Annotated in this window: 48 protein-coding genes and 1 pseudogene (1 of these 49 cut by a window edge); 25 read left to right on the plus strand and 24 right to left on the minus strand. The window is 72.0% G+C overall.

Annotation, left to right across the window (positions count from 1 at the left end):
* Positions 1-134: 134 nt before the first annotated feature.
* From ACZ63F_RS36155 to ACZ63F_RS36180, 6 genes are all read right to left on the minus strand, one after another.
* The gene (locus tag ACZ63F_RS36155; RefSeq protein WP_469717707.1) at positions 135-1496 is read right to left on the minus strand and encodes an ABC transporter substrate-binding protein; all 1362 of its coding nucleotides are present in this window, start codon (positions 1494-1496) and stop codon (positions 135-137) included.
* Positions 1493-2533 carry an acetylxylan esterase gene (locus ACZ63F_RS36160; protein WP_469717709.1) on the minus strand — a complete coding sequence of 347 codons (1041 nt, stop codon included), beginning with the start codon at positions 2531-2533 and terminating at the stop codon, positions 1493-1495. Before ACZ63F_RS36160 ends, ACZ63F_RS36155 begins: the two co-directional genes overlap by 4 nt.
* Positions 2527-4944 (minus strand): glycosyl hydrolase family 95 catalytic domain-containing protein, encoded by a 2418-nt coding sequence (locus ACZ63F_RS36165; RefSeq protein ID WP_469717713.1) that lies wholly within the window; start codon positions 4942-4944, stop codon positions 2527-2529. The genes ACZ63F_RS36160 and ACZ63F_RS36165 overlap by 7 nt, the downstream gene beginning before the upstream one ends.
* Positions 4945-4976: 32 nt before the next feature.
* Positions 4977-5915, minus strand: a complete 939-nt coding sequence (locus ACZ63F_RS36170; protein ID WP_469717715.1) for a carbohydrate ABC transporter permease — start codon at positions 5913-5915, stop codon at positions 4977-4979.
* An 11-nt stretch (positions 5916-5926) separates the two neighbouring features.
* Positions 5927-6952, minus strand: coding sequence for a carbohydrate ABC transporter permease (locus ACZ63F_RS36175; RefSeq protein WP_469717718.1), 1026 nt, complete (start codon positions 6950-6952; stop codon positions 5927-5929).
* 61 nt (positions 6953-7013) lie between these two features.
* The gene (locus tag ACZ63F_RS36180) at positions 7014-9074 is read right to left on the minus strand and encodes a fibronectin type III domain-containing protein (protein ID WP_469717720.1); all 2061 of its coding nucleotides are present in this window, start codon (positions 9072-9074) and stop codon (positions 7014-7016) included.
* A gap of 357 nt (positions 9075-9431) precedes the next feature.
* Between ACZ63F_RS36180 and ACZ63F_RS36185 the strand changes: the two genes are divergently transcribed.
* The gene (locus ACZ63F_RS36185) at positions 9432-10586 is read left to right on the plus strand and encodes an ROK family transcriptional regulator (RefSeq protein ID WP_469717722.1); all 1155 of its coding nucleotides are present in this window, start codon (positions 9432-9434) and stop codon (positions 10584-10586) included.
* Positions 10587-10666: 80 nt separating this feature from the next.
* Here the strand turns inward: ACZ63F_RS36185 and ACZ63F_RS36190 are convergent, their stop codons facing one another.
* Positions 10667-12445 (minus strand): M4 family metallopeptidase, encoded by a 1779-nt coding sequence (locus ACZ63F_RS36190; RefSeq protein ID WP_469717723.1) that lies wholly within the window; start codon positions 12443-12445, stop codon positions 10667-10669.
* A 308-nt stretch (positions 12446-12753) separates the two neighbouring features.
* Here ACZ63F_RS36190 and ACZ63F_RS36195 point away from each other — a divergent pair, with 308 nt between their 5' ends.
* The 8 genes from ACZ63F_RS36195 to ACZ63F_RS36230 all read left to right on the plus strand — a co-directional run bounded on the left by ACZ63F_RS36195 (position 12754) and on the right by ACZ63F_RS36230 (position 21763).
* The gene (locus ACZ63F_RS36195; protein WP_469717725.1) at positions 12754-13980 is read left to right on the plus strand and encodes a serine hydrolase domain-containing protein; all 1227 of its coding nucleotides are present in this window, start codon (positions 12754-12756) and stop codon (positions 13978-13980) included.
* 103 nt (positions 13981-14083) lie between these two features.
* Complete coding sequence (locus ACZ63F_RS36200) at positions 14084-15427, plus strand: CAP domain-containing protein (RefSeq protein ID WP_469717727.1); 1344 nt, start codon at positions 14084-14086, stop codon at positions 15425-15427.
* A gap of 56 nt (positions 15428-15483) precedes the next feature.
* On the plus strand, positions 15484-16161 hold the full coding sequence (locus ACZ63F_RS36205) for an AIM24 family protein (RefSeq protein WP_469717728.1): 678 nt from the start codon (positions 15484-15486) through the stop codon (positions 16159-16161).
* A 133-nt stretch (positions 16162-16294) separates the two neighbouring features.
* Positions 16295-17254 carry a threonine/serine dehydratase gene (locus ACZ63F_RS36210; protein WP_469717933.1) on the plus strand — a complete coding sequence of 320 codons (960 nt, stop codon included), beginning with the start codon at positions 16295-16297 and terminating at the stop codon, positions 17252-17254.
* Positions 17255-17453: 199 nt separating this feature from the next.
* The gene (locus ACZ63F_RS36215; protein ID WP_469717730.1) at positions 17454-19088 is read left to right on the plus strand and encodes a serine/threonine protein kinase; all 1635 of its coding nucleotides are present in this window, start codon (positions 17454-17456) and stop codon (positions 19086-19088) included.
* Between the two features lie 37 nt (positions 19089-19125).
* The gene (locus ACZ63F_RS36220) at positions 19126-20097 is read left to right on the plus strand and encodes an LLM class F420-dependent oxidoreductase (RefSeq protein WP_469717731.1); all 972 of its coding nucleotides are present in this window, start codon (positions 19126-19128) and stop codon (positions 20095-20097) included.
* 91 nt (positions 20098-20188) lie between these two features.
* Positions 20189-21244 carry a hypothetical protein gene (locus tag ACZ63F_RS36225; RefSeq protein WP_469717732.1) on the plus strand — a complete coding sequence of 352 codons (1056 nt, stop codon included), beginning with the start codon at positions 20189-20191 and terminating at the stop codon, positions 21242-21244.
* 93 nt (positions 21245-21337) lie between these two features.
* A complete protein-coding gene (locus tag ACZ63F_RS36230; protein ID WP_469717734.1) occupies positions 21338-21763 on the plus strand; it encodes an SsgA family sporulation/cell division regulator in 426 nt (141 codons plus the stop codon).
* A 54-nt stretch (positions 21764-21817) separates the two neighbouring features.
* Here the strand turns inward: ACZ63F_RS36230 and ACZ63F_RS36235 are convergent, their stop codons facing one another.
* Together ACZ63F_RS36235 and ACZ63F_RS36240 are read right to left on the minus strand one after the other, a co-directional pair.
* Complete coding sequence (locus ACZ63F_RS36235; protein ID WP_469717735.1) at positions 21818-22303, minus strand: DUF6328 family protein; 486 nt, start codon at positions 22301-22303, stop codon at positions 21818-21820.
* Between the two features lie 82 nt (positions 22304-22385).
* Entirely contained in the window at positions 22386-23369 is a 984-nt protein-coding gene (locus ACZ63F_RS36240; protein ID WP_469717738.1) for an aldo/keto reductase, read from the minus strand.
* Between the two features lie 138 nt (positions 23370-23507).
* On the opposite strand from ACZ63F_RS36240, the gene ACZ63F_RS36245 reads away from it, so the two are divergent.
* Positions 23508-25214, plus strand: a complete 1707-nt coding sequence (locus tag ACZ63F_RS36245) for a cholesterol oxidase substrate-binding domain-containing protein (protein WP_469717740.1) — start codon at positions 23508-23510, stop codon at positions 25212-25214.
* Between the two features lie 73 nt (positions 25215-25287).
* On the opposite strand, the gene ACZ63F_RS36250 is transcribed toward ACZ63F_RS36245, so the two are convergent.
* On the minus strand, positions 25288-26184 hold the full coding sequence (locus ACZ63F_RS36250; protein ID WP_469717742.1) for an SDR family oxidoreductase: 897 nt from the start codon (positions 26182-26184) through the stop codon (positions 25288-25290).
* 133 nt (positions 26185-26317) lie between these two features.
* Between ACZ63F_RS36250 and ACZ63F_RS36255 the strand changes: the two genes are divergently transcribed.
* Positions 26318-27220 (plus strand): LysR family transcriptional regulator, encoded by a 903-nt coding sequence (locus ACZ63F_RS36255; protein ID WP_469717744.1) that lies wholly within the window; start codon positions 26318-26320, stop codon positions 27218-27220.
* Positions 27221-27301: 81 nt separating this feature from the next.
* On the opposite strand, the gene ACZ63F_RS36260 is transcribed toward ACZ63F_RS36255, so the two are convergent.
* The 3 genes from ACZ63F_RS36260 to ACZ63F_RS36270 form a co-directional block, all read right to left on the minus strand.
* A complete protein-coding gene (locus ACZ63F_RS36260) occupies positions 27302-27916 on the minus strand; it encodes a TetR/AcrR family transcriptional regulator (protein WP_469717745.1) in 615 nt (204 codons plus the stop codon).
* Positions 27913-29406: an MFS transporter gene (locus ACZ63F_RS36265; RefSeq protein WP_469717747.1), complete on the minus strand. Its 1494-nt coding sequence runs from the start codon at positions 29404-29406 to the stop codon at positions 27913-27915. The genes ACZ63F_RS36260 and ACZ63F_RS36265 overlap by 4 nt, the downstream gene beginning before the upstream one ends.
* 97 nt (positions 29407-29503) lie before the next feature.
* Positions 29504-30694, minus strand: a complete 1191-nt coding sequence (locus ACZ63F_RS36270; RefSeq protein ID WP_469717748.1) for an FAD-dependent monooxygenase — start codon at positions 30692-30694, stop codon at positions 29504-29506.
* A 343-nt stretch (positions 30695-31037) separates the two neighbouring features.
* Between ACZ63F_RS36270 and melC1 the strand changes: the two genes are divergently transcribed.
* Positions 31038-31445, plus strand: coding sequence for an apotyrosinase chaperone MelC1 (gene melC1 / locus ACZ63F_RS36275; RefSeq protein WP_469717750.1), 408 nt, complete (start codon positions 31038-31040; stop codon positions 31443-31445).
* Between the two features lie 27 nt (positions 31446-31472).
* Positions 31473-32303, plus strand: coding sequence for a tyrosinase MelC2 (gene melC2 / locus ACZ63F_RS36280; protein WP_469717751.1), 831 nt, complete (start codon positions 31473-31475; stop codon positions 32301-32303).
* Between the two features lie 39 nt (positions 32304-32342).
* On the opposite strand, the gene ACZ63F_RS36285 is transcribed toward melC2, so the two are convergent.
* Positions 32343-33044: a ribonuclease H family protein gene (locus ACZ63F_RS36285; RefSeq protein WP_469717753.1), complete on the minus strand. Its 702-nt coding sequence runs from the start codon at positions 33042-33044 to the stop codon at positions 32343-32345.
* 47 nt (positions 33045-33091) lie between these two features.
* The gene (locus tag ACZ63F_RS36290) at positions 33092-33886 is read right to left on the minus strand and encodes a VOC family protein (protein ID WP_469717754.1); all 795 of its coding nucleotides are present in this window, start codon (positions 33884-33886) and stop codon (positions 33092-33094) included.
* Between the two features lie 148 nt (positions 33887-34034).
* On the opposite strand from ACZ63F_RS36290, the gene ACZ63F_RS36295 reads away from it, so the two are divergent.
* The 4 genes from ACZ63F_RS36295 to ACZ63F_RS36310 all read left to right on the plus strand — a co-directional run bounded on the left by ACZ63F_RS36295 (position 34035) and on the right by ACZ63F_RS36310 (position 38719).
* On the plus strand, positions 34035-35042 hold the full coding sequence (locus ACZ63F_RS36295) for a zinc-binding alcohol dehydrogenase family protein (protein WP_469717934.1): 1008 nt from the start codon (positions 34035-34037) through the stop codon (positions 35040-35042).
* A gap of 229 nt (positions 35043-35271) precedes the next feature.
* Positions 35272-36714: a family 2B encapsulin nanocompartment shell protein gene (locus tag ACZ63F_RS36300; RefSeq protein WP_469717756.1), complete on the plus strand. Its 1443-nt coding sequence runs from the start codon at positions 35272-35274 to the stop codon at positions 36712-36714.
* 17 nt (positions 36715-36731) lie between these two features.
* Positions 36732-37784: a family 2 encapsulin nanocompartment cargo protein terpene cyclase gene (locus tag ACZ63F_RS36305; RefSeq protein WP_469717757.1), complete on the plus strand. Its 1053-nt coding sequence runs from the start codon at positions 36732-36734 to the stop codon at positions 37782-37784.
* A gap of 50 nt (positions 37785-37834) precedes the next feature.
* Positions 37835-38719, plus strand: coding sequence for a geranyl diphosphate 2-C-methyltransferase (locus ACZ63F_RS36310; RefSeq protein WP_469717759.1), 885 nt, complete (start codon positions 37835-37837; stop codon positions 38717-38719).
* A gap of 60 nt (positions 38720-38779) precedes the next feature.
* Here the strand turns inward: ACZ63F_RS36310 and ACZ63F_RS36315 are convergent, their stop codons facing one another.
* Positions 38780-39262: a VOC family protein gene (locus tag ACZ63F_RS36315; protein ID WP_469717761.1), complete on the minus strand. Its 483-nt coding sequence runs from the start codon at positions 39260-39262 to the stop codon at positions 38780-38782.
* Positions 39263-39447: 185 nt separating this feature from the next.
* On the opposite strand from ACZ63F_RS36315, the gene ACZ63F_RS36320 reads away from it, so the two are divergent.
* The 3 genes from ACZ63F_RS36320 to ACZ63F_RS36330 all read left to right on the plus strand — a co-directional run bounded on the left by ACZ63F_RS36320 (position 39448) and on the right by ACZ63F_RS36330 (position 42611).
* On the plus strand, positions 39448-40653 hold the full coding sequence (locus tag ACZ63F_RS36320; RefSeq protein ID WP_469717762.1) for an epoxide hydrolase family protein: 1206 nt from the start codon (positions 39448-39450) through the stop codon (positions 40651-40653).
* 43 nt (positions 40654-40696) lie between these two features.
* Positions 40697-41518, plus strand: a complete 822-nt coding sequence (locus ACZ63F_RS36325; RefSeq protein ID WP_469717936.1) for a class I SAM-dependent methyltransferase — start codon at positions 40697-40699, stop codon at positions 41516-41518.
* Positions 41519-41723: 205 nt separating this feature from the next.
* The gene (locus tag ACZ63F_RS36330; protein WP_469717764.1) at positions 41724-42611 is read left to right on the plus strand and encodes an RNA polymerase sigma factor SigF; all 888 of its coding nucleotides are present in this window, start codon (positions 41724-41726) and stop codon (positions 42609-42611) included.
* Between the two features lie 59 nt (positions 42612-42670).
* On the opposite strand, the gene ACZ63F_RS36335 is transcribed toward ACZ63F_RS36330, so the two are convergent.
* The gene (locus ACZ63F_RS36335) at positions 42671-43123 is read right to left on the minus strand and encodes an ATP-binding protein (protein ID WP_469717766.1); all 453 of its coding nucleotides are present in this window, start codon (positions 43121-43123) and stop codon (positions 42671-42673) included.
* A gap of 368 nt (positions 43124-43491) precedes the next feature.
* Positions 43492-44730: pseudogene (locus ACZ63F_RS36340) on the minus strand (DUF6777 domain-containing protein); the annotation flags it as partial.
* A 155-nt stretch (positions 44731-44885) separates the two neighbouring features.
* Between ACZ63F_RS36340 and ACZ63F_RS36345 the strand changes: the two are divergent.
* Complete coding sequence (locus ACZ63F_RS36345; protein ID WP_469717768.1) at positions 44886-46175, plus strand: streptophobe family protein; 1290 nt, start codon at positions 44886-44888, stop codon at positions 46173-46175.
* Positions 46176-46187: 12 nt separating this feature from the next.
* On the opposite strand, the gene ACZ63F_RS36350 is transcribed toward ACZ63F_RS36345, so the two are convergent.
* The 3 genes from ACZ63F_RS36350 to ACZ63F_RS36360 all read right to left on the minus strand — a co-directional run bounded on the left by ACZ63F_RS36350 (position 46188) and on the right by ACZ63F_RS36360 (position 49564).
* Positions 46188-46736 carry a hypothetical protein gene (locus tag ACZ63F_RS36350; RefSeq protein WP_469717770.1) on the minus strand — a complete coding sequence of 183 codons (549 nt, stop codon included), beginning with the start codon at positions 46734-46736 and terminating at the stop codon, positions 46188-46190.
* Positions 46737-46743: 7 nt separating this feature from the next.
* Positions 46744-49083 carry an ABC transporter ATP-binding protein/permease gene (locus ACZ63F_RS36355; protein ID WP_469717772.1) on the minus strand — a complete coding sequence of 780 codons (2340 nt, stop codon included), beginning with the start codon at positions 49081-49083 and terminating at the stop codon, positions 46744-46746.
* 70 nt (positions 49084-49153) lie between these two features.
* Positions 49154-49564 carry a hypothetical protein gene (locus tag ACZ63F_RS36360; RefSeq protein WP_469717774.1) on the minus strand — a complete coding sequence of 137 codons (411 nt, stop codon included), beginning with the start codon at positions 49562-49564 and terminating at the stop codon, positions 49154-49156.
* Between the two features lie 310 nt (positions 49565-49874).
* Between ACZ63F_RS36360 and ACZ63F_RS36365 the strand changes: the two genes are divergently transcribed.
* Positions 49875-50258 carry a nuclear transport factor 2 family protein gene (locus ACZ63F_RS36365; RefSeq protein ID WP_457739136.1) on the plus strand — a complete coding sequence of 128 codons (384 nt, stop codon included), beginning with the start codon at positions 49875-49877 and terminating at the stop codon, positions 50256-50258.
* Between the two features lie 163 nt (positions 50259-50421).
* On the opposite strand, the gene mgrA is transcribed toward ACZ63F_RS36365, so the two are convergent.
* Positions 50422-51414, minus strand: a complete 993-nt coding sequence (mgrA, locus tag ACZ63F_RS36370; protein WP_469717775.1) for an L-glyceraldehyde 3-phosphate reductase — start codon at positions 51412-51414, stop codon at positions 50422-50424.
* Positions 51415-51525: 111 nt separating this feature from the next.
* On the opposite strand from mgrA, the gene ACZ63F_RS36375 reads away from it, so the two are divergent.
* The 3 genes from ACZ63F_RS36375 to ACZ63F_RS36385 all read left to right on the plus strand — a co-directional run bounded on the left by ACZ63F_RS36375 (position 51526) and on the right by ACZ63F_RS36385 (position 54539).
* On the plus strand, positions 51526-52440 hold the full coding sequence (locus ACZ63F_RS36375) for a LysR family transcriptional regulator (RefSeq protein ID WP_469717777.1): 915 nt from the start codon (positions 51526-51528) through the stop codon (positions 52438-52440).
* A 65-nt stretch (positions 52441-52505) separates the two neighbouring features.
* Complete coding sequence (locus tag ACZ63F_RS36380; protein WP_469717778.1) at positions 52506-53996, plus strand: carotenoid oxygenase family protein; 1491 nt, start codon at positions 52506-52508, stop codon at positions 53994-53996.
* Positions 53997-54023: 27 nt separating this feature from the next.
* Positions 54024-54539, plus strand: a complete 516-nt coding sequence (locus ACZ63F_RS36385; RefSeq protein WP_469717779.1) for a mycothiol transferase — start codon at positions 54024-54026, stop codon at positions 54537-54539.
* Here the strand turns inward: ACZ63F_RS36385 and ACZ63F_RS36390 are convergent.
* Positions 54521-55591 (minus strand): adenosine deaminase, encoded by a 1071-nt coding sequence (locus ACZ63F_RS36390; protein ID WP_469717781.1) that lies wholly within the window; start codon positions 55589-55591, stop codon positions 54521-54523. The two genes, ACZ63F_RS36385 and ACZ63F_RS36390, sit on opposite strands and share 19 nt — an antisense overlap.
* Before the next feature lie 38 nt (positions 55592-55629).
* Positions 55630-55948, minus strand: partial view of a VOC family protein gene (locus ACZ63F_RS36395; RefSeq protein ID WP_469717782.1) — the 3' portion only. Its footprint extends 74 nt past the window's final position; the window shows 319 of its 393 coding nt (coding positions 75-393); its start codon lies beyond the right edge, outside the window; its stop codon occupies positions 55630-55632.

Here is a 55948-nt window from a genome sequence, read left to right on the forward strand (position 1 = left end):
CGACCACCAACCTAGCGGCGCCCTCTCCCGCCCCCCCCCCCCCCCCACCCCTCCCCCCCCCCCCCCCCCCCCCCCCCCGGGCCCGGTTCAGGCGGGCCCGTCCGGCGGACGGACGGGGTTGTGCGGGGGCAGGGTCACTTCTTGGCGAGCAGCGTCTTGCTCTGGTTCTGCATGTCGGTGAAGACGGAGTCGTTCTTCTGGCCGGCGAAGTAGGCCTGGAACAGCGGCTGGAACGCGTCCTGGAGGGCGGCGCCGTTGCCGTAGACCGGGGACGGGTAGAGGACCTTGTCCTTGATCATGTCCGTGAAGACGGACAGGTCCACGCCCGTCTTGGCCAGCGCCTTGGCCGAGGCGTCCATGGACGCCGGGATCGACGGGAAGAAGGTGCCGGTCAGGGAGGCCTTCGACTGGCAGGCCTCGCTGCCCATGTACGAGACCCACTTCCAGGCCAGGTCGGGGTTCTTGGTGCCGGCCCAGATGTTGTTCCCGTTGGAGTTGCTGAGCACGGACCTGGTCTTGCCGTCGGGGCCGTACGGGGTGGGCGCGATCCCGACCTTGACGCCGGGGATCTTCACGAAGGTCGAGGCCTCCCACGAACCGCCGGTCTCCATGGCGACCTTGCCGGAGGAGAGCAGGTCGACGTCGCTGACGCTGTCGTTGAACTGCCCGATCCTGGGCGCGTAACCCTTGTCGGTCAGGGAGCGGATCCAGTCCATGGTCTTCACGAACCGTGGGTCGGCGTAGTTGAACACCGTCGGCCAGGTGGTCTTGTCGCCCAGCCGCCAGCCCGTGGTGCTGACCAGCGGGTTCCAGGTGAACTGGCCGATGAAGTCCTTCGACGCGACCTGCCCGTAGCCGTAGGTCCTGATGTGGGACTTGTCGAAGCCCTTCTCGTCGCCGCGGCGTCCCTTGGTGTCGATCGTCAGGTGGGCGATCATCTTGCCCAGCGTGCCGCCGTTGTCCGGGTTCCAGTTCAGCGACTTGACGTCCTGGTCGGTGTACCCCGCTTTCTTGACGGCGTCCTCGTTGAAGTAGACGCCGGACGCCGCCCAGTCCAGCGGCAGGGCGTACTGCTTGCCGTCGGTGTACTTCCAGGCGTCCACGCCGACGGAGAACCGGGACAGGTCGAACTTGTCCTTGGCGATGTAGTCGTCCATCGCGAGCAACTGGTGCTGTGAGGCGTACGCCTGGAAGAACTGGACGCTGTTCTGGAAGGCGTCGGGCGCGGTACCGGCCACGAACCCGGCGGTCAGCTTGGTGAAGTAGTCGTTGACGTTGTACTGCGTGATCTTCACCGTGGTGCCGGGGTTGGCCTTCTCGAAGTCCGTGGCACAGACCTTGTACGCGGCGGCCTGCTTGTCGTCCCAGGTCCACCAGTTGACGGTCTTGGAGCCGCCGGCGGAGGACGAGCCGTTCGAGCAGGCGGAGAGCACGGCGGCCAGGGTGAGTGTGGCGCCCAGCGCGACCGTCCTGCGGACTCTCGTGTTTCTTCTCATCGTTGTTCCTTCTTTCGGGAGGACGCGGTGGGTGCTGGGGACGGCAGCACCGCGGGGTGGGACGACGTCTTGAGGAGCGCGCCGAACGCGCCGAGGGCGACGGCCAGGTCGTCGGGTCCGCCGGCGTCGTGGCCGTTGAACTCCCACAGCCGCAGCTCCTTGGGGCCGGCGTAGGCGTGGTACGCGGCGATCGCGGTGACCGGCGGGCACACCTCGTCGCGCAGTCCGGCGGAGAACCAGGCCGGGGCGCTCGCGCGGCGGGCGAAGGCGAGGCCGTCGAAGTAGCCGAGGGTGCCGAAGGTCTGCTCCACCCGGTCCCGGCGGGCGGTCAGGTACCCGATGATCTCGGCGTAGGGCTCGGCGGAGGTGAGCCGGGTGGCCTGCCGGATGTCGCAGAGGAACGGCGCCTGGAAGTGGGCGGCGGCCAGTCCGGGCACGAGTCCGGCCACCGCGAGGGCGATGCCGCCGCCCTGGCTCGGGCCGACGAGGGCGACCCGGTCCGGGTCGACGAGGTCGGTGCGGCCGCGCAGGGCGTCGACGGCGCGGACGGCGTCGGTGAACACCCGGCGGTAGACGTAGGTGTCCTTGTCCTCGATGCCGCGGGTGAGGAAGCCGGGGTGGGCGGGGCCGCTGCCGACCGGGTCGGGGGTCGCTCCCCCGCCGGCCCAGGCGCCGCCCTGGCCGCGGGCGTCGACCAGCAGGTGGGCGTATCCGGCGGACGCCCAGAGCAGGTCGTCGAGGGGGGTGCCGCGCCCGCTGCCGTAGCCGTGGAACTGGACGACCGCGGGCAGCGGTCCGCGGCGGTGGCGGGGCATCCGGAGCCAGGCGCGGACCGGATGGCCGCCGAAGCCGGGCAGTTCGGCGTCGAAGACGTCGACCGTCTCCAGGCCGGTGGGGACCTCGGTGAGTTCCAGGACGGGCTCGCGCTCGGCGCGGGTCTCGGCGAGGGTGCCCTTCCAGAAGGTGTCGAAGTCCTCCGGTTCCCGGTAGGCGCTGCGGTAGGCGAAGAGTTCGGGGACGTCCTGTTCGGTCAGCACGGCGCCGGCTCCCCTCGGGGGTGCAGCGCGGCGTCCAGCTCGATCTGGTGGCCGGCCGGGAGCCGCAGTTCGGTCTCGTCGTCCCGGTGCCGGATCCGCACGGTCTCGGCGGCGTCACCGGTGAGCCGGCGCACGGTGGCACCGGTCAGCGCGCCGTCGGCCCAGGCGAAGTCGACGGCGAGGCCGCCGCGGCAGCGCAGGTCCCGGGCCTCGCCGTCGGCCCACTGCGCGGGCAGGGCGGGCAGCAGGTGGAGGGTGCCGGTGTGGCTCTGCAGCACCATCTCGGCGATGGCGGCCATGAGTCCGTAGTTGCCGTCGATCTGGAACGGCGGGTGGGTGGAGAAGAGGTTGGGGAGCAGGCCTCCCCAGCGGGAGCCGTCCACGGGGGCGTCGACCGCGAAGTCGCCGTCGAGCGGGCGGGCGGCTTCGAGGAACAGCGAGCGGGCGGTCGCCGCGTCGCGCAGCCAGGCCCGCAGGGCGATCTTCCAGGACCACGACCAGCCCATCGCGCCGGGGCCGCGGCGGTCCATCGACCTGCGTGCCGCGGCGGCGAGTTCGGGGGTCGTGTCGGGGTCGACCAGGCCGAGCGGGTGGACGGCGATCAGGTGCGAGAGGTGACGGTGGTGCGGGTCGGCCTCGGTGTGGTCCTCGGCCCACTCCTGGAGCCGGCCCCCGGCCGAGACCTGCAGCGGGCGCAGCCGGGGCAGCGCGGCGCGTATCTCGCCGGTCAGCGCGGTGTCCAGGCCCAGCAGCCCGGCTGCCTCGAGGGTCCGTTCGAAGGTGGCCCGGATCAGCGCGAGGTCCATGGTGGCGGACCGGGTCAGGGACCTCGGGGTGCCGTCGGCCAGGAAGAGGTTCTCCGGGGAGGTCGACGGCAGGGTGTCCAGGTGGCCGGTGCCGTCGTCGACGAGCCAGTCGAGGAGGAACTCGGCGCATCCGCTGAGCAGCGGCCAGGCCCGTTCGCGCAGGAAGTCCGGGTCGCGGGTGAAGTCCCAGTGGTCCCACAGGTGCTGGGACAGCCAGGCGCCGCCCATCATCCACAGCGCCCAGGAGGGGTTGCCGTGTCCCATGCCGACCGGCAGCGCCCATCCCCACGGGTCGGTGTTGTGGTGGGCGACCCAGCCCCGCGCGCCGTACAGCTGCCGTGCCACCTGGGCGCCCTGGGCGGCCATCCGGTCGATCAGGTCGAACAGGGGCTCGTGGCAGGCACCGAGGCCGACCGCCTCGGCGCCCCAGTAGTTCATCTGGGTGTTGATGTTGATCGTGTAGTTGGACGACCAGGCGGGGCGCAGGTCGGCGTTCCAGATGCCCTGGAGGTTGGCCGGCGGCCCGGTGTGCGGGCGGGAGGCGGTGGCCAGCAGGTGCCGGCCGAGCTGGAACAGCACGGTGGCGGTGAGGAGTTCGTCGCCGCCGCCGAGGATGTCGCGGGCGACGTCGTAGGTGCCGCAGCGGCGCGGCCCGATGCGCAGGCTGGTGGTGCCGAGCAGGCCGCGTGCGTCGGTCTCGTGGTCCTTGAGGAGGCGGTCGGCGCCCTGGGCGGCGGCCCGCGCGGCGACGGCCCCGGCCGTGGCCAGGTGGGCGGCGCGGCCGACGGCCGGGGTCCCGCGCCAGTGCCGGTCGGCGGCGGTGGAGCTGGCGAGGGTGAGCAGGACGTGGCTGGCGCCGGTGACGAGCAGGCCGCCCTCGTCGTCCAGGGTCGTGGTGCCGTCGGTGTGCAGGGTCAGTGCGAGGGCGCCGAAGGGGTCGTAGCCGTCGACGGGACCGTCCGCGTAGGAGAGCGGCTCGGCGACCTCGGGCTCGTGGGCGGGGGCGCCGTCCACCGGTATCTCGATGCCGAGGGTGATGCCGTCGACGGCGACCGTGCGCTGCACCTCGCGCAGCGGGGTGGCCAGTTCGACGGACAGGTCGACGGTGCCACCGTCCGCGTCCAGCGTCGTGCACAGGGCGCCGGTGACGGCGTCGGCCCAGACCCGGCGCCGGACGGCGGTCCCGTCGAGGGCGAAGCCGTCCTCGGCCACCGCGGTGTCCAGGTCGAGCGTCCTGCCGTGGTACGCGGCCCGCTCGCCGCCCGGCACGGTCAGGTACAGGTCGGCGTACGGCAGGTACTCCTGGGTGTAGGGCCCCTCGAAGGTCATGAGCAGGGACTCGGCCGTGTCCTGGTCGCCGGCGCGGAGCGCCGCGCGGACCTCTTCGAGCCGCTGCGGGCCGGCCCCCTGGGCGCGGAGCGCGGCGAGGGCGGCGGCCGGTCCGCCGGGGGTGCCGGACCAGACGGTGGAGTCGTTGATCTGGATCCGGGACCGGCCGGCGCCGCCGAAGACCATCGCGCCGATCCTGCCGTTGCCGACGGGAGCGGCCTCGGTCCAGCCCGCCGCGGGCGCGGGCCAGCTCAGCACCAGGTCGCTGGAGTGCATGACGGTGTCGTCCAATCGCGGTGTGCGGGCGGTCACTTGAGGCCGGAGAAGCCGATGGAGTTGACGATGCGCTTGCCGAACGCGACGAACAGCAGCAGCATCGGCAGGGCCGCGACCAGGGCGGCGGCCATCAGGCCCGCCCAGTCGGGGGCGGCCTGCGGCGAGGACTGCTTGAAGACGCCGAGCGCGAGGGTCAGCGGCTGCACGTCCTGGCTGTTGGTGATCAGCAGCGGCCAGAAGTAGTCGTTCCAGGCGTTGACGAACATCAGCAGCGAGACGGTCGCGATCGGGGCGGACGACATCGGCAGGATGATCCGGAAGAAGATCCGCAGCGGTCCGGCGCCGTCGAGGATGGCGGCCTCCTCGACCTCGGTGCTCAGGCCGAGCATGAACTGCCGCAGGAAGAACAGCGTGAACGCCTGGAAGAGGGCTCCGGGCAGGATCAGTCCGGCGAAGGTGTTGGTCAGTCCGAGGTCTTTGACGAAGACGAAGTTGGGCAGCAGCGTGAAGACGCTGGGCACCATCAGCGCGGTGATGAGGATGTTGAAGACCAGGTTGCGGCCGCGCCAGTGCAGCCGGGAGAACGCGTAGGCGCCGGCCGCGGAGAACAGCACGATCAGCACCGTCTGCACGGACGCGTAGATCAGTGAGTTGCGCAGGTAGAGCGCGATGTCGATGGTGGCGCCCGAGCCGCCCTGGGCCTGGGCCTCGGCGGTGGAGGCGATGCCGAGGACGCGCTCGAAGGCGCCCCAGGTGAAGCCGACCGGCAGCGGCGAGGAGGGGTGTGTCGCCAGCTTGTAGTTGTTGGACAGCGCGGTGCGCAGGATCCAGTAGAACGGGAAGAGCGTGACGAGGACGACGACGCCGAGGTAGGTCCAGGCGACGATCCGGCCGGGCGAGAGGCGTCGCGGTCTCTTCGGGGACCGGGGCTGTGCGGTGGCCGTCCGGCCGGGGGCGAGGGTGACTGCCATGACGGGCTCCTTCAGCTCAGGTCGGATTCGCTCGCGCGGGCGAGCCGCAGCTGGGTGAAGGTGACCGTGATGAGCAGGGCGAACAGGGCCAGCGAGAGGGTGGCGGCGTAGCCGAAGTCGAACTGCCGGAACGCCTTGCTGTAGATGTACATCTGCAGGACGTTCGAGGCGTTGGCCGGGCCGCCCTGGGTGGTGACCTGCACGATGTCGAACACCTGGAAGGAGTTGATCACCGTGAGGACGACGACCATGACCAGGATCGGCCGCAGCAGCGGCACCGTCAGCCGGCGGAACATCTGCACTTCACTGGCGCCGTCGACCCGGCCGGCCTCGTAGATGGTGGCCGGGATGGTCTGCAGGCCGGCGAAGATCAGCAGGGAGTAGTAGCCCATCCACTTCCAGATGCTGATCGCGGCGAGGGAGGGGATGGCCCAGCCGCTGCTGCCGAAGAAGAGGATGGAGTGGCCCGTCAGGTGCTGGAGGACGAGGCTGATGACACCGAGGGACGGGTCGAGCATCCACTGCCAGACCAGGGCGGCGATGACGTTGGAGATCAGGAACGGCAGCAGGATGACGCCGCGCAGCGTCGACGACCTGGTCACCCGGTGCAGCACCACCGCGGTCACCAGCGAGGCCAGGGTGCCGAAGACGACCGCCAGGATCACGAAGTAGACGGTGACGAGCAGCGAGTGCCAGAAGACGTCGTCGCCGAACATCTCGTGGAAGTTGGCCAGACCCACCCAGTTCGGTGGGGTGAGGACGTGGAAGTCGGTGAAGCTGAGATAGATGCCGCGCAGGGTCGGGTAGGCGTAGAAGACCGCGAACCCGACGACGGAGGGAATGATCAGCAGGAGGGCGACCGGCAGGTCGCGGCGGCGGGCCGCCGCGGACCGGGTCGGTGTGGAGCGGCCCGGCCTGCGGGGCGTGCGGGTCGTGTGGACGTGCGGGGCCGGGCCGGAGGCGGTGGCCGTGGTGGTCACCGCGGCTGACGGTGGTGCGGCCGGCCGCTCGGGCTTGCCCTGTGATGTGACCACCACGGCACTCTCCTCGGATGTCAGGCAGGTGGAACGTAGATAGGGGGCAGGGTCGGACGGAGCGTCAGAGGACGATCCGGTCCACGTCGGAGGCGTAGTCCGAGGCGTTGCCGAAGGTGATCGTGTTGTCGCCGGCCTTCAGCTGGACGGGCACCGTGATCGAGCTCGGCCGGCCCCAGTTGTTGTCGTTGCTGCCCGGCAGGAACTGCTGGAAGGAGGTGCCACCGGTGGTGATGATCATCGTGCGGCCGGTGGAGCCGTCGGTGTAGTCGAGCTTCATCAGGTAGGTGCCGTCCCGGGGTGCGGTGACGTGGTTGACCGCCACGGTTCCGGTGCCGCCCAGGTTGCCGACCTTCTTGCCGCCCGAGCACGCGGAGCAGTCGTTGACGGAGGCGTTGCCGGTGAGCGTGTTCGCGGAGGCCTCGGCCTCGTAGGAGACCGGTCCGCCGGCCGCGGGTGTGGTGACGGGGACCGCCTTGCTCGCCGGGGACCTGTGGCCCTTGGCGTCATGGGCGACCACGGTGAAGGAGTAGCCGGTGCCGGCCTTGAGGCCGCTGACGACGGCGGAGGTACCGGTGACGGTGGCCGCCCTGCTGCCGTTCGCGTAGACGTCGTAACCGGTGGTCCTCGTACCGGTGTTCACCTTGCTCCAGGCGAGCGAGACGCTGTCGGCGGTCGAGGCGGTGCCGTGCACGTTCAGCGGGACGCCGGGGTGCGTGCCGGTGGCGGCGGGCGTGACGCGCAGCAGGCGGGAGCCGTGCGGGGCCAGGTTGGCGGTGAACCTGCCGCTGACCGAGCCGAGGTTCTTGTGGCTCCACAGGTCGCGGATCCCGGCCTTGCCGCTGATGCCGAGGTCGCTGAAGTCGGCGGTCACGTCGGAGTAGCCCTTGCCCAGGTTGAACAGGGCGACGGTGTAGCTGCCGTCGGCGTTGCGGGTGTACCAGGTCTGCTGCGGGGTCCGCTGGCTGACCGGCCTGGCGGGGGTGCCGGCCTGGTCGACCGCGATGACCTCGTCGTTGGTGAGCAGCTTCAGGCCGTACTTGTCCAGCTTGGTGAGGTCGTCACCGATGTACAGCGGCGCGGACTCGATGGCCCACAGCGTCATGTAGCTCTGGCGCTCGGTGTGGTTGATGCCGTCCATGACGTCGGAGCCCACGTCGAGCGAGTCGAGGTTGTTCCAGTGGCCCGGTCCCGCGTCGTCGATCCACGGCACGACGTCGTTCCAGCGCGCCTTCACGGAGTTGTTCCACGTGACCAGCGTGTCGCAGTAGCACTCGACGTCCGTGTCGATGCGCCAGCCGTTGGAGTTGGCCTTCCAGACGTCGGCCTGGTTGTGGCTGAGCGACCAGGACAGCACGAACTCGATGGGGCGCCCGGTGTTCTTCAGCGCCGTGTGCCAGGCCTGGATGTCGGGGACGTTGTTGTGCGCGTCGTCGCCCTGGTTGGAGCCGGGGCCCACGCCGTCGATCTTGAGGAAGTCCACGCCCCAGGAGGCGAGCTGGTCGGCCTCGGACTGGATGTACTTGGTGGTGCAGGGGCTGGAGAAGTTCAGCTGGTAGGAGACGTCGTCCCAGCCGCTGGTCTTGCGCAGATCCGGGTAGACGATGTCCTTGGTGGTGCAGCCGGGGGCGTCGTAGATGGGCGTCCTGCCGTCGTTGTACGCCTGCTGGTAGAGGCCCACCGCCAGGTAGAGGCCGAACTTCAGTCCCTTGCTGTGGAGTTGGTTCGCAAGGTACTTCATGCCGTGCGGGAACTTGGTCAGGTTCGGGGTCGGCCGGGCGTAGGCGTCGCCCTTGGGGTCGTTCCAGCCGGCGTCGACGTTGACGTAGTCGTAGCCGTGGGACTTCAGCTTCGAGGAGAGCACGCCGGCCTGCTGGAGGACGTGCGACTCGGTGAGCCAGTCACCGCCGTAGCCGCCGAAGTTGGTGGATTCGACGCTCCAGGTGCTGTAGCCCATGTACGGCTTGGCGGCCACGGCGGGCGAGGCCGTGGCGCCGGATGCCGGGACCCCCGAGGCGTCCGCGGTGGTCGCGGCCCGCGCCGAGGCGGGCACGACGAGTGCCGCCAGGAGCGCGGAGAGGCAGGTGATGGTTCTCAGACGTGCGGGCAGAGCTGGACGAGCCATGGATGTACTCCGTCTGGGCGCGGCTGCAGGCGGGCTTCCGCCTGAGGTGTGGTGGTGCGGGGAGCCTCTCGGTGTGGTCGTCCCGGGACTTCACCGAGGGGTTCGCTGGGACCAACGGGCACGTGGGTGGGGGCCACGCTCCTCACCGGTGCCTGACCGTCCCGACGAGGAGTGCGGCGAATGTAGGCGCAGTTTCCTTCCAACGTCAACATAGTCCGCGGGGCAGAGAACTCCGACCTTTAGGGAAACAGCACCCGGGTTTCAGCCAGTCACCCGCGTATGACCTGCGGGTTTCCGGCCGAGAGAGCGGATGTTTGGCCCTTGAATTACTTTCCTAAGGAAAGGTAATGTCGTCCCATGACCCTCGCCGACCAGCCACCCGCGGCCGCACTCGTCTTCCAGACCCTGCTCCAGCACGGGCCGCTGAGCCGCGCCGAGCTCGGACGGCGGACCGGACTGACGCCGGGCGCCGTCACCAAGGCGGCCGCCTCGCTGATGGCCGACGACTGGATCACCGAAGGCGGCCGGCCCACCACGGAGCGCACGAACGGCCGTCCGGCGACGCTGGTCGAGGTGCGGCCCGGACGCGCGCTGTTCGCCGGCGTGAAGGTCACCGGGGAGGAACTCATCGGTGTCCTGGCCGACCTGACCGCGAGGCCACTGGCCTCCCACCGGGTGGCGCTGGACTCGCGGGACGTGGGGACGGTGGTGCTGGCCGTCGCCCGCCTTGTGGACCGGCTGCGGGTGGCGGCGGACCTGGCGGGCGAGGACGCCCTGCACGGCATCGGGGTCACCATCTCGGGCGATGTGGACAGCAGGCTGGGGACCGTCCAGTACTCGCCCTTCCTGAACTGGCGCCGGGTGCCGCTGGCCCAGCTCGTCGAGGAGGCCACCGGCACCCCCACGGTCATCGAGAACGACGTGCGCGCCCTGACCGTGGCCGAGCAGTGGTACGGCGCCGGTGTCGGCGTGTCGATCTTCGCGCTGGTCACGGTCGGCGCGGGCATCGGCGCCGGACTCTCCATCGGCGGCCGGGTGGTCTCCGGCGCGCACGGCGTGGCGGGCGAGATCGGCCATCTGCCGGTGACCGGCGTCGAACGGATCTGCACCTGCGGCAACACCGGTTGCATCGAGGCGGTCGCCTCCACCCACGCCATCGCCGAGCAGGCCCGGCAGGCCACCGGGGACCCGAAGCTGACCATGGACGACGCGGTGCGCCTCGCACATGCCGGGGACCCCACCGTCCGCGCGGTCTTCGCCCGGGCCGGTCACGCCGTGGGCCTGGCCCTGGCCTGTGTCGCCAACCTCATCGGACCGGAACGCATCATCATCTCCGGCGAGGGCGTGGCCTCCTACGACCTGTTCGCGGACCACATCCGGCAGGCGTTCGTGGACCACGCCTTCGGCGCCGCGGTGGACTGCGACCTCCTGGTCCGCCCCCTGCCGTTCGAGGAGTGGGCGCGCGGCGGCGCGGCGGTCGCGGCGCAGCGCGTGTTCGCTCCGACCAGGTAGCCGCGGGTCCGGGCGGGCGCGGGTCCGGGTGCCCAGCCCCCCCCGGCAGGGCACCCGGACCCGACGGCGTGTCGCACTCGTCAGTGACGAGCGCCCGGCGTGTCGGCCTCGGTGACGTCGACCGCGGCCCAGGCCTGGTCGACGGTGCGGTACTCGATGCTGCTCGCGCCGTAGAGGTCACCGGCCGCCTTCAGCGTCGCGATGCGCGCGTCGTGGAAGTCGGTCGAGGAGACCATGTACCGGGTCAGGGCCCGGTAGAAGATCGCCGTGGCCTTGGCGCGGCCGATGCCGGTGACCGTGGACCCGTCGTAGGTCGGCGAGTCGTAGGTGGTGGCGCCGATCTTCTTGCGGCCGCTGCCCTCGGCGAGCAGGTAGAAGGCGTGCGAGGAGACGCCGGAGCCGGCGTGCACCTCGGCGTTCGCCACCTCGGGCGACCAGTAGTCGACGGTGCCTTCGAGGCGGTCGAGCGAGGGGTGGTCGAGGCGGCGCAGGAACTTCTGGCGCAGGCCCAGCTTCTCGCCCAGCAGGTAGTTCGGCGGGTTCTTCGGGTTGTCGGCGAAGAACTCCACGCCGGAGCCGAAGATGTCGGCCAGCGACTCGTTCAGCGCGCCCGGCTCGCCGAACTGGTTGCCGTGGTTGTCGACGTAGGTCGGTTCGAGCTTGGCGGTGGCGTCCACCACGCCGTGGGTCAGCTCGTGGCCGGTGACGTCGAGGACGACCAGCGGCTTCTTGATCTCGTCGCCGTCCCCGTCGCCGTACAGCATGCAGCCGCAGGTGGAGTCCCAGAAGGCGTTGCCGACCTTCTTGCCCCAGTGGACCATGGCGCGGGCGGGCTTGGAGTTGTTCGCGATGCCCTTGCGGCCGAAGGTCTTCCGGTAGAAGTCCAGGGTCTCGGTGATGCCGTACTGGGCGTCGGCGGCGGCGCTGCCCCGGCTGCTGGTGGTGCCGTTGCCCCAGCTGTCGGTGGTGCTGGTGAACTTGGTGCCCTGGCCGAAGCTCTCGGTCTCCTTGCCCTTGGCGTCCCGGGTCTCGGTGCCGTAGCGGGTGGGGTCCTTGAGCAGGAAGCTCCTGCGGGCGGTCTGCGTGGTGGTGAGCGGGACCTTGCCGACGAAGAGGGACCGGCCATAGCCGTGGGCGGTCGCCGGATACCGGGCGGCGGAGGCGGACGCGCCGGCAAGTGCCTGTGCTTGCAGTCCGGTGCCGGTCGCCGGGTCGAGGGTTTCGCCCTGGCGGCGGAGGGTGTCCAGCAGCCGGGGCGAGAGGAACTCGTCGCTGTCCGGAGTGTTGCTGCGCACCCTGCCGGTGAGGGCGTCGACGACGACCGTGCTGGAGCCGCTCGCGCCGTCGACGGACACCTGGTAGGCGAGGGCGGCGGCGCCGTCGCGGGCGTCCACCACGAGCCGGGCGGTGCCGGCGTCGCCGTCGGCGGTCGCGGCGGCCTTCTCCTCGGCCTGGCGGGCGGTCAGCTTCGCCTCGGTGGCGGGCCGGACCGTGTGGTCGGCCGCCCGGGTGACGCCGGTGTAGGCCAACCGGCGGGAAAGGTGGACGACGAGGTCGCCGCCGAGCACCGGCATCCCCCGGTGGGTGCGGACGAAGCGGACATGGCGCGCCCCTTCGGGGTCGATCATCACGTCCTGCGGCTGGAGCTCGTCGCCCGCGCCGACACCGGTCGCCGCGGCATGGGCGAAAGCCGCGGTCCGGGCGGCCGCCGTCACCTGCGCGGCCGTCGTGGCGGAGGCCGCCGCGGCCGGCTGTCGTTCCCCCGTCGCGGGACCGGCGAAGGCCGTACCGGCCAGGCCCGTGGCGGCCGTCGTCACGGCGACGGCGACCGCCACGCTGCGTATGTGCGCACTACGCACTGATCAGGGTTCCTTCGTTCGAAGGCGGCCGTGGTCATCAACCGCCTTGCGGCAGGGCGCCGTTGAGCGCCGAGGGGGCTGGTCGGGCCCCGGGCCGCAACCCTTCCGGACGAATCATGTCCATGTAAAGCGCACTTCGTCGCTTTTCTTGCTTTTCATGGCAATACTTGGCGAAACCGCACCGCACGGTGATCAGTGAGTGACCAACTGTGCGTCGGCTGTGGAGATGTGACGGGATGCGAGAGGGTTCCCCGAGCCGGTTGTGACTCATCTCGCATCGGAGACAGCTCAGAGAGGAACAGGTCCGAATGGTCTCGGCAATGGTGTGCAGAAGTGCGGTGCTGGGGGCGGTGACGCTGTCGCTGCTCGCGGTCCCCGCCCAGGCGGCGCCCCTGAAGACGGCGGCGAAGGCCCGGACGGCCGCCACCCTCCCGGCGCCCGACACCGCGGGCCTTTCCGCGGTGCTGCGCTCGGTGGTCGCGAAGGGCGCGCCCGGCGCCATGGCCCGCATCGACGACGGCACCCAGGTCTACCGGTCCTCGCAGGGTGTCGCCGACCGCGGGAGCCGGCGGGCCCTCACCACCTCCGACCGCTTCCGGGTGGGCAGCGTCACCAAGACGTTCTCGGCGGTGGTCCTGCTGCAGCTGGTGGACGAGGGCAGGCTCGCCCTGGACGCGCCGGTCAACCGCTACCTGCCGGGGCTGCTGCCGGACGACCGCATCACGGTGCGGCACGTGCTGAGCCACCGCAGCGGCCTGTACGACTACACCAACGACATGTTCGCCGACAGCGTGTCCGGCTTCGAGGCCGTGCGCAACAAGGTCTTCACCTACCGCCAGCTGGTGGACCTGTCCCTGAAGAAGGCGCGCACCAACGCGCCGGGCGCCGCCTACTCGTACTCCAACACCAACTTCGTGGTCGCCGGCATGCTGATCGAGAAGCTCACCGGGCACAGCGTGCGCACGGAGTACGAGAACCGCATCTTCAAGCCCCTGAAGCTGAACGACACCTTCTACGTCCACCCCGACACGAAGATCCCGGGGCAGCACGCCAGCGGCTACCTCACCGCGGACCGGGCGGGCGCCGCGCCCGTCGACGCCACGGAGCAGACGGTCTCCTGGGCACAGAGCGCGGGCGCCATCATCTCCAGCGCACGCGACCTCGACACGTTCTACTCGGCGCTGGTGCGCGGCAAGCTGACGTCGGCCGCCCGCCTCGCGGAGATGGAGCGCTTCACCCGCGTCAACTCCAACACCTCCTACGGCCTCGGGCTGCGCCGCCGCGACCTGTCCTGCGGGGTCTCGGTGTACGGCCACACGGGTGCCGTGCAGGGCTACTACACCTACGCCTTCACCAGCAAGGACGGCAAGCGCAGCGTCACCGCGCTCGCCAACGCCTCCAACAGCTCCGACGTGCTCAACGCCCTGGCGGCCACCCTGGAGCCGGCGTTCTGCGGCAAGCAGAGGTCCCCGCGGAGCGCGGCCGTGCCGCTGGAGCACGAGGACGTGGCACCGGCCGTGCCGCGGGAGCAGTAGCGCCACGGCTCCCGGAGGGAACCTCGCGCCCGGGCCGGACGTTCAACCGGCGACTCCCCCACCGGGCGCGACGTTCGGCCCCTGACCGCGTAGAGGCGGCGCGATGAGCGAGCTGGTCCCCGGGGGCAATCTGCCCCTTCCGGGCGGCGCGCTGACGCTGCGGGTGCCCGGCCCCTTCGACGTGTCGGCGCTGATCACCGACGAGAGCGGCAAGGTCGGCGGCGACGCCGACTTCGTCTTCTACAACCAGCCGGACGCGCCCGGCGTCCGGCTGCGCGGTGACACGCTGACCGTCGAGCCGGGCCTGCTGCGGGCCGGCGCCCAGCGCGTCACTCTCACGGTCACCGCCGCCGAGCCCGGCACCCCGCTCGGCCGGCTGCCCGCCGCCACCCTGCACGTGACCGACCGCCTCGGCCGCACGGTGGCCCGCTTCGCGCCGCCGCGCCCGCAGACGGAGACCCTGCTGCTGCTCTCCGAGATATACCGCCGCGGCACCGGCTGGAAGCTGCGCGCGATCGGCCAGGGGTACGCGGACGGACTGGCCGGGCTCGCCCGGGACTTCGGGGTCGACGTGGTCGAGGACCGGCAGCCGTCCGCCCGGTTCCGTGCCGCGATCCCGGCCCAGCGCACGGCGGCCTCCCCCGCCCGCCCCTCGACGGCCGCGCTCCCCGATCCGGACGGTCTGCTGGGCCTGGTCAACTCCGCGCGCGCCCGGGCCGGCCGCCCGCCGGTGGCCCCGGACACCCGGCTCACCTCCGCCGCCCTCGCCCACGCCACGGCGATGGCCGACGCGGGACGGCTGGCCGGCGAGGGCAGCGACGGGGTCTCCGTCCACCAGCGGATCAGCGCCACCGGATTCGCCTATGTCACCGTCGGCGAACACCTCGTCTCCGGTCCCCGCACCCCGGCCGAGTTCGTCGACTACTGCCTGCGTACCGAGGACGCCCGGCGCACCCTGCTCGACCCGGCGTTCACCCACGCGGGCCTCGCCCACGCCCGCGGCCCGCGGGACGGGGACACCTACTGGACCGCGCTGTGGGCCAGACCCCTCACCCAGGCCGAACTGACCCGAACCCGCGCCGAGGTCGCCGACCTCACCAACCGGGAGCGCACCCGGGCCGGGCTGCGGCCGCTCGCGGTGGATCCGCAGCTCGCGGCGGCCGCGCAGGCGTACAGCACGGACATGGCGACCCGCGACTTCTACTCGCACACCTCCCCGGAGGGCACCCAGCCCTGGGACCGGGCCGCCGCCGCGGGCTCGCGGCGGCGCACCATCGGGGAGAACATCGCCTGCGGCCAGCGTTCCGCGGCCGAGGTGGTGGAGGGCTGGATGAACAGCCCCGGCCACCGGGCGAACATCCTCAGACCGGACTTCACCCACATAGGCATCGGCTTCGCCGGGGGCGGCCGGGCCGGCACCTACTGGACCCAGCTGTTCGGTGCCTGAACCGGTACCGTCCGTGATCTTGGCGGAACGGGTCCGTCCGGGACACCATGCCCCGCATGAAGGGTGATCTCTTTTCAACTCAGCACATGGTGGCGCCCGCGACCGAGCCGGGCATGACGGTCGAGAACGCGAAGTGCCTCCGCTACGCGGTCGACGGCGAGATGTACGCCCGCCAGGGCGCAATGATCGCGCACCGCGGCGGCCTGAAGTTCGAGCGCAAGGGCCAGGGCGTGGGCGGCATGCTCAAGCGCGCGGTCACCGGCGAGGGGCTGCCGCTGATGTCCGTGCAGGGCCGGGGCGAGGCCTGGTTCGCGCACGAGGCGCAGAACTGTTTCATCGTGGAGATCGAGCCGGGCGACCAGTTCACCGTGAACGGCCGCAACGTGCTGTGCTTCGACGCCACGCTGTCGTACGAGATCAGGACGGTGAAGGGGTCCGGCATCGCCGGCGGCGGCCTGTTCAACAGCGTGTTCTCCGGGCACGGCAGGCTCGGCCTGATCTGCGAGGGCAACCCGCTGGTGATCCCGGTCTCGCCCGAGGCCCCGGTGTACGTCGACACGGACGCGGTGGTGGGCTGGACCGCGCACCTGCAGACCTCGCTGCACCGCTCGCAGTCCATCGGTTCGATGCTGCGCGGCGGTTCCGGCGAAACGGTGCAGCTGATGCTCCAGGGCCAGGGCCACGTCGTGGTCCGGCCGAGCGAGGCGACCCCGCAGAAGGCGCAGCAGCACTGACGCCCGGGTGCCCTGGTCCGAGTGGCCCGGCCGCGGCGGCCGGGCCGGGTTGACCAGGGCGGTCCGGCCGGGTGAGGGTGCGAACGGCGCGGACCCTCGCCCCGCGCCGGAAAGGTGAACCGCCTTGAACGGCATCATCGGCATCGCGGACATCGAAGCCGCGGCCCGGCTCGTCGAAGGACACGTCGTACGCACCCCCACCGTGCCCAGCCCGGGCCTTTCGGAGCTGCTCGGCGTCCCGGTCACCGCCAAGCTCGAACTCCTCCAGCGCACCGGCTCCTTCAAGGCGCGCGGTGCCGCGGCCAAGCTGCTCTCCCTGAGCGAGGCCGAGCGGGCGGCCGGCGTGGTGGCGGTCAGCGGCGGCAACCACGGCATCGCCCTCGCGGTGATGGCCGCGGCCCTCGACGTGAAGGCGACCGTGGTGATGCCGCGGACGGCGCCCGCACGGTCGATCCGCCTGGCCGAGGCCGCCGGGGCGTCGGTGCGGCTCACCGACGGCATGGAGTCGGCGTTCGAGCTGGTGCCGCGCCTGCGGGACGAGGGGCTCACCCTGGTCCACCCCTTCGACGACCCGGTGGTGATCGCCGGGCAGGGCACGGTGGGTCTGGAACTCGCCGAGGACGCGGACGACCTGACGGACGTGATCGTCAGCATCGGCGGCGGGGGCCTGATCGCGGGCGTCGCGGCGGCCCTGCGGGCCCGTCGGCCCGGGGTGCGGGTGTGGGGCGTGGAGACGGCGGGCGCGCAGGCGATGTCCGAGGCGCTCGCGGCGGGCCGTCCGCTGCCGGTCGCGGTCTCGTCGATCGTGACGACGCTCAGCGCGCCGTCCGTGTCCCGGCTGACCTACGACCACGCGGCGGCGCTGGTGGAGGAGGTGCTGGTGGTGCCGGACCGGGAGGCGGTGCGGGGCAGCCTGGACTTCGCGGAGCACGCCAAGGTGTGGACCGAACCGGCCGCCGGCTGTCTGCTGCCCGCCGCCCGGCAGGTGCTCGACCGGGTCGGCGCCGGAGCGCGGATCGGGCTCGTGGTGTGCGGGGGCAATGTGACACACCAGGAGATCGCGGGATGGACGGAGCGCTTCGGGCTGGGCTGACCGCCGACCGCAGCCGGGCTTTTACCGTCGGTTACCCGCAGGTCGAAGCCCGGTCATTCGCTGTTTTCCTCAAGTGTCCGGCCGGTGCGGCCACTTGAATAAAAGGCAAGAACGGTGCCCGAGTTGCAGATTCTTTGAACAAACCCGGGCCGGTCCCGCGTACCTCTGGTCAAGGACGAGGCAGGGGTTTCAGCGAGGGATGACGATGGTCAAGGCGCATGTCTCCGCACAAGAGTTGGTCGCCGGAAGGTACCGGCTCCTCGAGGTCGCCGACCGCGAGCCGAACCGCGTCAGCTGGTACGCGGAGGACGTGCAGGCCGAGCGACCGCGTCTGGTGACCGAGATCGCGTTTCCCGAAGTGCCCCCCGAGGACACCGTCCGCCGGGCCACCGCCCGCATCCTGCGCTCCTCCGAGGTGATGAGCGCGCTGCGGCCGGGCCGGGTCGCCATGGTGATCGACGCCTTCGAGGAGGCGGGCGCGCTGTGGACGGTGACGGAGGTGATCGACGGCACGCCGCTCAGTGAACTGCTCGCCCAGCAGTCCACGTTCACCTACGTACGGGCCGCGCGCATCGGCCTTGAAGTGCTCGACGTGCTGGAGGCCGCGCACGCCGACGGCTACACCCACGGCGAGCTCAGCCCCGGGCAGATCTTCGTCCGCGACCGGGGCCCGGTGGTCGTCACCGGGTTCGGCCTGGCCGGGGCGACGCTGTCACCCCGGGTCACCGCGCCGTCCTACGCCTCGCCGGAGCAGGCCCGCGACGAGCGCATCGGCCCCGCCGCCGACCTGTGGGCGCTCGGCGCGATCCTCTACACGATGGTCGAGGGGCGGCCGCCGTTCCGGGACCGGGGCAGGGCGGAGGCCACCCTCAAGGGCGTGGACCGGCTGCCGTTGCGCACCCCGCTGCGGGCCGGCCCGCTGACCCAGGTGGTGCAGGGGCTGCTGCGGAAGAACTCCCGGGAGCGACTGGGCCGGGCAGTGGTGCGTCAGGCACTGACACGTGTCCTGGAAGAGGACCCCGACACGGTCGCGCAGCCCGCGCCCGTCTCCCGGTTGCGCGGCGCCTATGTGGCGGCCCGGTCCTCCGGGTGGAGCAGGACCACCATGATCGGCGGAACCGCACTGGCCGTGGTCACCGTGTCGGTCGCGGTGCTGGCCGCGACCCAGGGCCTGCCCGGCGCCTCCTCGGCGGGCCCGGCCCCGAGCGCCTCCGCGACGGCCGGCGGCCCGGCCAACCGCACGGACGGGAACGTCCCCGGCCCGTCCCCCTCGCGGACGGCGTCCGCCTCCGCCACCCCGTCCGCCTCCGCGTCGGCGTCCCTCTCCGCCTCAGCATCCGCCTCCGCGTCCACCTCGGCGGGTGCCCTGCCGGCCGGTTTCCGACGCTACGCCGCCCCGGAGGGATTCTCCGTGGCGCTCCCGCAGGGCTGGAAGCGTCTCGACACCGCCCGGGACGACGTCGCCTACCGCGTCACCTTCGGCCCGGGCGGCGACGACCCGCGCACCCTGGCGGTCACCTACAGCACCCAGGCGGGCCCGGACCCGGTCGCGATCTGGCGGGACGACGTGGAGCCGGGACTGGAGAAGCTGGCCGGCTACCAACGCGTCGGCGAGATCGAGGCGACCACCTACCAGGGCCACAGGGCCGCGGACATGGAGTGGCTGTCCGGCACGGGTGCCGACCGGGTGCACACCTTCGGCCGCGGATTCCTGCTCGGCGGCGGCCGCAGCTTCTCGCTGCGCATCACGGCCCCGGCCGCCGCCTGGGACGACGCCCCGGACCAGCTCGCCCTGAAGACCTTCCTGGCGACGTTCCGCATCCCCGCGAGCTGATCCGTTTTCCGGCCGCCCTGCCGGGGACCCGGCAACTATGGTGCAAATCGGATACACGATGATGACCGAGCAGGCCGGTCCACGTGATCTCGTGGACCATCTGGTGGGGGCCGAGGAGGCGGGCTTCGACTTCTCGGTGGCCTCGGACCACTACTTTCCGTGGTTGCGCTCGCAAGGGCACTCGCCGTACGTGTGGAGCGTGCTCGGTGCCGCCGCCCAGGCCACCGAGCGTATCCCGCTGATGACGTACGTGACCTGCCCGACGTTCCGCTACCACCCGGCGGTCGTGGCGCAGAAGGCGGCGACCGTGCAGCTGTTGTCCGGGGGGCGGTTCCGGCTCGGCCTCGGCGCGGGCGAGAACCTCAACGAGCACGTGGTGGGCGGCGGCTGGCCGTCGGTGGACGTACGGCACGAGATGCTGGAAGAGGCGGTGGAGATCATCAGGGCGCTGTTCGCCGGCGGCCACGTCAACCACCGGGGCACCCACTTCGACGTGGAGTCCGCCCGCCTGTGGGACCTGCCGGACGAGCCGCCGCCGATCGGCATCGCGGTCTCCGGGGAACAGTCCTGCACGGTCGCCGGGCACCTCGCCGACCTGGTCATCGCCACCGAGCCGAAGGCGTCCCTCCTCGAGGCCTTCGACCGGCACGGCGGGTCGGGCAAACCCCGGGTCGGCCAGCTGCCGGTGTGCTGGGACCCCGACCGGGACACGGCGGTGAAGCGCGCGCACGCCCAGTTCCGCTGGTTCGGCAGCGGCTGGAAGGTGAACTCCGAACTGCCGCACCCCGACTCCTTCGAGTCCGCGACGCAGTTCGTCACCCAGGACGACGTCGCCGCGTCCATTCCGTGCGGGGACGACCCGGACGACTTCGTCGAGGCCGTACGGCCGTACGCGGAGGCCGGGTTCGGGGAGATCGCCCTGGTGCAGATCGGCGGCGAGTCGCAGCCTGGGTACCTGGACTGGTCCCGCGGGACGCTGCTGCCGGCGCTTCGCGAGGCCCTCGGCTGATCTTCGACGGTCCGGCAAACCCCGGCCCATGGGTCGATATAGGCTGCCTTTCGGTATCCATGCAGTTCGGCAGCCTTCAGGAGTGTCCTCCGTGACCCTGGCGATCGACCCGTCCGAGACGTCCGGTGCGACCCCGGCTGACCTCTCCGATCTGGTGGCGCGGGACGCCCGCGAGTTCGGCGCGTACGTGCGGACCGGCGGCTGGGCGTTCGGTCTGATGGTGGCGCGGAGCGTGCGGCCGGGAGGACAGGGCGCGGACGGGACGCCGAAGGTGTCGGCGAAGGAGTTCGCCGAGCTGGCGGGCTGCTCCGCGGAGCGCGTCATGCGCTACTACAAGGCCTGGGACAGGGCCGCCGACGACGGCCTGGTCCCGCACTTCGAGGCCCTCGCACCGGGTCAGGAGGTGCAACTCCCCGACTCGGACGTCTGGCTGGACTACTACGTCTCCCGCAACGGTGCCGCCTCCGAGCGCGGCACGGCGATCGCCAAGGCCGCCGAGGCCGAGGGCATCAGGCCCACCAAGGCCCTGGAGGTCGCCGAGAACCCCACCGCGCTGCGCGCCGCGATCCTCGCCGACCCGTCCACCGCCCGTGCCGCCCGCGCGGCCCTCCTCGACCGCATCAAGGAGGACCCCGACCTGCAGACCGTGCTCGCCAGGGACGTGGTCCGCACCGCCGACCTGAAGAAGGCCGTCGCCACCGAGAGCCGCTCGGCCGACCGGATCGGCTACGTGCGCCAGATCGCCGAGTCCGGCCAGATCAAGACCCCGGCCGGGCAGACCGTCGACGCGCCGACGGAGCTGCGCCAGGAGGCCGAGCGCCATCTCTCGCTCCTCGACGAACTCGACGAGGACGAGGACTCCGGCGAGTGGGCGACCGAGGCCTACGACACCATGAAGAACCTCGTCGTGGAGGCGGTGGAGGCCGACCCGGAGCTGCGGGTCCAGGAGAAGCGCACCAAGTTCTACACCAGCCTCCAGAAGGCGACCAGGGCGTTCGAGGAGCTGACCTTCGACGACGCCCAGGACTTCTACGAGGACGACATGGTCCAGCGCCTGGAGGACCTCCAGCAGGCCATCGGCTCCTGCCTGGCGGCACTGCGCGGCACGAAGGGCACGCAGGACGCGGCGGGCACACGGGCCTCGTAGGACCCGGAGGGCAATTCCGCTCCGGATTGAGCGTTTTTCCCGTGAGAGGGGTACTAGAGGGCACCAAGCCGATCGTTCTCGGAGGCCACTCGCGTGAACCCCGTCGTGCACAGGACCCTGGTCGTACAGCTCCGGACGGACGGGACGGGCCGTTGTCCCGTCCTCGCCCATCTGTCGTACGACCCCGGTGACCCGTTCGCCGTCACCGCGCTGTTCACCCTGGACGGCCGTGTACTCGCCCGGTGGCGGCTGGACCGCGAGATGCTGAACGACGGGCTGAGAGAGCCGGTCGGTATGGGGGACGTCCGGCTGCGTCCCGTACGGCAGGGGCGCTGGAGGGAAGTGCGCATGGATTTCCTCGGCGACCCGCTGTCCGGCGGCAGCCGCCACCACGCGGTGGTGTTCGCGTGGGCGCCCGCGCTGGCCTCCTTCCTGAGCGACACCTACCTGGCCGTGCCGCCCGGCCGCGAAGAGGTCCCGGTGGACGACCTCCTGGCGGAGATCCTCGCCACCGGCTGAGCGGGCGTGCGCGGCGCACGTGCCCTGCTCAGTGCCCGGCCTGGCGTGCCCTGCTCAGCGCGTCGTGTGGCGGTGCCGGGCCCACAGCGGCAGTCCGTACCAGCACAGGAGGTACCAGACGACGACGGCCGCCACCGCCCAGGTCACCTGGCTGCCGCCGGTGGCCACCCGGAGGATCAGCACCAGGGAGGCGGTCATGGTGGCCAGCAGCAGGAAGAGGCCGATCGAGGTGAGCCGGGACGCCAACCGCACCGCCCGCGGCTTCACCTTGCGGCCGGCGACCAGCCGGTGCAGCGACACCGGCCCGATGAGGGCGCCCGTGGCGGACGCGCCCAGGACGACGGTCACGATGTAGATCGTCTTGTCCACGTCGGAGAGCTGGGCGTACTTCTGCTGGAAGACCACGGTGAGCAGGAACCCGAAGAGGATCTGCACCCCGGTCTGGGCGACGCGCACCTCCTGGATGAGCTCGCCCCACATCCGGTCGGCGCGCTCCTCCTCCGTCTCGTCGCGCCCGGTCCGCCGCTCCTGGTCTGTCATGGACTACGGTTAACCGCCCGGCCGGTCCCCCAAACGGTACGGACCGGAGGCGACAGGGCGGCCGCTCCGGCCCGTACCGGTACTACCAGCGGCTCTCCACCTGCTCCTTGATCCGGCGGTCGTACAGCTCGCGGATCGCCGCGGCCGTCTGCGAAGGCAGCTGCGGGAGTCCGGCGGCGGCCGCGTTGGCGCGGGCCTGCTCCGGGTTGCGGGCGCCCGGGATGACCGTGGTCACGCCGGGCTGGTCGATGATCCAGCGCAGGGCGAGCTGGGCCGGGGTGTACCCGTCGGGGGCGAGGGCGGCGAACTCGGCGGCGGCCTCGACGCCCGTGGCGTAGTCCACGCCGGAGAAGGTCTCGCCCTGGTCGAAGGCCTCGCCGTGCCGGTTGTAGGTGCGGTGGTCGTCGGCCGCGAAGACGGTGTCCTTGGTGTACTTGCCGGACAGCAGCCCGGAGGCGAGCGGTACCCGCGCGATGATGCCGACGCCGGCCTCCCGGGCGGCGGGGAGCACCTCGTACAGCGGCTTCATGCGGAACGGGTTGAGGATGATCTGCACGCTGGCCACGCCCGGGCGGGCGATCGCGGTGAGGGCCTCCGTGCTGGTCTCGACGCTGACGCCGTAGGCGGCGATGCGCTCCTCCTCGACCAGGGTGTCGAGGGCGTCGTAGACCGCGTCCGAGGAGTAGACCGGGGTCGGCGGGCAGTGCAGCTGCACCAGGTCCAGGCGGTCCACGCCGAGGTTGCGTCGCGACCGGTCGTTCCACGCGCGGAAGTTGTCCAGGACGTAGTTCTCCGGGACCTGCTCGGCCCGGCGGCCCATCTTGGTGGCCACCAGCACGTCCAGGTCCGGCCTGCCGCGCAGGAAGGCGGCGATGGTCTGCTCGCTGCGCCCGTCGCCGTACACGTCGGCGGTGTCGAAGAAGGTCACCCCCGACTCGGCCGCCGTCTCCAGAACGGCGAGGGCCTCCTTGTCGTCCACCTCGCCCCAGTCGGCGCCGAGCTGCCATGTGCCGAGGCCGACGACCGATGCCCGCTGCCCCGACCTGCCGATTACGCGTTCGTCCATGGCGCCAGTGTGTCATCCGCCGCCGACAACGGTGTCACGGGCCGGTGCACCCCCGGCCACCCGTGAATCCTTCACTCACACGGGTGATTGTCGTGGACGGAAAACGGAGGTGTGTCAACCAGCGCCTAGCGTGACGACATGGTTGACCGTTCACCGAACAACTCGCCGTCCACGGACGGCTGGAGCCGTCGGGGCTTCCTTCGGTCCGCAGCCGCGCTCGCCGCCGTTCCGGTCCTGCTCGCCGCCGATCCGGCCGTGGCCGCCGCCGAGCTGCCCGGCTTCCCGGCGGAGGTGGTGCCGTACCGCTCCGCGTACCGCAACTGGGTCGGCGAGATCACCGCCGACGGGCTGTGGGCCTGTGCCCCGGCCGACGCCGGTCAGGTGCTCGCGGTCGTCGACTGGGCCTGGCGCAACGGGTGGCGGGTACGCGCGCGTGGCTCCTCGCACGGCTGGTCGCCCCTGACGATCACGGAGGGGACCGCTGCCGGCGACCGGGTTCTGCTCGTGGACACCACGAGCCGTCTCACCGGGCTCTCCCTGGACTCCGACGCGGCGGTCCGGGCGGGTACCGGGGTCACCCTGGAGGCGCTGCTCACCTTCCTGGAAGGCCATGGCCTCGGGCTCACCGCCGCGCCCGCGCCGGGTGATCTGACGCTCGGCGGCGCGCTCGCGATCGACGCGCACGGCACCGCCGTACCGGCCGACGGCGAGGAACCGGTGCCCGGGCACACCTACGGCTCGCTGAGCAACCTGGTGCTGTCGCTGACGGCGGTGGTGTGGGACGGGAACGCCGGAGCGTACGTCCTGCGGACGTTCCGGCGCGACGAGGCGGAGTGCGCGGCGCTGCTGACGCATCTGGGCCGCGCGCTGGTCACCGAGGTCGTGCTGCGGGTGGGCGCGAACAGCAGTCTGCGGTGCGTCAGCCGTACCGACATCCTGGCCGCCGAGCTGTTCGCCGCACCCGGCTCAGGCGGCCGGACCCTGGACGGCTTCCTCCGGCGGTCCGGGCGGGTGGAGGCCATCTGGTTCGCCTTCACCGAGTACCCGTGGCTGAAGGAGTGGAGCGTCGCCCCGGTCAGGCCGCTCACCTCGCGGCACGTCACCTCGCCGTACAACTACCCCTTCTCCGACAACGTGCCGGCCGTGGTCGCCGACCTGGTGGGGCGGATGGTGTCCGACGCCGCCTGGTATCTGGCGCCGGTGCTCGGGAACGCGCAACTGGACGTGACGACGCTGGGGTTGACGGCGACGCTGTCCTCGGACATCTGGGGGGCGTCGAAGAACACGCTGCTGTACATCAGGCCGACCACCCTGCGGGTCGGCGCGAACGGGTACGCGGTGCCGACGCGGCGGGCCGAGGTGCAGCGGGTGGTGCACGAGTTCACCTCGTTCTACCGGGAACGGCTCACCGCGTACGCCGCGTCGGGGCGGTTCCCGGTGAACGGGTCGGTGGAGATCCGGGTGACGGGGCTGGACGAGGCGTCCGACGCGGGGATGGCGGGGGCGCAGGTGCCGTCGCTGTCGGCGGTGCGGCCCCGGGAGGGGGCCGACACCGCGGTGTGGCTGGATGTGCTGACCCTGCCGGGGACGCCTCATGCGGAGGCGTTCCTGCGGGAGCTGGAGGGGTTCCTCTTCGAGAGGTTCGAGGGGACGCGGGTCGAGTGGTCGAAGGGGTGGGGTTATACGGAGTCGGGTGTGTGGAGTGACGAAGAGGTACTCGGGACGAGGATTCCGGAGTCGTTCGGCGGTGCGGTGTGGGATGCGGCGGTCGACACGCTCGACCGCCTTGATCCGCACCGGGTCTTCGGTAACGGGTTCTTGGACGGGCTGCTTGTGCGCCGTTGACGTCCGCGGGGCCGTGGGAGCCGGTCGCTCGGTTCCTCCCCCAGCCTTCGGCCGGGGGTACCCCCAGCGCTCCCTACGGGGCGCCGAAGTAGTGCCCCTCCTCCAGGTCCGCGATCAGGCCCGGCTGTTCCGGCTTCCAGCCGAGGAGGTTCCTGGTCCGTTCGCTCGACGTCGCGTTGTCGACGGCCGCCACCGCGGCCAGCCAGCCGAAGTGCGCCTGGGCCTCGTCCGCCGGGATGCTCCGCACCGGGACGCCGAGGCCGCTGCCGATCACCGCCGCGATGTCCTTGAAGGGGATGCCCTCGTCGGCCGCGCCGTGCAGGCCGGTGCCGGCCGGAGCGGACTCCAGGGCCAGGCGGAACAGGCGGGCCGCGTCCAGGCGGTGGACGGCCGGCCAGCGGTTGGTGCCGTCGCCGACGTACGCGGCGACGCCCTTCCCCCGGGCGACGTCGATCAGCCGGGGCACGAAGCCCTGGTCGCCGCGGCCGTGCACGGAGGGGGCCAACCGCACCACCGCGCTGCGCACGCCGCGCTCGGCCAGGGCGAGCGCCGCGAGGTCGGGGTCGGCGCGGTAGGTGCCCGCCACCGGGGTGTCCTCCTCCGTCGCCACCCCGTCGATCGAGGCGAGCATCATGGTTCCCGACGTGACCACGAAGGGCCGGTCCGAGCCCTCCAGCGCGGTGCCGACCGCCTCGATCACCCGCAGGTCGGTCTCCGCCGCGCGGGTGAGGTCGGGGAAGTCGTCGTGGTTGAAGGCGAGGTGGATCACTCCGTCGGTACCGGCCGCCGCACGGGCCAGGTCCCCGGGTTCGTCGAGGCTGCCGCGGTGCACTTCGGCGCCCGCCGCCCGCAGGGCCTCCGCCGACTTCTCCGAGCGGGCGAGGGCGAGGACCCGGTGGCCCGCGCCGAGGAGTTCGGGGATGACGGCGGAGCCGATGAAGCCGCTGCCGCCGGTGACGAATACCCGCATGGTGGGTGCTCCTTCGAGAGAGGGGGTCGGGTTTCCATCGTTCGGCCGGCGGGCGGCGGGCGTCCAAGGCCTCTTTCGCAAGGCGCAATGCGTTTCAGGCATCGGGGCAGGTCGTCGGCCGTACCCTGGAGGCATGGCTGATCCGGCTTCCGCCCCCGACCTCGATCTGCGGCTCGTCCGGTACTTCACCGTCGTCGCCGAGCAGCGGCACTTCGGGCGGGCCGCGGGCGCCCTGCACATCACGCAGCCGGCGCTGAGCAGGCAGATCCAGCGGCTGGAACAGGTGCTGGGGGCGCGGCTCTTCCACCGCACCCCGCAGGGAGCCAGGCTCACCGAGGCCGGCGAGGTGTTCCTGACACGGGCGGAGGGGTTGCTGCGGGCCGCGGGCGAGGCGGCCGCCGTCACCCGGGCCGCCGCCGAGCCGAGCCGGATCACCGTCGGGTACATCAACGGGATCTTCGTCACCTCCGCCGTACGCGATCTGCGCCGCCGTTTCCCGGACGCCGACGTCCGGACCCTGCACCTCGACTGGGACGAGCCGCACGATGCCCTGCTGACGGGGCGGGTGGACGCGGTGGTGACCCGGCTGCCGCTGGCCACCGACGGCTTGCGGGTGACGGTGCTCTACGACGAACCGCGCCTCCTGGTGGTCCCGCTGGACCATCGGCTGGCCGGGAAGGAGTCGGTCACGCTCGACGACATCGCCGACGAGCCGCTGCCCCGCGGCCGGGATCCGCTCTGGAACGCGTTCTGGCGCGTCGACCCCCGGCCGGACGGCAGCCCGGCGCCCGGCGGACCGCTGATCGGCGCCGTGGAGGACAAGTTCGAGCACGTTGCCGCGGGGGATGCTGTGGCGATCGTGCCCCTGGTGCCCGGCGCGACCATCCGCCCCGACCTCACCACGGTCCCGCTGCACGGCGTCGAGCCGAGCCACGTGGTACTGGCGACCCGCGCCGGGGACAGCCACCGGCTGACGGCGGCCTTCCGCAGGTCGGCCGAGGCGCTGTTGAACAGGCCTGGGGGCAGCGCCCCATAGGGGCGCGGGGAACGGCGCGACCAGCCACGACGGCGGCGCGGCCGAACGCCGACACCTCGCGGCGCTTCCGGCTGAGCGCGGCTACGGCGTCAACTGGGCCTGCACGGCCGGACCGTAACGGTCGGCGATGTCGCCGATGTCGGTGGCCGCGCAGTCGCGCAGCCGCGGGCCGCGGGCGATGCCGTACATCACACCCAGGCCGATGAGCTGGGCGACGGCGAGTTCGGCGCGCAGGTCCGGGTCGGGGCCGGTGAGCCGGGCGGCGAGGGCGGCGACGACGTGGGCGCGGAAGTTGGCGCGCAGCACCTCTCCGTGGTCGCCGTGCAGCGGTGCGAAGACGATGCGCAGCAGCGGATCGGCGCCGCGGTCGCGCTGGCTCTCCAGGACGTGCCGGACCATGTGCCGGCCGAGGTCCTCCAGGGGTGCGTCCAGCAGGGCGGCCGCGTCGGTGTCGAAGGACATGACGCGGGCGAACAGACTGTCCTTGTTGCCGAAGTACTTGAGGATCAGCGGTGCGCTGACCCCGGCGCGTTCGGCGACGTCCTTGAGGGTGATGTCGGCGTGCGCGTGCCGGGCCAGCAGGTACCGGGCGGCTCTGAGGATGACGGCCTTGGTGGCCTCGGCGTCCCGGCGGGCGGGGGCCGGGGGGGGCGCGGGCGCGGCGGAGGTGCCGGGGCGGGTGTTCACGGCACTCATGCTCCCTCCAGCGCGTCGTCCCTGGCACTCTCGGCCGGGCCAACGGCCCGCGGCGCGTCGTCGGGCGCCCTGTCGCCGGGGATGGACAGGGCGGCGCCACCGGCCACGAGGGCGACGACGCCGGCCATCGCGAAGGCCAGCAGGTAGCCGTGGAGCGTGGCGACCGGGGCGCCGCCGACGAGGCTGGTGTGGTGGGTGAGGACGGCGGCCACGGCGGCGCTGGAGGTGGCCTGGCCGATGGTGCGCATGAGGACGTTGACGCCGTTGGCGGAGGCGGTCTGGTTCGCCGGGACGGCCCGCAGGATCAGTGTGGGCAGCGCGGAGTAGGCGAGGGTGGTGCCGGTGGCGACGACGGTGGCACCCAGGATGATCATCCACAGGTCGCGGCTGTCGGCGATGCGGACCACGTATCCGCAGGCGATGACCGCGGCGCCGAGGGCCAGGGTGATGCGCGGGCCGCGGGCGGCGGAGATCCGGGCGGAGAGCGGCGAGAACAGCAGCATGGTCACGCCGCCGGGCAGCAGGCACAGACCGGTGGCCACGATCGACAGGCCGAGACCGTATCCGGTGGCCTTCGGCGCCTGCACCAGCTGGGCGGTGACCAGGGAGTTGGCGTAGAAGGCGAACCCGGTGAGCAGGGCGGCGACGTGCGAGAGGCCGACCCGCGGCCGGGTCACGAGGTGCAGGTCGACCAGCGGCTGCCCGGTCCGCAGCTGCTGCCACCACCACAGGGCCAGCACCAGGAGGGCGGCGCCGAAGAGCCCGAGGACGCGCGGGCTGCCCCAGCCCCACTCGCCGCCCTGCGAGACACCGAGCAGCAGGCAGGTCAGCCCGGCGGCCAGCCCCAGCGCCCCGAGGACGTCGAACCGGCCGCTCTCGCGCACCGGCGACTCCCTGACCGCCCACCAGACACCCGCGACGCCCACCGCGCCGAGGAGGCTGGTCAGCCAGAACATGGTGTGCCAGTCGTAGTACTGCACGACCAGCGCGGCCAGCGGCAGGCCCAGGGCGGCGCCGATACCGACGGTGGAGCTCATCAGCGCCACCGCCGATCCCCGCCGCTCGGGCGGGAGTTCGTCGCGCAGGATGCTGATCGAGAGCGGTACGACGGAGGCGGCGGCGCCCTGCAGGGCGCGGGCGACGATGAGCACGGTGATGTCCGAGGACAGGGCGCACATCACGGAGCCCACGGTCATCAGCGTGAGTGCCCCGGTGAGCACCCGGCGCTTGCCGTACATGTCACCGGCCCGGCCGAGCACCGGGGTGAGGACGGCCCCGGCGAGCAGGGTCGCGGTGACCGTCCAGGAGACGGTGCCGGCCGAGGAGTGGGTGAGCCGCGGCAGGTCCGGCAGGAGGGGGACGACGACCGTCTGCATGACGGCCATGAGGATCCCGCCGAAGGCCAGCACCGGGATGGTCAGCCGCTGCCGCAGCGGGGGCGGGGCGGCGGGCGATCCCGGGTTGCCGGCTATCGGGGCGGGCTGGTCCATCGACACTCCTGTGGGCGACATGAAGAAAGAGGTGAATATCCATTCACCCTATCTGGTGAATGGATATTCACTCAAACCGTTCCGCCGCCTACGGCGTTCAGGACCGGGCGTGCAGGGCGCGCGCCGCCCGCGGCCCGAGCCACCGCTTGAACCTGCGCAGCATCTCCAGCCGCCCGGCGGCCTTGTCCAGGCCGTAGTAGAGCTGCGGCGGGACGTACGGCAGCAGGGGCGAGTGCCGCTGGCCGAGCAGGGCGAACATGCGGTGCGGAGGCAGGCCGATGTAGCGGGGCAGGTTCTCGTACCACTGGGCGCTGAGGCGGGCGGCGCTCTGGGCGGAGACCAGTTCGGCCCTGCGCCGCCGTTCGTAGGCGGTGAGGGCGTCGGGCAGGAGCGGGTGCTCGCGCAGGGCGTCCGCCAGGCACATCGCGTCCTCCAGGGCGAGGGTGGTGCCGGCGCCGATGGAGTAGTGGGTGGTGTGGGCGGCGTCGCCGAGCAGGACGAGGTTGCCGTGGTGCCAGGTGCGGTTGGTGAGGGTGCGGAAGGCCGGCCAGGCCGCGGAGGAGCCGCCGACCAGCGGGTGACCGTCGAGGATGCCGGCGAACAGCTTCTCCAGCAGGGCCAGTTGGCCGGCCTCGTCCATCGCGTCGAGGCCGAGCCCGGTGAGGGTCTCCGGGGCGCACTCGATGACGCACGTGCTGTGCCCGTCGTCGTACGGGTAGCCGTAGCACCAGACCCAGCCGTGTTCGGTCTCGGCGAAGGCGAAGGTGAAGGAGTCGAAGACCCGGGTGGTGCCCAGCCACACGTAGTGGTTGCGGCCCTCGGTGGCCTCGGTGCCGAAGTGGCCGGCGTGCTGCGTGCGCAGGGCGCTGTGGATGCCGTCGGCGGCGACGACCAGGTCGGCGTCGGGGAGGTCCCCGGGGGTGATCTCGTCCTCGAACTCCAGCCGGACGCCGAGATCCCGGGCGCGTCCGGCGAGGATCTCCAGGAGGCGGTGGCGGCCGATGCCGTGGCCGGCGTCGCCGGGCTGCCGGGCCACCTCGCCGCGGACGTGGGCGACGCCCTGGGTCCAGCGCACCGAGCTCGCCTCGATGGCGCGGGCCGACTCGGGGTCGCAGGCGTGCAGCCGGTCGAGCAGGGCGCGCCAGTAGGTGACGCCCCAGCCGTAGGTGGAGCCCTCGGGGTTGCGTTCGTGGACGGCGATCTCGTGGGACGGGTTCTGCCGCTTGAGCAGGATCGCGAGATACAGGCCGGCCGGCCCGCCTCCGACGCAGACGACCTTCACGCACACACCCCTCAGTTTCACCGCACGTGGTCAATTGGCACCGGAGAGTAGCAGCGTCAAGGCACCCGGCCGGGTTTTCGAATCGCGCCAGATTGACACCGTGAGCCACACCACCCGGACGGCGGACCGGAGCGAAAGATCACCGGCAAGCCGCGCGCCCGCGCAAGGAATTGCCCGTTCCGGGTCCGGCGGAACCATCGCCACGACAAGATCGTCTTTGTTCAATCTTGTATGACATGTGACTAATTGTCCTGATCGCAGCCAACCCGATCCGGGCGATTTCTCCCGCTCCGAAGTCGGCGGATAGGCATACGGAGTCATCACCCGCACCCGTCACAGGAGCATCCGTATGCCCGAACTCACCCGCCGTCGCGCCCTCACCGCGGCGGCCGCCCTCGCCGCAGCGGCCGGTGCCCAGACCCTCCTCGCGCCCGGCGCCTCGGCCGCCGGCCACTCGCACGAGGGAGCTCTCGAACCCTTCGACGAGGTCTACAAGGGCCGCCGCATACAGGGCCGGCCGACCGGCATGGACGACATGGGCGGCATGGCGGGAACGGGCGGCGGTCACCACCACGGACACGGCACCGGCTACGCGGTGTTCGTGGACGGGGTCGAACTGCACGTGATGCGCAACGCAGACGGCAGCTGGATCAGCGTGGTCAGCCACTACGCCCCGGTCGCCGGCCCGCGCGCCGCCGCCCGCGCCGCGGTCGACGAGCTGCAGGGCGCCGCGCTCCTGCCGTTCCCCGCCAACTGACCGCCCGTACAAGGAGTCTTCCCGCACATGACCGTTCGCAAGAACCAGGCAACCCTGACCGCCGACGAGAAGCGGCGGTTCGTCGCCGCCGTCATCGAGCTGAAGCGCAGCGGGCGTTACGACGACTTCGTGCGCACGCACAACGCCTTCATCATGTCCGACACCGACGACTCGGAGCGCACCGGCCACCGTTCGCCGTCGTTCCTGCCCTGGCACCGCAGATTCCTGCTCGACTTCGAGCAGGCCCTGCAGTCCGTGGACGCCTCCGTCGCGCTCCCCTACTGGGACTGGAGCACCGACCGGACCGTCCGCGCCTCGCTGTGGGCACCGGACTTCCTCGGCGGTACCGGGCGCAGCTCGGACGGGCGCGTGACGGACGGGCCGTTCGCCGCCGGCGGCGGGAACTGGCCGGTCAACGTCCGCGTGGACGGCCGTACTTATCTGCGCAGGTCGCTCGGGACGGGCGTGCGCGAGCTGCCGACCCGGGCCGAGGTCGACTCGGTCCTGTCCATGGCGACGTACGACATGGCGCCCTGGAACAGCGCCTCGGACGGCTTCCGGAACCATCTGGAGGGCTGGCGCGGGGTCAACCTGCACAACAGGGTCCACGTCTGGGTCGGCGGGCAGATGGCCACCGGGGTCTCCCCCAACGACCCGGTGTTCTGGCTGCACCACGCCTTCATGGACAAGCTCTGGGCCCGCTGGCAGCGCCGCCACCCGGAGGCGGCCTACCTGCCGGGCGGCGGCACGCCGGACGTGGTGGACCTGGACGAGACGATGAAGCCGTGGAACGACGTGCGGCCGGCGGACCTGCTCGACCACACGAGGTTCTACACGTTCGACACCCTGGAGGCCTGACCGGTTCGCCGCATCAGGCCGCTGGGCCGGCCCGCCGGGTCAGGCCTCGGCGGCCGTTCGGCACTCAGGGTGGCCCCACCCCTGTGCGTTCTTGGCGATCGGCTCGCCGGCCGCGTAGGAACGGCCGCACAGGCAGCGGCCGGGGAACTTCGCCTTGATGGTCCGGGACGAGGAGCCACCCCCCGCCGCGTTCTTGCGGGGCGCCGCCTTGCGGCGCGGGGCCGCGGCGGCGGACGCCTGGGACGGCGGCGGTACCGGGGAGCCGAGCGCGCTGCCCGCGGCCTCCTGGACCATGGCCGCCTGGCTGGCCGCGCGGTCGGCGAAGTCGTTCAGCGGGTCGCCGTCGACCTGGTGGGCGGGGACGTAGCGGAAGTCGACCGTGCGGCCGTCCAGGAGCTCGTCGATGCGGACGACCAGCTCCTGGTTGGCGACCGGCTTGCCCCCGGAGGTCTTCCAGCCGTTGCGCTTCCAGCCGGGCAGCCAGGTGGTGACGGCCTTCATCGCGTACTGGGAGTCCATCCGCACTTCCAGCGGCACGTCCGGGTCGGTGGCCGCCAGCAGCTGTTCCAGGGCGGTCAGTTCGGCCACGTTGTTGGTGGCCCTGCCGAGCGGCCCGGCCTCCCAGCGGGCGGGAGTCGCCGCGTCGTCGGACACCACCCAGGCCCAGCCGGCCGGTCCGGGGTTTCCCTTAGAAGCCCCGTCGCACGCGGCCACCACTCGTTCACGCATGGCCCCGATCATGCCACGGCCGGCCGGGGCGCCCGGCCGGGGCTCGGGATCCGCCCTGGTCAGGCCTCCGTACTGGACGGCATCTCGCCTTCGGTGGTCGTGACGTCGATCACCGAGAAGTTCGCGCCCTGCGGGTCGGTGAGCGCCGCCATGCGTCCGAAGGGGCTGGTCATCGGCCCGAAGCGGAGCACCGCACCGAGCTTGGTCGCCTTGGCCACGGCCTCGTCGCAGTCGGCGACGGTGAAGTAGACGTTGACGTACGAGGGAATCTCGGGCGGGAAGTCGTCGGTCATCCGCATCCGGCCGAGGACCGGCTGCTCACGGAGGTTGAACGTGCGGAAGTCGACGTTGCTGTCCTCGATCTGCCGGACCGTGTAGGGGAAGACGGCCGCGAGGAAGGGGTCGGTCTTCTCGGGCTCGCGGGTGAAGACCTCGGCCCAGCAGTAGGCGCCGGGTACGGCCGTGGCCTCGAAGCCCTCGTGGACGCCGCCCTGCCAGATCCCGAACACCGCGCCGCCGGGCTCACGGGCCAGGCACATCGTGCCGAACTCGCCGACCTGCATCGGCTCCATCAGCACCTCGCCGCCGTTCGCCCGGATCCGTCCGGCGGCGGCCGCGGCGTCCGGCGAGGCGAGATACAGGCACCACTGCGAGTGCCCCTCCTGACCTGACATGGGCGGTACGACGGCGGCGACGGCCTTGCCGTCCACGTAGGCCTGCGTGTAGTTGCCGTACTCCGGGGACGACTCCCCGAACGTCCAGCCGAGCACCTCGCCGTAGAAGCTCTTGGCCCCCTCCAGGTCGCCGAACATCGCGTCCGCCCAGCAGGGGGTTCCTTCAGGTTGTACCGCCATCGCCGCGGCCCTTCCGATCGAGCGGGTTCTCCCGGTTCCTCACGCTAGCCACCGGGCCGACCGCCCGCGCGCCGAACGCCGGACTCCGGCGGACACTGGGAAGGAGGTCGGCGGCCTTCGGCGGACGGGGCGCGGTATGGCGGACGTGATGCGGGCATGGTCGGTGGAACGGCCCGGGCCGGTCGAGGCGGAACCGCTGCGGCTGGTCGAGCGGCCGGTGCCGGTGCCCGGGGCGGACGAGTTGCTGGTCCGGGTGCGGGCCTGCGGGGTGTGCCGCACCGACCTTCATGTCACCGAGGGCGATCTGCCGGTGCACAGGACCGGGGTGACGCCGGGGCACGAGGTGGTCGGCACGGTCGCGGGCACGGGCGCCGGGGTGGCGGACTTCGCGGTCGGCGACCGGATCGGGGTGGCCTGGCTGCGGCGCACGGACGGGGAGTGCGCGTACTGCCTGCGGGGCGCCGAGAACCTGTGCCCGCACTCGGAGTACACCGGCTGGGACGCCGACGGAGGCTACGCGGAGTACACGACCGTGCCGGCCGCTTTCGCCTACCGGCTGCCCGGCGCCCTCGACGACGTCGCGCTCGCGCCGCTGCTGTGCGCCGGGATCATCGGCTACCGCGCGCTGCGCCGGGCGTCGCTCCCGGCGGGCGGCCGGCTCGGCCTGTACGGCTTCGGGGGCAGCGCCCACCTGTGCGCGCAGGTGGCGCTCGCCGAGGGTGCGCGGGTGCACGTGCTCACCCGGGGTGCCGAGGCACGGCGGCTGGCCGTGGAGCTGGGCGCGGCCTCGGCGCGGGACGCCTACGAGGCGCCGCCCGAGCCGCTGGACAGCGCGATCCTGTTCGCGCCGGTCGGCGACCTGGTGCCGGTGGCGCTGCGCGCCCTGGACCGGGGCGGGGTGCTGGCGGTCGCGGGCATCCACCTCAGCGACGTGCCGTCGCTGAACTACGAGCGCGAGCTGTTCTACGAGCGGGAGCTGCGCAGCGTCACCTCCAACACCCGTGCCGACGGACGGGAGTTCCTCGCCCTCGCCGAGCGACACGGCGTGCACGCGACCACCCACCCCTACCCGCTGTCGCAGGCACCGCAGGCCCTGCGGGACCTGAAGGCCGGGCGCTTCGACGGGGCCGCGGTGCTGGTGAACGACCTTTCCTGAGCCCAACCCCCGCGCGGCCCCGGGCACGAGAGCGGGCCACCGGCGCACAACAGGGAAACGCAACCCTTTCCACCCCGAACACCAGGTTTGCGCACCTAAGGCATGCAACCGCCCCTTTCGCGCCGTACCCGTAGATCACCAAGGCTGTTTGGCTTGTCCGTGCGCACCACCACCTCGCACACCACCGACCCTCCGGGTCACCGTTGTTCACCTCTCTGCTGGAGGGAATGTGTCCACACCGGACAGCGTCATCGGTTCCGCCGTCGACGAGCCCGAGCCGGATCCGACCACCGACGGGCAGCTCACCAGCCTGAGCACCCGGGCGGCACGCCAGCTCGCCACGACCACCAAGTCCGAACCGCAGATGCAGGCCATCACGTCCCGGTGGCTGCTGAAGACGCTGCCGTGGGTGGACGTCAAGGGCGGCGTCTACCGGGTCAACCGGCGCCTCCAACTGCGCACCGGGCGGGGCCGGGTGAGCTTCCAGCACAACGGCGGGGACGACATCCGGGTCATCCCGCAGACCCTCACCGAGCTGCCGATCCTGCGCGGTTACGACGACCCGGACGCGCTGACCCAGCTCGCGGACCGGTTCCAGCCCCGCGAGGTGCGCGCCGGGCAGGTGCTGTTCGAGGCCGGGCAGCCGGTGACCGAGACCTACCTGGTGGTGCACGGCCGGTTCATCCGGTACGCGGCCGGCAAGTACGGCGAGGAGGAGGTCGTCGGGGTCGTCACCGACGGCGACCAGATGGGCGACGAGGCGGTGGGCCAGACCGATCCGCTCTGGCTCACCTCGGTGCGGGCCGAGACGGCGGGCGTGGTCCTGGCACTGCCCTGGGCGGTGGCCGAGGAGATCATGGACCGGGTGCCGTCGCTCGGCGCCCACCTCCAGGCCTACGTCGACCGGCAGCGGCTGCCGATGAACCGCAAGGGCGAGGCCGAGGTGCCGGTGCAGGCCGGCCACACCGGCGAGCCGACCCTCCAGGGCGGCTTCGTCGACTACGAACTCGCGCCGCGCGAGTACGAGTTGTCGCTCACCCAGACCGTGCTGCGGGTGCACTCGCGGGTCGCGGACCTCTACAACCACCCGATGGACCAGACCCAGCAGCAGCTGCGGCTCACGGTCGAGGAGATCCGCGAGCGCCAGGAGTGGGAGCTGGTCAACAACCGGGAGTTCGGGCTCCTGCACAACATCGACTACGGGCAGCGGATCAGCTCGTTCACCGGTCCGCCGACCCCGGACGACATGGACGAGCTGATCTCCATGCGCCGCAAGACCAAGGTCATCCTGGCGCATCCGAAAGCGATCGCGGCCTTCTTCCGGCAGTGCAACCGGCGCGGCCTCGTCCCCCCGTCCACCAACGTCGACGGGCACGAGATCCCGGCCTGGCGCGGGGTCCCGATCTACCCGTGCAGCAAGATCCCGATCAGCGACGACCACACCAGCAGCATCATCGCGCTGCGCACCGGCGAGGCCGACCAGGGGGTCATCGGCCTCTACCAGACCGGTATCCCCGAGGAGTTCCAGCCCGGCCTGAACGTCCGCTTCATGGGCATCAACGAGCAGGCCGTCGTCAACTACCTGGTCACCGCCTACTACTCGCTCGCCGTCCTGGTCCCCGACGCGGCCGGGATCCTGGAGAACGTCCAGCTCGGCCGCACCGCCGACTGACGGCCTGGAGCACATCCATGAGCACAACCACCACCTCCTACGCCCTGCCGGGGCCGCCGAACATCGCGGAGCGGCTGCGCCCGGCCAAGCCCACCGGGGCGGTCCCCGGACTGCACTACCGGCCCGCCGTGCCCGCCGACCCGGAGAAGGCCGCCGAACTCGACCGACGGCTGGAGGCCTGGGCCCGCGAGCTCGACCTGTTCCCCGCGGCCTGGAAGGGAGACTTCTCCGACTTCCAGTTCGGCCGGGCCGTCGCCCTCCAGCACCCGGGCGGTCTCGACCTGGACCGGCTCACCGCCGCCGGCAAACTGCTGCTCGCCGAGAACATCGTGGACTCCTGCTACTGCGAGGAGGACGAGGGGCGGGGCGGATCCCGGCGGGGCCTCGGCGGCCCGCTGATCATCGCCCAGTCGGCGCTCGACCCCTTCCACGGCATCCCGGAGCTGGAGGAGGAGTGGCGCGAGGGCGTCCGGGCCACCGGGCCCCTGCGGTCGTACCACTTCGCCCTCACGGACTTCGCGGCCTTCGCCACCCCCAGCCAGACCGACCGGTTCGTCCACGACATCGCCCGGCTGCACCTGGGCTACCTCGGCGAGGCCGCGTGGATGGAGACCGGGTACGTACCACGGGTCTGGGAGTACCTGGTGATGCGGCAGTTCAACAACTTCCGGCCCTGCTTGTCGATCGTCGACGCGGTGGACGGCTACGAACTGCCGGAGCAGCTCTACGCCCGCCCGGAGATCCAGCGGATCACGGCCCTGGCCTGCAACGCCACCACCATCGTCAACGACCTGTACTCCTTCACGAAGGAGCTGGCGAGCGACCCGGACCACCTGAACCTGCCCCAGGTGGTGGCCGCCAACGACCGGTGCGGGCTGAAGGCGGCCTATCTGAGGTCCGTCGACATCCACAACCGGGTCATGGACGCCTTCGAGGAGGAGTCGGCCGCCCTCTCCGCCACTTCGCCGCTGGTCGCACGCTACGCCGAGGGGCTCGCCGCCTGGGTCGCCGGCAACCACGAGTGGCACGCCACCAACACCAGCCGCTACCACCTGCCCGACTACTGGTAGCCATCGAGCCACATCCGAAACACCGTCAGAGACATTTCGAGGAGCAACTGTTGACGACCGCCCCTGTCGCTCGGAAGACCACCACGTCAGCCCCGGTGCCGACCCAGTCCAGGTACCAGAACAGCGTCGCGGAGTACTGGAACGCCGAGGAGAACCCGGTCAACCTCGAACTCGGAAAGATCGACGACCTCTACCACCACCACTACGGCGTCGGTGAGGCCGACTGGTCGGTGCTCGACGAGACCGACCCAGCCCTGCGCAAGGAACGCGTCACCGCCGAGCTGCACCGTCTGGAGCACGCCCAGGCCGAGCTGCTCGCCTCGCACCTCGGCGCCCTCACGCCGGCCGACCGGGTCTTCGACGCGGGCTGCGGCCGCGGCGGCGGCAGCATCGTGGCGAACCTGCGCTACGGCTGCCACTCCGACGGCGTGACCATCTCCGCCAAACAGGCCGACTTCGCCAACGAGATGGCCCGCAAGCGGGAAGTCGGCGACAAGGTCCGCTACCACCACCGGAACATGCTGGACACCGGCTTCGAGACGGGCGCCTACGCGGCCTCGTGGAACAACGAGTCCACGATGTACGTCGAGCTGGAGCTGCTGTTCGCCGAGCACGCCCGGCTGCTGCGGCGCGGCGGCCGCTACGTGACGATCACCGGCTGCTACAACAACGCCTACGGGCAGGCGTCCCGCGAGGTGTCCCTGATCAACGCGCACTACATCTGCGACATCCACCCGAGGTCGGAGTACTTCCGGGCGATGGCCGCCAACCGCCTGGTGCCGGTCCATGTGGAGGATCTCACCGCAGCCACGATCCCGTACTGGGAACTGCGCAAGCAGGCCGACCATCTGGTGACGGGGATCGAGGACGCGTTCCTCACCGCGTACAAGAACGGCAGCTTCCAGTACCTGCTGATCGTGGCCGACCGGGTCTGACCCGGCGGCGGGTGCACACGGGGGCGGTGTCCACGGACACCGCCCCCGTCCCCGTACCGCTCACTCCCCCGCGTACGCCTTCCGCAGCGCGGCGATGTCCAGCTTGCCCATCGCGTACATGGCCCGGGTGGTGCGCGCGGCCTTCTCCGGGTCGGCGTCGCCGATCATCTCGATCAGCCCGTCCGGAATCACCTGCCAGGACAGGCCGTACCTGTCCTTGAGCCAGCCGCACGGGCCGGGCTCGCCGCCGTTCTCGGTGAGCTTGGCCCAGTAGTGGTCGACCTCCTCCTGGCCGTCGCAGTAGATCTGGAAGGAGATCGCCTCGGTGAATGTGAACTGCGGGCCGCCGTTGATGGCGACGAACTTCTGCCCGTTGGCCGTGAAGTCGACGGCCAGCACCGACCCCGTCTCCCCCGGCCCGGCCTCGTTGTACCGGCCGACCTTTCCGATGCTGGAGTTCTTGAAGATCGACACGTAGTAGTGGGCGGCCTCCTCGGCCTGCCCGTCGAACCAGAGACACGTGGTGAATCCGTCGGCGGTCATGGGCACCTCCTGGGAGCGGGGAACGCGGTCATGTGTACCGACCGGTGCTCTGCAGGAAACTCATCGGTCATCGCGCCCCTCGGGGGCTCGGGGCTGTATTGCGTATGCGGCTCCGCCGCGTGGGCGCGGCCGGCCCCCACCGGCCCGCAGACGGCCGACGACCTCCTGCGCCTAGCATCCCCACCATGACCTCTCCGTCGCCGGACATCACCCCCTTCCGCATCGCGATCCCGCAGAGCGACCTCGACGACCTCCACGCCCGCCTCGACCGCACCCGCTGGCCCGCCGAACTGCCCGGCGCAGACTGGGCCTACGGCGTCCCGGCCCCCTATCTGAAGGAGCTGGCCCGGTACTGGCGGCACGAGTACGACTGGCGTGCGGCCGAGGCGGAGCTCAACGCGTGGCCGCAGTTCACCACCACGGTCGACGGCACGAACGTGCACTTCGCCCACATCCGCTCCACCGAGCCGGACGCCACCCCGCTGGTCCTCACCCACGGCTGGCCGGGCTCGATCGTGGAGTTCCTCGACGTGGTCGGTCCGCTCACCGACCCGGCGGCGCACGGCGGGGACCCGGCCGACGCCTTCCACGTGGTGCTGCCGAGCATCCCGGGGTTCGGGTTCTCGGGGCCGACCACGGAGCCCGGCTGGGAGGCGGGGCGGGTCGCGGACGCCTGGGCGGTGCTGATGCGCCGGCTGGGCTACGAACGGTTCGGCGCGCAGGGCGGCGACTGGGGCGCGGTCGTCTCCCGGGAGCTGGGCCGTGCCCATCCCGGCCGGGTGATCGGCGTCCATCTCAACCTGCTGCCGGGGGCCCAGCAGGCCACCGAACCCACCGACGCGGAGCTGGCCGGGCTGGGCGCCGCGGAACGGGCCGACACACTGGAGTCCTGGCGCCGTTGGTCCGCCTGGACCAAGGAGAGCACCGGGTACGCGATCCTGCAGAGCACCCGCCCGCACACGCCCGGATACGCGCTCACGGACTCGCCGGTCGGACAGCTCGCCTGGATCGTCGAGAAGTTCCGCGAGTGGACGGACTCCGCGGAGCTGCCCGAGGAGGCGGTGGACCGGGACCGGCTGCTGACCGACGTGATGCTGTACTGGCTCACCGGGACGGCTGCCTCCTCCGCCCGCATCTACTACGAGCGGGCACACGCCACCGGGCCCCGGGCCACCGCCCCCGCCGAACCGTCCACGGTGCCGACCGCCCTCGCCCTGTTCCCTGCCGAGCCCCAGCTTCCGTTGCGGCACAAGGCGGACCGGACCGAGCACGTCGTCCGGTGGACGGAGTTCGACCGCGGCGGGCACTTCGCCGCGATGGAGGAGCCGGATCTGCTGGTGGGCGACGTCCGGGCGTTCTTCCGGCAGCTGCGGGAGCAGGGCGCGAGCTGAGGCCGCCGAAAAGCGCTGGCCCCGGGGCAGGGGCACCGGCATCCTGCCCCCTGTGGACGCACTGGAATTCAGGGTGCAGGACCCCGGGCTGCGGGACATCTTCGACCAGGACGCCGAGCGGTACGAACGGGCCCGGCCCCGCTATCCCGCCGCGCTGGTCGAGGAGCTGGTCCGGCTCACGGGGGCCGCGCCGGGCGTCCGGGTGCTGGAGATCGCCCCGGGCACCGGCAAGCTCACCGCCGACCTGGCGCGGTCCGGCTGTTCGATCACCGCCGTGGAGATCGGCCCGAACATGGCCGCGGTGGCCCGCCGCCAACTGGCACCGTTCCCCCGGGTGGACGTGGTGGTGTCGGCCTTCGAACAGTGGGAGCCGCCGCCGGAGCCGTTCGACGCGGTGGTCTGCGCGACCGCCTTCCACTGGCTCGACCCGGCGGAGCGGCTGCCGAAGGCGGCCCGGGCACTGCGCCCCGGCGGGCTCCTCGGCATCGTCTCCACCCACCACGTGGCGGGCGGCACCGAGGACTTCTTTGCCGAGGTCCAGGAGTGCTACGAGCGATGGGATCCGGCCACGCCGCCCGGCCTGCGCCAGACCCGGGAGGGGGACCTCGCGACCGACACGGGCGAGTTCACCGGGTCCCCCTACGTCACCGACGTCGCCGTGCAGGGCCACGCCCAGGAGATCACGTACACCACCCGCGAGTACCTGGACGTGCTGCTCACCTACTCGAACCACCGGGCGCTCCCGGAGGCCGCCCGGAACGGGCTGCTCGGGGACATCCGCGAGCTGATCGACTCCGGGTACGGCGGTGCCGTCACCAAACGGTACTGGCACGAGCTGGTCACGGCCGTACGCGTCGGACCGTAGCCACCTCGTCCAGAGCCCGCCACCGGCGGTTTTCCGCCAGGACGGGAAACGGGGCGCATGCGCCGCGTCACTCGGGGTACCCGAGCCGCAGGGCACGCATAAGGTGTCCGGTTCCGGGTAACCGGCCCTGGCACCACCTGGACAGGGCCGGGACGGCACCGGCCGACGAGACAGCCGCCGCAACGTGAGTGACCTGGGAGAGGACATGAAAACCGCCGGGATCCGGTCGGAAGCAGTGAACACCGCTCACCCCGTCGAGACGTGGACGACGGAGGGGGCACTGCCAGGAATCGAGGACCCGAGGACCGTAGCCCCGCGCGACGCACGTGAGCTGTCCCGCCAGTTCTTCCAGCGGATCGCCGAGCTGGAGGAGGGCACGCACGAGTACCAGTACGCCCGCAACACGCTGATCGAGATGAACATGTCGCTGGTCCGGTTCGCGGCCGGCCGTTTCCGCAACCGCGGCGACGACATGGAGGACATCGTCCAGACCGGGATGATCGGCCTGATCAAGGCCATCGACCGGTTCGAGCTGTCGCGCGAGGTCGAGTTCACCTCCTTCGCGCTGCCGTACATCGTGGGCGAGATCAAGCGGTTCTTCCGGGACACCACCTGGGCGGTGCACGTGCCGCGCAGGCTCCAGGAGCTGCGTGTGGAGCTGGCCAAGGCGCGCGAGGAGCTCTCCAGCCGCCTGGACCGGGAACCGACGGTCGCCGAGCTGGCCACGCTCATGAACCTGTCCGAGAACGAGGTGGTCGAGGGCCAGCTGGCCGCCAACGGCTACAACTCCTCCTCCCTGGACGCGGCGCTGACGGGGGACGGCCCGGAGGACGGCGAGGCGGTGCTGGCCGACTTCATCGGGGTCGAGGAGGAAGGCCTGCGGCTCGTGGAGGACTTCCAGTCGCTGGCCCCGCTCATGGCCGAGCTGAGTGAACGGGACCGGGAGATCATCCATCTGCGGTTCGTGGAGGAGGCCACCCAGGCCGAGATCGGCGAGCGGCTCGGCTGCTCCCAGATGCACGTCTCCCGCCTGATCAAGCGGATCATCATGCGGCTGCGTCAGGGGATGCTGGGCGAGCTCGGCTGCGCCTGACGGCGAGGTCCACGGGCGCTGCCCCGCACCGGCGCGTGGGGCGGCGCCCGTGGTCACGATCACCCGGGGAAGCGCACCAGCGCGCGTACCCGCTTGCCGACCGGCACCCGCTCGGCGACCACCTCCGCGGCCAGGGCATGGACGATCTCCAGTCCGTGCCGGCCGACCCGCTCGGGATCCCTGGGGAAGCGCCGGGGCAGGGCGGCGCTGCTGTCGTACACGGAGACCATGACCGCGCTGTCCGTGCCCTCCAGTTCGAGGATGTACGGGCCGTTGCTGTGCCGGTCCGCGTTGGTCACCAGCTCGCTCACCACGAGCAGCAGCTCACCGTCGGCCCGGGGGTCGATCGCGGCGCACCATTCCGTCCTGAGTTGCTCCAGGAAGCCGGCCGCGAAGTCCCGCGCCTCGGCGATGCAGCCGGGCTCGCCGGTGTAGTGCGCCGCGCGCCGCAGCGGCTCCACAGGGACGTCGAAGCCAGTCGGTATCACTGCCCCGCCCAGGTTTTCGATCATGCGTGTCTCTCCAGGAGGCCGGCCCGGCCCGTCGCTGTTGCATCCATCCTCGTACCCCGAGTGCGCGCCGGCAGTCCCCCGGGATGTTCGCCGACCGCGCACACCTCACGTCGCGCTGGTCACAGTCCCGGTGCGCCGGGGGCGGCCGAGCCGGGCGGTACCAGCCGGGCCGAGGACGCCGGGGCGGCGGACGACACGGCGGCCCCCGGGCCGTGCGATGCCGGCGACGCCGCGGACTGCGGGGCGAGCGGCTGTGCGGAGGACGGCGGCTCGGACGCCGGTCCCTGCGACTTCGGCGGCTGCGACGCCGGCGACTCGTTCTTCGGGGACTCGGTGCGCGGGGACTGGTTCTGGGTCTGCGGGGACTCCGTAGGGGGCGACCCGGTCTTCGGTGACTCGGTCTTCGGTGACTCGGTCTTCGGCGACTCGCTCGTCGGAGGCGCCGAGGAGGGCGGTTGTGAGGACGGCGGCTTCGAGGACGGCGATGAGGACGAGGGCGGCTTCGACGCCGGCGACTGCGGGGACGAGGAGTTCGGGGCCGAGGAGCTTGCCGACGGGGATCCGGAGCCGTTCCCCGGACTCGTGGGCGTCGACGGGCGGGACGGGGCCGGCGGGCACGGGGTGGTGCCGGCCGATCCGGGTCTGCCGGACGCGGGCGGGCAGCCGTGGTGGGGCGGCGGGTTCATGGGGTCCGGGTCGGCCGGGGGCTTGGCCGGGCGGTCGTCGTGCCCGGTGTGGTCCCCGCGGTGGCGGCCGAACCAGTCGTGGTGTTCGTGGTCGAAGACCACGAACACCTTGACGACCTGCGCGGCGGGTGCGACGACGACCACGTTCGCGGGCCGGTAGGCGGCCCAGGCGGTGCCGACGGTCCTCGGGGTGGACCGCTGCGCGACCGGTGGGGCGAGCGGGTTGCCGCAGGCGCACCGCAGCCGCGGCACACCGTGCCCGTCGACGAGGACGGCGGTGCCCGTCTGGAGGACGGACTGGTAGGTGGTCGCCTTGCCGTCGCGGTAGCCGTGGGCGGTGACCCGGGTGTCCGCGCGCAGCTGTACGGGGGTGAGGGAGCGCAGGTAGGCCGGGACGCCGGCGGGCCTGACGCCGACCTGGGAGGCGAACGCCCTGTTGCGGGACGGCGCGGCCTGGAGGTACCTGATCTGCTGTTCGACGTCGCAGCTGGTGCTGTTCTTCGTGCCGCTGTAGAGGCCGGGCGCCCCGCCGCTCACCCCGCGCACCTCGTTCGCCGACGCGCCGGACGCGACCGGGGCGGCGGACACCTGCGCGGCGGTGGTCTTCTGTGCGGTCGACTCGGTGAACGGGTCCTGGCCGGAGCTGTTGGCGGCCTGCAGGAAGACCTCGCCGCGCGGGCCGGAGCTGTCGCCCGAACGGGTGAGAACCACGGCCAGGGCCGCAACGACCACCACGGCGGTGGTGAGCGTCGCGACCCGGGGCGCCGACCTCCACCATGGCCGGTGCGGCTCGCCGCCCTGACCGTCACCGCCACCGGGCGGCGGCTGGGAGGGGGGTCCGGGAGGTGGCCCGGGCGGTCCGGACAGGGGGCCGGAGGGGGGTCCTGTGGGGCGGCCGAACGACGGCGGTTCGACACTCACGCGCTCATCTCCCCGGTGCGGTAAACGGCATTCATGAAAAATGCCTCATTTGGGGCATGTCCAGGCCAATGTGCGCCGGTCCTGCACGGTCCGCAAGCCGACGCGGACGGACCACCCGGCGGGCGCCTGGTGACGGTGTTGCCTAGCGTGACAGCGTGCGCCCTCCCCTCGCCTCCGAGCCGCCGGTGGCCGCGCCGCCCGGCCGGTCCGCGCACCGGCACGGCTGGGCGCAGGCCGTGGGCGTGGTGCTGACCGCGTCGGTCGCGATGCTCGTGGTGGCCGCGGTGGGGCTGTGGGCGGCGGGCGCGACGGACCTGCCGAAGGGCGCGTACCTGCCGGTGGTTCTCGCGACCGTGGTGACGGCGGTCGGCGGCGCCGTCGAGCTGTCGGGGAACGCGGGCGAACTGGCGCGCACAAACGCCGGGCTCACGGTCGCTCCGCTGTCGGTGACGCTGGTCGGGGCGCTGGTCGCCGCCTGGGGCTTCCTGCGGCCGCTGCGGCACCGGGCGGTGGCCGGGGCCGCGGAACTGGCCGGGTGGGCGGCGCGGATCGCGGCGCTGTGGCTGCTCGCGCTGACCGGGCTCGCGGCCGGGGCCCGGCACACCTTCGCGGTGGACGTGGGCAGCGGCACCCTCAGTGATCTCACCGGCGCGCTCGGCGCAGCGCCGGAGGCGGGCTTCACCACCGATGTGCCGCAGACGGCCGGGTTCGGGCTGCTCTGGCTGGCGGGCGTCCTGCTGCTGGCGCTGCTGGTCTCGCGCGGGGCGCCGCTGCCCGTGCGCCTGCTGCGCTTCCAGGCCTCGGTGCGCCCGGCGGCCCACGCGATGGTCGTGCTCCTGCTGGCGTACGTCCTGCTGGCCCTGCTGATCGCCCTGGCCACGATGGTGACCCGCGGGCACGCCAGGGAGACCCTCGCGGTGATCCTGCTCGGGCTGCCCAACCTGGCCTGGCCGGCCTTCACGCTCGGTCTGGGCGCCACCTGGAAGGGCAGGGTCGACGGGCCGTTCGGGCTGCCGGTGCCGAAGGTGCTCGCCGAGGTGCTGCGCACACCGGACGTCTCGACGCTGAACCTGCGCACCATCACCGCCCACGACGACCGCTGGTGGTGGCTGGCCGGGGTCGCCGCGCTGCTGTTGCCGGCCGCCGCGTTCCTGATGGCGGTCCGCTCCCCGGCCCGGATCCGCGCCTGGCAGCACGCCCTGCACCTGGCGGTCGCCCTCGCGCTGACCATGCTCACGCTATGCCTGACCGGCCGGATCTCCGCCCACTACGGCCTCTCCCTGCTCGGCATCGGCGATCTGGGCGGCAACCTGTCCGGTGAACTGCTGCTGGAGCCCGTGCTCTGGCCGGCGGTGGGCCTGGGCGCGCTGTGGGGTCTGCTCGCCGGGTTCCTGGGCGCCCTGCTGGCTCGTCCGGTGCACCGGCGCGGTGAGGTGGCGGCCTGAGCGCACCCCCCGTCAGCGGTCACCGTCGGGGGCCACCACCCGGGTCGGCTCGCGGCCGGGGCCGGCCCGCCCCGGATCGGCGCGGTCGGTGACGTACGTGGACAGCCGCCGCCCGTCGCCGTACAGCCAGCGCCCCTCGGTGGCGTCGTACAGCCACATCGACTCGCCGTCGACCACCACGCCGATGCGCAGCCCGTGCGTACGGCCCCGGAAGGACTCCCCGTCGAGGCCGCCGACGGCCAGTTCCTCGACGGCGGCCCGGTAGCCGGTGAGCGCCTCGGCGGCGCGGGCAAGGAGGGGGCGCGGATCGCCGACGTCCGTGGGCGGGCCGCCGGTGACCGGTGGGTCCTGGGGCACGGCGACGAGGTAGCGGCCGTCCACCCAGGCGGACCAGCCGTTGGCGCAGCTGATGTGCGCCCAGTCGCCGTGCCGTTCGACGAGCTGGACCGGCAGCAGCGGGTCGAGGGGCACGGTGGGCCTGGCCGGGTCGGGGGCCTCCCAGGCGGGCATGCCGTCGCCGGGGACGACATGGGTGGGCCGGAATCCTGGCGTCGTCGTCATCGGTCGCCTACTTCCGCATCACGGCCGGTTCGTGCCGGCGCAGCAGCCGGGACAGCACACAGCCGAAGACCACCGACAGCACCACCAGCATGACCATGTTCCGCAGCCAGACGCCCGCCGAGTGCCGGAAGAAGGGGTCGGCGGTGAGGGTGCCGGGCACGATCCGGTGCAGTTCGACGGTGCCGGCCATCGCGCCGAGCGCCCAGCGCGAGGGCACCAGCCAGGCGACCTGTTCGAGTCCGGGCACGCCGTTCAGCTTCAGCAGGGTCCCGCAGAAGACGACCTGGACGACGGTGAGCAGCACAAGGAGCGGCATCGTCACCTCCTCCTTGCGGACCAGCGCGGAGATCAGCAGACCGAGCATCATCGCGGTGAAGGAGAGCACGGCCACGGCGACGGTGATCTCCAGCAGGGGAGGCATCAGCACCCCGTCGCCGCCGGGCGCGTTGAGGTCGACGCCGGCCAGGCCGACCTGGGTGAGCACGATCGCCTGCAGGACGGTGACGGCGCCGAGGACGACGATCTTCGACATCACGTACGCCGACCTGGGCAGCCCCACGGCTCTCTCGCGCTGGTAGATGACCCGCTCCTTGACCAGTTCGCGCACGGCGTTGGCCGCGCCGGTCAGTACCCCGCCCACGCACAGGGTGAGCAGGGCGTTGGTCGCGGTGTCGAAGGTGAGCTTGTTGCCTGCGACGGCGCGGGCCATGGCGCCCATCACGAACGGCAGCCCGATCATGATGGCGAGGAAGGTCCGGTCGGCGGCGAGCGCGGCCGTGTAGCGGCGCACCAGCGTCGAGAACTGGGCGCCCCAGCTGCGCGGTCTGGGCGGCGGGGCGGCGGCCACCGGCCCGGAGCGGGGCAGCACCGGCTGCGCGCTGGAGTTCACGATGTACTTGCGGTGGTACGACGAAGCGCGGTACTCCCCCGCCCAGTCCCGGCCGGTGTCCCGCTCGAACGCCTCGAAGGCCTCGGGCCACTCGTCGAACCCGAAGAAGCCGAGGGCGTCGCCGGGCGGCCCGAAGTAGGCGGTCCGGCCGCCCGGCGCGAGGACGAGCAGGCGGTCGCTGACGTCGAGGCTGAGCACGCTGTGGGTGACGACGATGACGGTACGGCCGTCGTCGGCGAGGCCGCGCAGCATGTTCATCACCGAGCGGTCCATCCCGGGGTCGAGTCCGGAGGTCGGCTCGTCCAGGAAGAGCAGGGACGGTTTCGTGAGCAGTTCCAGGGCGACGCTGACCCGCTTGCGCTGTCCGCCGGAGAGGCTGTGCACGGGCTGGTCGGCGCGCTGTTCGAGGCCCAGTTCCCGGATGACCTCGTCCACCCGCTGCCGGCGCTCGGCCTTCGCGGTGTCCTCGGGGAAGCGCAGTTCGGCGGCGTAGGTGAGGGCGCTGCGCACGGTCAGCTGGACGTGCAGGATGTCGTCCTGGGGGACAAGACCGATGCGCTGGCGCAGCTCGGCGTAGTCGCGGTAGAGGTCGCGGCCGTCGTAGAGGACGGTGCCGTGCTCGGCGGGACGCTGGCCGGTGAGGGCGCCGAGCAGGGTGGACTTGCCGGCGCCGCTCGGTCCGACCACCGCCAGCAGGCACTTCTCGCCGACCGGGAAGGAGACGCGGTCCAGCAGGATCTTGCGGCCGTGGTCGACGGAGACGGTCAGTTCCTGGACGTCGAGGGAGACCTCGCCGGTGTCGACGTACTCCTGCAGCTCGCCGTCGGCCAGGCAGAACGCGGAGTGGCCGATGCCGACGACGTCACGGGGGCCGAGCAGGGCGCGGGTGACGGCACGGCCGTTGAGGTAGGTGCCGTTGTGGCTGTCGAGGTCGACGATCTCGTGGCTGCCGTCGGGGTGGCCGCGCAGTTCGGCGTGGTGGCGGGAGACGGTCAGGTCGTCGACGACGATGTCGTTGTCGCCGGCGCGGCCGATGCGGACCGTGCGGGCCGGGAGCCGCATCACCGAGGAGGGCTGCCGGAAGGTGCCGGTCCGGGCGGGCATGGAGACGACGGAGGGACGGTCCGCGGCGGGCGCCGGGCGGCCGCTCAGGACGGCGGACGGCCCGTCGGCGGGGCTCCCGAAGCGGATCACCGTGCCCGGTCCGACCTCCCACTCCCGGATGCGGCGGCCGTCGGCGTAGGTGCCGTTGGTGCTCTGCTCGTCCTCCAGCGTCCAGTGGCCGTCGTCGGGCCGCAGCACCGCGTGGTGCCACGAGACCCGGGCGTCGTCGATGACGATGTCGCTCAACGGGTCCCGCCCGACGTGGTAGTCGCGGCCCGGGCTCATCACCGTGGATCCCGTGTCCGTCTCCAGGACGAGTTCGGGTGCCGTCGAGGCGACCGGCCACTCCGCCATGGCCAGAATTCTACCGATTAGCCCTCTTCTGTGCCTGGTCAGGGCCGCTCGGGCGACGGGCGTTCACGGGTCAGGCGACGGGGACGACGAGGGCCGGGATGGTGCGCTGCATCCGGAGGGCGTCGACGGACTCGGCGAGCAGTTCGTACTCGGTGGTGTCGTCCTGGAGCGCGATCCGCACCAGACGCCCGTCGGCCAGCTCGTCGGCGACGAGTTCCTGCCGGGCCGCGTCGGCGCACCAGGCGCGCAGCAGGCCGGGTACGTCGGAGACGGTCTCGGCGACCGGGACCAGTGACCCGTGCGGGAACCTCGGGTTCTCGGGTAAGGGGTCCAGGCGTTCCGCGATCCAGGAGGCCCGGTCCCGTAACCACCACAGCGCCAGGGCCAGGGTCGGCGCACGGTAGGTGCCGAGCGGGACGCCGATGCGTTGCCCGCCGCACATGCCGTATGCCGTGACATGGCACAGGAATTCGTCGTGCACGATCACTCCCCCGTAGCTCGCCGGTGTGCCGTCGCGGCCGGGTTTCCGTGCGGCTCCTGTGCGGTGAAGTGCCCCTGACATTCGAGTATGTTCACTTTCGAAACACTGTCACCACACCTTTCCGGCCAGTCTCTTGGCATATTCCCCCTGCGAATTGGCCGAAATGCGCGAGCTGCACCGGCCGGCCTTCATTACCCGAGGGGTAATCGACCCGCCACGCGGACCGGGGCATGGTGGTGCCAACGGATCGCCGCACACCGCGATCCAGCCCCTGACCAGCAGTGACGACCTCGATGGAGGCTGATTCACCATGTCCGTGAACACCGACCGTTACCAGACCGCCGCCGCCCGCTACTTCGAGGCCTGGAACGCCACCGAGCCGGAGGCGCTGGGCAAGGCGGTCGCCGAGGCCTGGGCGCCGGAGGGCGGTTACACCGACCCGCTCGCGGATGTCTCCGGACATGCGCAGATCACGGCCGTGATCGCGGCGGCGCACGAGCAGTTCCCCGGTTTCGTCTTCCGCCCGCTCGGGGCCGTCGACGGCCATCACGACACGGCCCGCTTCGGCTGGGAGCTGGTGAACGAGGCGGACGGTTCGGCTCCGGTGGCCGGTTTTGACGTGGTCACGCTCAGTGAGGACGGCCGGATCCTCCGGGTACTGGGCTTCCTGGACCGGGTTCCGGCCGGGGCGTGAGCCGGGGAGTGGGCCGGCACGGTGAGCCGGCGCCCGCGCCCGCGCCGACCGGCTGACGGGGGCGGCGGTCGCCGGGCGACGATTCGGGTCGCTCGCCCGGCGACGCATCAGCTCGGCCGCCGGGTGACGATTCGGGTCGATCACCTGGCGGCCACCGGCCGGCTCACCGGTTGACGATCGCGTCGATCCGCACCAGCTCCTCCGCGTCGAAGTCGAGGTTTCCGATGGCGCCGACGCAGTCCTCGACCTGCTGCGGGCTGCTCGCACCGATCAGCGCGGAGGTCACCCGGCCGCCGCGCAGCACCCAGGACAGGGCGAGCTGGGCCAGGGTCTGGCCGCGGCCCTTGGCCACCTCGTCGAGGTCGCGCAGTTGGGCGACCAGGTCCGCGGTGACCGCGTCCGAGTTCAGGAACGGGCTGTCGCTCGCGGCCCGCGACCCCTCCGGGATGCCGTCGAGGTAGCGGCCGGTGAGCAGGCCCTGCTCGAGCGGGGAGAAGACGATGGAGCCGACCTGGAGCTCGTCCAGGGCGTCCAGCAGGCCCTCGGTCTCCGGGCGGCGGTCGAGCATCGAGTAGCGCGGCTGATGGATGAGGAGCGGCGTGCCGAGCTCCCCGAGGATCCGGGCGGCCTCGCGGGTCTGCTCCGCCGAGTAGTTGGAGATGCCGACGTAGAGCGCCTTGCCCTGCTGGACCGCGGAGTGCAGGGCGCCCATCGTCTCCTCCAGAGGAGTCGCCGGGTCCGGGCGGTGCGAGTAGAAGATGTCGACGTGGTCCAGGCCCATCCGGGTCAGGGACTGGTCGAGCGAGGACAGCAGGTACTTCCGCGAACCCCACTCGCCGTACGGCCCGGGCCACATCAGGTAACCGGCCTTGGTGGAGATGACCAGCTCGTCCCGGTAGGCCGCGAAGTCCGCCCTGAGGGCCTCGCCGAAGGCCGACTCGGCGGCGCCGGGCGGCGGGCCGTAGTTGTTGGCGAGGTCGAAGTGGGTGACACCGAGGTCGAAGGCGCGGCGCAGGATGGCGCGCTGGGTCGTCACGGGCCGGTCGGGCCCGAAGTTGTGCCACAGGCCGAGCGACAGCGCGGGAAGCTTCAGGCCGCTGCGGCCGCTGCGGCGGTACGGCATGTCGGCGTAGCGGTCGGGGTGTGCGGTGTACAACGCGACTCCAGAGGGGTTGCCACAGGTTCTACCGCTGCCACTCTTTCCCGAGCCGCGGGCAGTGGTCCAACAGGAGAATCCGATGGAATTGTGCGACTAGGCTGCTCAATCATGGAACTGCGCCACCTCCAGCACTTCGTCGCCGTCGCCGAGGACCAGCACTTCACCCGGGCCGCCGAGCGGCTCATGGTGTCCCAGTCCGGTCTGTCGGCCTCCATCCGGGCCCTGGAGCGCGAGCTGCGCGCCCCGCTGTTCGTGCGCACGACCCGCCGGGTGACGCTGACCGAGGCGGGCCGGGCGCTGCTCGGCGAGGCGGAGCGGATCCTTGCCCAGGTGCGCTCCGCGCACGAGGCGGTGGCCGCGGTGCAGGGGGTGCTGCGCGGGACCCTGGCGCTGGGCACCGAGCAGTGCATCGCCGGGGTGCACGTGGCGGGGCTGCTCGCCGCGTTCCGGCGCCGCCACCCCGACGTGGAGATCAGGCTGCGGCAGGCCGGCTCGGGCGCGCTCGCCGAGGAGGTGGCGGCGGGCCGCCTCGACCTGGCCTTCGCCTACCGCACCCAGGACGACACCGACCAGCTGCGCTCGGTGTCCCTGACCGCGGAGCCGATGACCGTGCTGTGCCATCCCAGCCACCGGCTGGCGACGGCGGGCGCGGCCGTGACCCCGGTGGACCTCGGCCAGGAGGTGTTCGTCGACTTCCACCCGGACTGGGGCCCGCGCCGCTCGACCGACGCGGCCTTCGCCGAGGCGGGCGTGCGGCGCACGGTCGCCCTCGAGGTGAACGACGTGCACAGCCTTCTCGACCTGGTGGACGAGAACCTCGGCATCGCCGTCGTACCCCGGCACTTCAGCCACAAGCGCCCCACGCTGACCGCCCTCGCGCTCAAGGACACGGACGAGACCGTGTACGAGACGGTCGCCCTGCTGCCGCCGGAGTCGGCCACCAGCCCGGCGGCCCGGGCGCTGATCACCCTCCTCGAAACAGGGGGCCTGGCAACACCCCCGGACGGGTCCTGCCCCTCCTGACCCGGCCTGCCCGTCACCGCAGACTCGTGGATGTCCACGACGACGACGCGACGGGGAGTACGGAGATGGCGGAACACACACGGCGTACGGTGCTGCGCGGGGCGGCGGGCATGGCGGTTGCGGGCGCGCTGACGGGAGCGGGGGTCCGTCCGGCGGCCGCGTCGACAACAGCAGACCCGACGGATCGTCACCATCCGTTTTTGGAGGGCGCGTTCGCCCCGGTCACCGAGGAGCTCACGGCCTTCGACCTGCCGGTCACCGGCCGTGTCCCGGACGACCTGAACGGCCGTTACCTGCGCAACGGCCCGAACGTGCTCGGCCTGGAGGATCCGCGCGCCCACCACTGGATGCTGGGCGAGGGCATGGTGCACGGGGTACGGCTGCGCGACGGCCGCGCCGAGTGGTACCGCAACCGCTGGGTGCGGTCCTCCCAGGTGACGGCGAAGCTCGGCGAGACCTACCCCGGTCCGGTCCCGCCGGACGACTTCGCCTGCAACACCCACGTCGTCCCCTACCGGGGGCGGATCCTCGCACTCCAGGAGAGCGGCCCGCTGCCGTACGAACTCGACGGCGAACTCGGCACGGTGGGCAGCTTCGACTTCGGCGGCTCCCTGGAGGGCGCGTTCACCGCGCACACCAAGTACGACACGCGCGCGGACGAGTTGCACGCGATCGCCTACTACCCGACCTGGGACCACGCCCGGCACCTGGTCGTGGGCCCGACCGGCCGGCTCGCCCGCACCACCCGGATCCCGGTCGCGGACGCGCCGATGATGCACGACTTCGCGCTCACCGAGAAGTACGTGGTCGTCTTCGACATCCCGGTCACCTTCGACGCGGCGGCCGCCGGGGCGGGCGCGCCGGTGCCCTACGTCTGGAACCGTGAGCACCCGGCGCGGGTGGGCGTGCTGCCCCGGTCCGGGGGCGCCGTCCGGTGGTTCGGCGTCGACCCGGTCTTCTACTCGCACACCCTCAACGCGTACGACGAGGGCGGGTCCGTGGTGATCGACCTGACGGCCTATCCGGCGCCCTTCGACGTCGCGAGCCGCACCACCGACGGACCGCACGCGGTGGGCACCGCCACGCTGGAGCGCTGGACCGTCGACCTGCGCCGCGGTCGGGTCCGCAGGCGCACCCTCGACGACCGGCCACAGGAGTTCCCGCGCGTCAACGAGGAGCTGGTGTCCCGTCGGCACCGTTACGGCTACTCGGCGGCGGCCGCCGAGATGTCCGTCGCCTATCTGGCCGGAGCAGGCGACCCGCCGGACCGCGCCTTCTCCAACGCCCTCTTCAAGCACGACCTCGCGCGCGGCACCGCCGAGGTGCACCGGCTGCCGAGAGGCGCGGCGGTGGGCGAAGCGGTGTTCGTGCCGGGCGAACACGGGCGCCGGGAGGACGACGGGTACGCGATCGCCTACGTCCACAACCCGGACCGCGGCGCCGCCGACCTGCTGATCCTCGCCGCGCAGGACTTCACCGGCGAGCCGCTGGCCCGGGTGCACCTGCCGGGCCGGGTGCCGCTGGGTTTCCACGGAAGCTGGATTCCGGACGCGTGACGACCGGCGATGCGCGATCGTGGTCGTATGCATGCAAGGGACATCCTCATCGACGGCTTCGGCCGCATCCAGGAAGAAGTCCATGCCGCCCTCGACGGCGCCGACCCCGATCTGCTCAACAGGCTCCCCGCCCCCGACGCCAACTCCATCACCTGGCTGGTCTGGCACCTCACCCGGATCCAGGACGACCACATCGCCGACGCCTTCGACCTCGACCAGGTGTGGCTGGCCCAGGGCTGGGAGAAGCGTTTCGGCCTCGGTCTGCCGCCCCGTGACCACGGGTACGGGCATACGCCCGCCGAGGTCGCGAAGGTCAGGGTGGACTCCGGCGACCTGCTGACCGGCTACCACGACGCGGTGCACGAGCAGACCCTGGGGGTGCTGCGCGAGCTCCCGGCCAAGGACCTGGAACGCATCGTGGACACCCGCTTCGATCCGCCGGTCACGCTCGGCGTGCGGCTGGTGAGCGTCCTGTCCGACGACCTTCAGCACGTCGGACAGGCCGCCTACCTGCGGGGGCTGTTTCAGAGCACGGAGGCGTAACCCGGCAGGACGACGTCCTCGATGAGGGCCCTGCGCTCGTCGAACGGGATGAACGCGCTCTTCAGGGCGTTCACCGTGACCGTGCGCAGGTCCTCGACGGTCCAGCCCGCCTCCTCGACCAGCAGGGACATCTCCCGGGTCATCGTCGTCCCCGAGACCAGCCGGTTGTCGGTGTTGAGGGTGACCCGGAAGCCCAGCTCCTTCAGCGCGGTGATCGGGTGCTCGGCGATGGAGGCGGCGCAACCGGTCTGGAGGTTCGAGGTGGGGCACATCTCCAGGGCGATGCGGCGGTCGCGCACCCAGCCGGCCAGGCGGCCGAGCTTGCCGTCCACGATGTCCTCGGTGATGCGGACGCCGTGCCCGATCCGCTGGGCGCCGCAGGCCTGGACCGCCTGGTGGATGCTGGGCAGGCCGAACGCCTCGCCGGCGTGGATCGTGAAGGGCACGCTCTCGTCGCGCAGGTACCGGAAGGCGTCCAGGTGGTCGGCGGCGGGGAAGCCGGCCTCGGCACCGGCGATGTCGAAGCCGACGACGCCGGCGTCCCGGTAGGCGACGGCCGCTTCGGCGGCCTCGCGGACCCGGTCGAACATCCGCATCCCGCAGAGCAGGGTGCCGACGCGGACGGGGGTGCCGGCGGCGGCGGCCTTCACCATGCCGGCGGCGAGCCCCTCCTGCACGCTCTCCACGACCTCGTTCAGGGTGAGCCCGCCCTTGACGTTCAGCTCCGGCGCGTAGCGCACCTCGCCGTAGACGACACCGTCGGCGGCGAGGTCCAGGACGTACTCCTCGGCGACCCGCCGCAGCCCCTCCTTGGACTGCATGACGGCGAGGGTGTGCTCGAAGGTGGCTATGTAACGCACCAGGTCGCCGGAGTTGGCGGCCTCGAAGTACCAGGCGGCCAGCTCGTCGGGGTCGGTGGTGGGCAGGGTGTGTCCGACCTCGGCCGCGAGCTCGACCAGGGTGGTGGGGCGCAGGCCACCGTCGAGGTGGTCGTGCAGGACGGCCTTGGGGAGGCGACGGATCACGTCTGCGTCTACGCGCGTAGCAGTCATGGTGGAGCTGTCCTCGGCAGGTGGTTCGGAGTGGTCGTTCAGGCGGCGGGCTGGAGCAGGTCCCAGCGGTTTCCGTAGAGGTCCTGGAAGACGGCGACGCTGCCGTACGGCTCGTGCCGCGGCTCCTCCAGGAAGGTCACGCCGGCGGCGGTCATCCGGGCGTGGTCGCGGCCGAAGTCGTCGGTGTGCAGGAAGAACCCGACCCGCCCGCCCGTCTGGTCACCGACGCGGGCACGCTGGTCCTCGTCCTTGGCGCGGGCCAGCAGCAGTCCGGTGCCGTGCCCCTCCCCGCCCGGCTCCACGACGACCCAGCGGGAGCCGTCGGGCCGCGACGTGTCCTCGACGAGCCGGAAGCCG

Source organism: Streptomyces sp. NPDC104761, from assembly GCF_055583445.1.

Excerpts from the sequence above, each read along its gene's own strand:
- ACZ63F_RS36155 (WP_469717707.1), bottom strand. The coding sequence starts at position 1,496 with ATGAGAAGAAACACGAGAGTCCGCAGGACGGTCGCGCTGGGCGCCACA.
- ACZ63F_RS36165 (WP_469717713.1), bottom strand. The coding sequence starts at position 4,944 with ATGCACTCCAGCGACCTGGTGCTGAGCTGGCCCGCGCCCGCGGCGGGC.
- ACZ63F_RS36170 (WP_469717715.1), bottom strand. The coding sequence starts at position 5,915 with ATGGCAGTCACCCTCGCCCCCGGCCGGACGGCCACCGCACAGCCCCGG.
- ACZ63F_RS36180 (WP_469717720.1), bottom strand. The coding sequence starts at position 9,074 with ATGGCTCGTCCAGCTCTGCCCGCACGTCTGAGAACCATCACCTGCCTC.
- ACZ63F_RS36185 (WP_469717722.1), top strand. The coding sequence starts at position 9,432 with ATGACCCTCGCCGACCAGCCACCCGCGGCCGCACTCGTCTTCCAGACC.
- ACZ63F_RS36195 (WP_469717725.1), top strand. The coding sequence starts at position 12,754 with ATGGTCTCGGCAATGGTGTGCAGAAGTGCGGTGCTGGGGGCGGTGACG.
- ACZ63F_RS36200 (WP_469717727.1), top strand. The coding sequence starts at position 14,084 with ATGAGCGAGCTGGTCCCCGGGGGCAATCTGCCCCTTCCGGGCGGCGCG.
- ACZ63F_RS36205 (WP_469717728.1), top strand. The coding sequence starts at position 15,484 with ATGAAGGGTGATCTCTTTTCAACTCAGCACATGGTGGCGCCCGCGACC.
- ACZ63F_RS36215 (WP_469717730.1), top strand. The coding sequence starts at position 17,454 with ATGACGATGGTCAAGGCGCATGTCTCCGCACAAGAGTTGGTCGCCGGA.
- ACZ63F_RS36220 (WP_469717731.1), top strand. The coding sequence starts at position 19,126 with ATGGTGCAAATCGGATACACGATGATGACCGAGCAGGCCGGTCCACGT.
- ACZ63F_RS36235 (WP_469717735.1), bottom strand. The coding sequence starts at position 22,303 with ATGACAGACCAGGAGCGGCGGACCGGGCGCGACGAGACGGAGGAGGAG.
- ACZ63F_RS36240 (WP_469717738.1), bottom strand. The coding sequence starts at position 23,369 with ATGGACGAACGCGTAATCGGCAGGTCGGGGCAGCGGGCATCGGTCGTC.
- ACZ63F_RS36245 (WP_469717740.1), top strand. The coding sequence starts at position 23,508 with ATGGTTGACCGTTCACCGAACAACTCGCCGTCCACGGACGGCTGGAGC.
- ACZ63F_RS36250 (WP_469717742.1), bottom strand. The coding sequence starts at position 26,184 with ATGCGGGTATTCGTCACCGGCGGCAGCGGCTTCATCGGCTCCGCCGTC.
- ACZ63F_RS36255 (WP_469717744.1), top strand. The coding sequence starts at position 26,318 with ATGGCTGATCCGGCTTCCGCCCCCGACCTCGATCTGCGGCTCGTCCGG.
- ACZ63F_RS36260 (WP_469717745.1), bottom strand. The coding sequence starts at position 27,916 with ATGAGTGCCGTGAACACCCGCCCCGGCACCTCCGCCGCGCCCGCGCCC.
- ACZ63F_RS36265 (WP_469717747.1), bottom strand. The coding sequence starts at position 29,406 with ATGGACCAGCCCGCCCCGATAGCCGGCAACCCGGGATCGCCCGCCGCC.
- melC1 (WP_469717750.1), top strand. The coding sequence starts at position 31,038 with ATGCCCGAACTCACCCGCCGTCGCGCCCTCACCGCGGCGGCCGCCCTC.
- melC2 (WP_469717751.1), top strand. The coding sequence starts at position 31,473 with ATGACCGTTCGCAAGAACCAGGCAACCCTGACCGCCGACGAGAAGCGG.
- ACZ63F_RS36285 (WP_469717753.1), bottom strand. The coding sequence starts at position 33,044 with ATGATCGGGGCCATGCGTGAACGAGTGGTGGCCGCGTGCGACGGGGCT.
- ACZ63F_RS36290 (WP_469717754.1), bottom strand. The coding sequence starts at position 33,886 with ATGGCGGTACAACCTGAAGGAACCCCCTGCTGGGCGGACGCGATGTTC.
- ACZ63F_RS36295 (WP_469717934.1), top strand. The coding sequence starts at position 34,035 with ATGCGGGCATGGTCGGTGGAACGGCCCGGGCCGGTCGAGGCGGAACCG.
- ACZ63F_RS36305 (WP_469717757.1), top strand. The coding sequence starts at position 36,732 with ATGAGCACAACCACCACCTCCTACGCCCTGCCGGGGCCGCCGAACATC.
- ACZ63F_RS36315 (WP_469717761.1), bottom strand. The coding sequence starts at position 39,262 with ATGACCGCCGACGGATTCACCACGTGTCTCTGGTTCGACGGGCAGGCC.
- ACZ63F_RS36320 (WP_469717762.1), top strand. The coding sequence starts at position 39,448 with ATGACCTCTCCGTCGCCGGACATCACCCCCTTCCGCATCGCGATCCCG.
- ACZ63F_RS36330 (WP_469717764.1), top strand. The coding sequence starts at position 41,724 with ATGAAAACCGCCGGGATCCGGTCGGAAGCAGTGAACACCGCTCACCCC.
- ACZ63F_RS36335 (WP_469717766.1), bottom strand. The coding sequence starts at position 43,123 with ATGATCGAAAACCTGGGCGGGGCAGTGATACCGACTGGCTTCGACGTC.
- ACZ63F_RS36350 (WP_469717770.1), bottom strand. The coding sequence starts at position 46,736 with ATGACGACGACGCCAGGATTCCGGCCCACCCATGTCGTCCCCGGCGAC.
- ACZ63F_RS36355 (WP_469717772.1), bottom strand. The coding sequence starts at position 49,083 with ATGGCGGAGTGGCCGGTCGCCTCGACGGCACCCGAACTCGTCCTGGAG.
- ACZ63F_RS36365 (WP_457739136.1), top strand. The coding sequence starts at position 49,875 with ATGTCCGTGAACACCGACCGTTACCAGACCGCCGCCGCCCGCTACTTC.
- ACZ63F_RS36375 (WP_469717777.1), top strand. The coding sequence starts at position 51,526 with ATGGAACTGCGCCACCTCCAGCACTTCGTCGCCGTCGCCGAGGACCAG.
- ACZ63F_RS36380 (WP_469717778.1), top strand. The coding sequence starts at position 52,506 with ATGGCGGAACACACACGGCGTACGGTGCTGCGCGGGGCGGCGGGCATG.
- ACZ63F_RS36385 (WP_469717779.1), top strand. The coding sequence starts at position 54,024 with ATGCATGCAAGGGACATCCTCATCGACGGCTTCGGCCGCATCCAGGAA.
- ACZ63F_RS36390 (WP_469717781.1), bottom strand. The coding sequence starts at position 55,591 with ATGACTGCTACGCGCGTAGACGCAGACGTGATCCGTCGCCTCCCCAAG.